At 72.9% G+C, this 55,680-nt stretch carries 51 protein-coding genes, 1 pseudogene and 1 riboswitch (1 of these 53 only partly in view); of the genes and pseudogenes, 20 read left to right on the top strand and 32 right to left on the bottom strand.

All coding sequences use genetic code 11. The annotated features are described in order from the left end of the window. Nucleotides 1–716 carry the 5' portion of a Gfo/Idh/MocA family protein gene (locus tag ACIQUQ_RS31280; RefSeq protein ID WP_403982688.1) on the bottom strand. It extends 190 nt beyond the left edge of the window, so 716 of the gene's 906 nt are visible here — the first part of the coding sequence; the start codon lies at nucleotides 714–716; its stop codon lies beyond the left edge, outside the window. A gap of 82 nt (nucleotides 717–798) precedes the next feature. On the opposite strand from ACIQUQ_RS31280, the gene ACIQUQ_RS31275 reads away from it, so the two are divergent. Together ACIQUQ_RS31275 and ACIQUQ_RS31270 are read left to right on the top strand one after the other, a co-directional pair. After that, nucleotides 799–1,314 (top strand): DinB family protein, encoded by a 516-nt coding sequence (locus ACIQUQ_RS31275; RefSeq protein WP_403982686.1) that lies wholly within the window; start codon nucleotides 799–801, stop codon nucleotides 1,312–1,314. Between the two features lie 99 nt (nucleotides 1,315–1,413). After that, complete coding sequence (locus ACIQUQ_RS31270; RefSeq protein WP_403982684.1) at nucleotides 1,414–1,986, top strand: hypothetical protein; 573 nt, start codon at nucleotides 1,414–1,416, stop codon at nucleotides 1,984–1,986. A 32-nt stretch (nucleotides 1,987–2,018) separates the two neighbouring features. On the opposite strand, the gene ACIQUQ_RS31265 is transcribed toward ACIQUQ_RS31270, so the two are convergent. From ACIQUQ_RS31265 to ACIQUQ_RS31235, 7 genes are all read right to left on the bottom strand, one after another. Next, on the bottom strand, nucleotides 2,019–2,522 hold the full coding sequence (locus ACIQUQ_RS31265) for a hypothetical protein (protein WP_403982682.1): 504 nt from the start codon (nucleotides 2,520–2,522) through the stop codon (nucleotides 2,019–2,021). Nucleotides 2,523–2,605: 83 nt separating this feature from the next. After that, nucleotides 2,606–3,274: a uracil-DNA glycosylase gene (locus tag ACIQUQ_RS31260; RefSeq protein WP_403982814.1), complete on the bottom strand. Its 669-nt coding sequence runs from the start codon at nucleotides 3,272–3,274 to the stop codon at nucleotides 2,606–2,608. Between the two features lie 97 nt (nucleotides 3,275–3,371). Beyond that, on the bottom strand, nucleotides 3,372–4,955 hold the full coding sequence (locus tag ACIQUQ_RS31255; RefSeq protein ID WP_403982679.1) for an ABC transporter substrate-binding protein: 1,584 nt from the start codon (nucleotides 4,953–4,955) through the stop codon (nucleotides 3,372–3,374). Nucleotides 4,956–5,107: 152 nt separating this feature from the next. Continuing rightward, nucleotides 5,108–5,872, bottom strand: coding sequence for an SDR family oxidoreductase (locus tag ACIQUQ_RS31250; protein WP_403982677.1), 765 nt, complete (start codon nucleotides 5,870–5,872; stop codon nucleotides 5,108–5,110). Between the two features lie 20 nt (nucleotides 5,873–5,892). Continuing rightward, on the bottom strand, nucleotides 5,893–6,654 hold the full coding sequence (gene fabG, locus ACIQUQ_RS31245) for a 3-oxoacyl-ACP reductase FabG (protein WP_403666386.1): 762 nt from the start codon (nucleotides 6,652–6,654) through the stop codon (nucleotides 5,893–5,895). Between the two features lie 158 nt (nucleotides 6,655–6,812). Next, nucleotides 6,813–7,196, bottom strand: coding sequence for a DUF3037 domain-containing protein (locus ACIQUQ_RS31240; RefSeq protein WP_403982675.1), 384 nt, complete (start codon nucleotides 7,194–7,196; stop codon nucleotides 6,813–6,815). Next, complete coding sequence (locus tag ACIQUQ_RS31235) at nucleotides 7,193–8,038, bottom strand: HipA family kinase (protein WP_403982673.1); 846 nt, start codon at nucleotides 8,036–8,038, stop codon at nucleotides 7,193–7,195. Before ACIQUQ_RS31235 ends, ACIQUQ_RS31240 begins: the two co-directional genes overlap by 4 nt. 191 nt (nucleotides 8,039–8,229) lie before the next feature. On the opposite strand from ACIQUQ_RS31235, the gene ACIQUQ_RS31230 reads away from it, so the two are divergent. Further along, complete coding sequence (locus ACIQUQ_RS31230; RefSeq protein WP_403982671.1) at nucleotides 8,230–10,035, top strand: serine/threonine-protein kinase; 1,806 nt, start codon at nucleotides 8,230–8,232, stop codon at nucleotides 10,033–10,035. 18 nt (nucleotides 10,036–10,053) lie between these two features. Here ACIQUQ_RS31230 and ACIQUQ_RS31225 read toward each other — a convergent pair whose 3' ends face one another. Both ACIQUQ_RS31225 and ACIQUQ_RS31220 read right to left on the bottom strand, forming a co-directional pair. Further along, entirely contained in the window at nucleotides 10,054–11,448 is a 1,395-nt protein-coding gene (locus ACIQUQ_RS31225) for an NAD(P)/FAD-dependent oxidoreductase (protein WP_403982668.1), read from the bottom strand. A 133-nt stretch (nucleotides 11,449–11,581) separates the two neighbouring features. Further along, nucleotides 11,582–12,313 (bottom strand): TetR/AcrR family transcriptional regulator, encoded by a 732-nt coding sequence (locus ACIQUQ_RS31220; protein WP_403982666.1) that lies wholly within the window; start codon nucleotides 12,311–12,313, stop codon nucleotides 11,582–11,584. Between the two features lie 94 nt (nucleotides 12,314–12,407). Here ACIQUQ_RS31220 and ACIQUQ_RS31215 point away from each other — a divergent pair, with 94 nt between their 5' ends. Further along, nucleotides 12,408–14,042: an amidohydrolase gene (locus ACIQUQ_RS31215; RefSeq protein ID WP_403982660.1), complete on the top strand. Its 1,635-nt coding sequence runs from the start codon at nucleotides 12,408–12,410 to the stop codon at nucleotides 14,040–14,042. Between the two features lie 30 nt (nucleotides 14,043–14,072). Here the strand turns inward: ACIQUQ_RS31215 and ACIQUQ_RS31210 are convergent, their stop codons facing one another. Then, on the bottom strand, nucleotides 14,073–15,194 hold the full coding sequence (locus tag ACIQUQ_RS31210; protein WP_403982657.1) for a LacI family DNA-binding transcriptional regulator: 1,122 nt from the start codon (nucleotides 15,192–15,194) through the stop codon (nucleotides 14,073–14,075). A gap of 131 nt (nucleotides 15,195–15,325) precedes the next feature. Here ACIQUQ_RS31210 and ACIQUQ_RS31205 point away from each other — a divergent pair, with 131 nt between their 5' ends. From ACIQUQ_RS31205 to ACIQUQ_RS31185, 5 genes are read left to right on the top strand one after another with little or no spacing between them, the layout of a single operon-like run. Beyond that, nucleotides 15,326–16,969 (top strand): ABC transporter substrate-binding protein, encoded by a 1,644-nt coding sequence (locus tag ACIQUQ_RS31205; RefSeq protein ID WP_403982655.1) that lies wholly within the window; start codon nucleotides 15,326–15,328, stop codon nucleotides 16,967–16,969. Next, on the top strand, nucleotides 16,966–17,919 hold the full coding sequence (locus ACIQUQ_RS31200) for an ABC transporter permease (RefSeq protein WP_403982652.1): 954 nt from the start codon (nucleotides 16,966–16,968) through the stop codon (nucleotides 17,917–17,919). The genes ACIQUQ_RS31205 and ACIQUQ_RS31200 overlap by 4 nt, the downstream gene beginning before the upstream one ends. Then, nucleotides 17,916–18,818: an ABC transporter permease gene (locus ACIQUQ_RS31195; protein WP_403982649.1), complete on the top strand. Its 903-nt coding sequence runs from the start codon at nucleotides 17,916–17,918 to the stop codon at nucleotides 18,816–18,818. Before ACIQUQ_RS31200 ends, ACIQUQ_RS31195 begins: the two co-directional genes overlap by 4 nt. A gap of 5 nt (nucleotides 18,819–18,823) precedes the next feature. Further along, nucleotides 18,824–19,807: an ABC transporter ATP-binding protein gene (locus tag ACIQUQ_RS31190; RefSeq protein WP_403982646.1), complete on the top strand. Its 984-nt coding sequence runs from the start codon at nucleotides 18,824–18,826 to the stop codon at nucleotides 19,805–19,807. Then, the gene (locus ACIQUQ_RS31185; protein ID WP_403982644.1) at nucleotides 19,804–20,634 is read left to right on the top strand and encodes an ABC transporter ATP-binding protein; all 831 of its coding nucleotides are present in this window, start codon (nucleotides 19,804–19,806) and stop codon (nucleotides 20,632–20,634) included. The genes ACIQUQ_RS31190 and ACIQUQ_RS31185 overlap by 4 nt, the downstream gene beginning before the upstream one ends. Nucleotides 20,635–20,673: 39 nt before the next feature. Here the strand turns inward: ACIQUQ_RS31185 and ACIQUQ_RS31180 are convergent, their stop codons facing one another. Continuing rightward, nucleotides 20,674–21,303, bottom strand: a complete 630-nt coding sequence (locus tag ACIQUQ_RS31180; protein WP_403982642.1) for a cysteine hydrolase — start codon at nucleotides 21,301–21,303, stop codon at nucleotides 20,674–20,676. A 90-nt stretch (nucleotides 21,304–21,393) separates the two neighbouring features. Between ACIQUQ_RS31180 and ACIQUQ_RS31175 the strand changes: the two genes are divergently transcribed. After that, entirely contained in the window at nucleotides 21,394–21,852 is a 459-nt protein-coding gene (locus ACIQUQ_RS31175) for a pyridoxamine 5'-phosphate oxidase family protein (RefSeq protein ID WP_403982639.1), read from the top strand. Between the two features lie 20 nt (nucleotides 21,853–21,872). Here ACIQUQ_RS31175 and ACIQUQ_RS31170 read toward each other — a convergent pair whose 3' ends face one another. Beyond that, nucleotides 21,873–22,781, bottom strand: coding sequence for a LysR family transcriptional regulator (locus tag ACIQUQ_RS31170; protein WP_403982637.1), 909 nt, complete (start codon nucleotides 22,779–22,781; stop codon nucleotides 21,873–21,875). Between the two features lie 74 nt (nucleotides 22,782–22,855). Here ACIQUQ_RS31170 and ACIQUQ_RS31165 point away from each other — a divergent pair, with 74 nt between their 5' ends. Further along, the gene (locus ACIQUQ_RS31165) at nucleotides 22,856–23,845 is read left to right on the top strand and encodes a DMT family transporter (protein WP_403982635.1); all 990 of its coding nucleotides are present in this window, start codon (nucleotides 22,856–22,858) and stop codon (nucleotides 23,843–23,845) included. 49 nt (nucleotides 23,846–23,894) lie between these two features. On the opposite strand, the gene ACIQUQ_RS31160 is transcribed toward ACIQUQ_RS31165, so the two are convergent. After that, on the bottom strand, nucleotides 23,895–24,458 hold the full coding sequence (locus ACIQUQ_RS31160) for a TetR family transcriptional regulator (RefSeq protein ID WP_403982633.1): 564 nt from the start codon (nucleotides 24,456–24,458) through the stop codon (nucleotides 23,895–23,897). Nucleotides 24,459–24,712: 254 nt separating this feature from the next. Here ACIQUQ_RS31160 and ACIQUQ_RS31155 point away from each other — a divergent pair, with 254 nt between their 5' ends. Next, nucleotides 24,713–26,896 carry an MMPL family transporter gene (locus ACIQUQ_RS31155; protein ID WP_403982631.1) on the top strand — a complete coding sequence of 728 codons (2,184 nt, stop codon included), beginning with the start codon at nucleotides 24,713–24,715 and terminating at the stop codon, nucleotides 26,894–26,896. Nucleotides 26,897–26,975: 79 nt separating this feature from the next. Here the strand turns inward: ACIQUQ_RS31155 and ACIQUQ_RS31150 are convergent, their stop codons facing one another. Further along, nucleotides 26,976–28,307: an aminotransferase class I/II-fold pyridoxal phosphate-dependent enzyme gene (locus ACIQUQ_RS31150; protein ID WP_403982629.1), complete on the bottom strand. Its 1,332-nt coding sequence runs from the start codon at nucleotides 28,305–28,307 to the stop codon at nucleotides 26,976–26,978. 36 nt (nucleotides 28,308–28,343) lie between these two features. Here ACIQUQ_RS31150 and ACIQUQ_RS31145 point away from each other — a divergent pair, with 36 nt between their 5' ends. Next, a complete protein-coding gene (locus tag ACIQUQ_RS31145; RefSeq protein ID WP_403982627.1) occupies nucleotides 28,344–29,003 on the top strand; it encodes a pyridoxamine 5'-phosphate oxidase family protein in 660 nt (219 codons plus the stop codon). Between the two features lie 171 nt (nucleotides 29,004–29,174). Here the strand turns inward: ACIQUQ_RS31145 and ACIQUQ_RS31140 are convergent, their stop codons facing one another. After that, a complete protein-coding gene (locus ACIQUQ_RS31140) occupies nucleotides 29,175–30,200 on the bottom strand; it encodes a DMT family transporter (protein WP_403982625.1) in 1,026 nt (341 codons plus the stop codon). A gap of 180 nt (nucleotides 30,201–30,380) precedes the next feature. Next, nucleotides 30,381–31,433, bottom strand: a complete 1,053-nt coding sequence (locus ACIQUQ_RS31135) for an EamA family transporter (RefSeq protein WP_403982623.1) — start codon at nucleotides 31,431–31,433, stop codon at nucleotides 30,381–30,383. Between the two features lie 181 nt (nucleotides 31,434–31,614). On the opposite strand from ACIQUQ_RS31135, the gene ACIQUQ_RS31130 reads away from it, so the two are divergent. Further along, nucleotides 31,615–32,043: an SRPBCC family protein gene (locus ACIQUQ_RS31130; protein ID WP_403982620.1), complete on the top strand. Its 429-nt coding sequence runs from the start codon at nucleotides 31,615–31,617 to the stop codon at nucleotides 32,041–32,043. An 87-nt stretch (nucleotides 32,044–32,130) separates the two neighbouring features. Here ACIQUQ_RS31130 and ACIQUQ_RS31125 read toward each other — a convergent pair whose 3' ends face one another. Together ACIQUQ_RS31125 and ACIQUQ_RS31120 are read right to left on the bottom strand one after the other, a co-directional pair. Beyond that, nucleotides 32,131–32,730 (bottom strand): PadR family transcriptional regulator, encoded by a 600-nt coding sequence (locus tag ACIQUQ_RS31125; RefSeq protein ID WP_403982618.1) that lies wholly within the window; start codon nucleotides 32,728–32,730, stop codon nucleotides 32,131–32,133. Nucleotides 32,731–32,815: 85 nt separating this feature from the next. Further along, a complete protein-coding gene (locus ACIQUQ_RS31120; protein WP_403982615.1) occupies nucleotides 32,816–33,022 on the bottom strand; it encodes a hypothetical protein in 207 nt (68 codons plus the stop codon). 153 nt (nucleotides 33,023–33,175) lie between these two features. On the opposite strand from ACIQUQ_RS31120, the gene ACIQUQ_RS31115 reads away from it, so the two are divergent. Then, nucleotides 33,176–34,810 (top strand): IclR family transcriptional regulator C-terminal domain-containing protein, encoded by a 1,635-nt coding sequence (locus ACIQUQ_RS31115; RefSeq protein WP_403982613.1) that lies wholly within the window; start codon nucleotides 33,176–33,178, stop codon nucleotides 34,808–34,810. Between the two features lie 114 nt (nucleotides 34,811–34,924). Next, nucleotides 34,925–35,761, top strand: a complete 837-nt coding sequence (locus ACIQUQ_RS31110) for a PhzF family phenazine biosynthesis protein (protein ID WP_403982610.1) — start codon at nucleotides 34,925–34,927, stop codon at nucleotides 35,759–35,761. Between the two features lie 24 nt (nucleotides 35,762–35,785). Here the strand turns inward: ACIQUQ_RS31110 and ACIQUQ_RS31105 are convergent, their stop codons facing one another. Next, nucleotides 35,786–36,610 (bottom strand): CPBP family intramembrane glutamic endopeptidase, encoded by an 825-nt coding sequence (locus tag ACIQUQ_RS31105; RefSeq protein ID WP_403982811.1) that lies wholly within the window; start codon nucleotides 36,608–36,610, stop codon nucleotides 35,786–35,788. Between the two features lie 135 nt (nucleotides 36,611–36,745). On the opposite strand from ACIQUQ_RS31105, the gene ACIQUQ_RS31100 reads away from it, so the two are divergent. Further along, entirely contained in the window at nucleotides 36,746–38,515 is a 1,770-nt protein-coding gene (locus ACIQUQ_RS31100) for a substrate-binding domain-containing protein (protein ID WP_403982608.1), read from the top strand. On the opposite strand, the gene ACIQUQ_RS31095 is transcribed toward ACIQUQ_RS31100, so the two are convergent. Next, nucleotides 38,493–40,040: a glutamate--cysteine ligase gene (locus ACIQUQ_RS31095; RefSeq protein ID WP_403982606.1), complete on the bottom strand. Its 1,548-nt coding sequence runs from the start codon at nucleotides 40,038–40,040 to the stop codon at nucleotides 38,493–38,495. The genes ACIQUQ_RS31100 and ACIQUQ_RS31095 overlap by 23 nt on opposite strands. A gap of 493 nt (nucleotides 40,041–40,533) precedes the next feature. On the opposite strand from ACIQUQ_RS31095, the gene ACIQUQ_RS31090 reads away from it, so the two are divergent. Together ACIQUQ_RS31090 and ACIQUQ_RS31085 are read left to right on the top strand one after the other, a co-directional pair. Beyond that, complete coding sequence (locus ACIQUQ_RS31090) at nucleotides 40,534–41,121, top strand: hypothetical protein (protein WP_403666315.1); 588 nt, start codon at nucleotides 40,534–40,536, stop codon at nucleotides 41,119–41,121. A 288-nt stretch (nucleotides 41,122–41,409) separates the two neighbouring features. Then, the gene (locus tag ACIQUQ_RS31085) at nucleotides 41,410–41,607 is read left to right on the top strand and encodes a DUF5999 family protein (protein WP_399958352.1); all 198 of its coding nucleotides are present in this window, start codon (nucleotides 41,410–41,412) and stop codon (nucleotides 41,605–41,607) included. A 164-nt stretch (nucleotides 41,608–41,771) separates the two neighbouring features. Here the strand turns inward: ACIQUQ_RS31085 and gcvP are convergent, their stop codons facing one another. Next, the gene (gene gcvP, locus ACIQUQ_RS31080) at nucleotides 41,772–44,657 is read right to left on the bottom strand and encodes an aminomethyl-transferring glycine dehydrogenase (protein ID WP_403982604.1); all 2,886 of its coding nucleotides are present in this window, start codon (nucleotides 44,655–44,657) and stop codon (nucleotides 41,772–41,774) included. 185 nt (nucleotides 44,658–44,842) lie between these two features. Then, nucleotides 44,843–44,952: riboswitch (glycine riboswitch) on the bottom strand. A 113-nt stretch (nucleotides 44,953–45,065) separates the two neighbouring features. Between gcvP and ACIQUQ_RS31075 the strand changes: the two genes are divergently transcribed. Next, nucleotides 45,066–45,452: a PRC-barrel domain-containing protein gene (locus ACIQUQ_RS31075; protein ID WP_403982602.1), complete on the top strand. Its 387-nt coding sequence runs from the start codon at nucleotides 45,066–45,068 to the stop codon at nucleotides 45,450–45,452. A 66-nt stretch (nucleotides 45,453–45,518) separates the two neighbouring features. Here the strand turns inward: ACIQUQ_RS31075 and ACIQUQ_RS31070 are convergent. The 10 genes and pseudogenes from ACIQUQ_RS31070 to ACIQUQ_RS31025 all read right to left on the bottom strand — a co-directional run. Continuing rightward, nucleotides 45,519–46,972 (bottom strand): annotated as a pseudogene (locus tag ACIQUQ_RS31070) (DNA polymerase IV); the annotation flags it as partial. A gap of 67 nt (nucleotides 46,973–47,039) precedes the next feature. Continuing rightward, nucleotides 47,040–47,675: a MerR family transcriptional regulator gene (locus ACIQUQ_RS31065; protein WP_403982600.1), complete on the bottom strand. Its 636-nt coding sequence runs from the start codon at nucleotides 47,673–47,675 to the stop codon at nucleotides 47,040–47,042. A gap of 168 nt (nucleotides 47,676–47,843) precedes the next feature. After that, nucleotides 47,844–48,317, bottom strand: coding sequence for a bifunctional nuclease family protein (locus ACIQUQ_RS31060; RefSeq protein WP_399958364.1), 474 nt, complete (start codon nucleotides 48,315–48,317; stop codon nucleotides 47,844–47,846). A gap of 53 nt (nucleotides 48,318–48,370) precedes the next feature. After that, complete coding sequence (locus ACIQUQ_RS31055) at nucleotides 48,371–49,114, bottom strand: MerR family transcriptional regulator (protein WP_403982598.1); 744 nt, start codon at nucleotides 49,112–49,114, stop codon at nucleotides 48,371–48,373. Nucleotides 49,115–49,157: 43 nt separating this feature from the next. After that, on the bottom strand, nucleotides 49,158–50,075 hold the full coding sequence (locus ACIQUQ_RS31050) for an FHA domain-containing protein (protein WP_403982808.1): 918 nt from the start codon (nucleotides 50,073–50,075) through the stop codon (nucleotides 49,158–49,160). A 94-nt stretch (nucleotides 50,076–50,169) separates the two neighbouring features. Continuing rightward, nucleotides 50,170–50,994, bottom strand: a complete 825-nt coding sequence (locus ACIQUQ_RS31045; RefSeq protein WP_403982595.1) for a DUF881 domain-containing protein — start codon at nucleotides 50,992–50,994, stop codon at nucleotides 50,170–50,172. 5 nt (nucleotides 50,995–50,999) lie between these two features. After that, nucleotides 51,000–51,332: a small basic family protein gene (locus ACIQUQ_RS31040; RefSeq protein WP_003970459.1), complete on the bottom strand. Its 333-nt coding sequence runs from the start codon at nucleotides 51,330–51,332 to the stop codon at nucleotides 51,000–51,002. After that, entirely contained in the window at nucleotides 51,329–52,222 is an 894-nt protein-coding gene (locus ACIQUQ_RS31035; protein ID WP_403982593.1) for a DUF881 domain-containing protein, read from the bottom strand. The genes ACIQUQ_RS31040 and ACIQUQ_RS31035 overlap by 4 nt, the downstream gene beginning before the upstream one ends. Nucleotides 52,223–52,303: 81 nt before the next feature. Then, the gene (locus tag ACIQUQ_RS31030) at nucleotides 52,304–54,808 is read right to left on the bottom strand and encodes a sugar phosphate nucleotidyltransferase (protein WP_403982591.1); all 2,505 of its coding nucleotides are present in this window, start codon (nucleotides 54,806–54,808) and stop codon (nucleotides 52,304–52,306) included. Between the two features lie 95 nt (nucleotides 54,809–54,903). Continuing rightward, nucleotides 54,904–55,494, bottom strand: a complete 591-nt coding sequence (locus ACIQUQ_RS31025) for a CDP-alcohol phosphatidyltransferase family protein (RefSeq protein WP_399958378.1) — start codon at nucleotides 55,492–55,494, stop codon at nucleotides 54,904–54,906. Between the last annotated feature and the right edge of the window lie 186 nt (nucleotides 55,495–55,680).

Raw genomic sequence — 55,680 nt, 5'->3', positions numbered from 1 at the left:
TGGTCGATCACCTCGGCCAGGTTCACGACCTGGCGCTTGGTGTCCTGCCCCGACACCTCCAGGACCTCCTCGGTGGAGCCGGAGAGCCGGTTCATGACGCCCAGCGCCGTGAAGCCGTCGCCGGAGAGCTGGAGCACGACGTGCTCCATGAGGCCGTCGCGGACCCGGGCGCGGACGCCGACGTGGTCGGCCTCGCCGGGCAGCAGGAAGCGCAGCGTGTCGACGACGTGGATGAAGTCGTCCAGCACCAGGCCCCGCGGCTCCTCGGGGAGCCCGACCCGGTTCTTCTGCATGATGATCAGTTCGCGGGGGTGCTCGGCGCACTGCGCGTAGCCGGGCGCGTAGCGGCGGTTGAAGCCCACCATGAGGGTCACACCGCGCTCCTCGGCCAGCTCCACGAGCCGGACCGAGTCCTCGTAGGCGTAGGCGAGCGGCTTGTCGACGTACGTCGGTACGCCGGCCTCCAGCAGCCGCGTGACGATCTCGGGGTGGACGGCGGTCGGGGCGTGCACGAACGCCGCGTCCAGGCCGCTCGCCAGCAGCGAGTCGAGGCCGGTGTGCCGGTGTGCGGCGGGGATCCTGAGCTGGTCGCCGACCCGGTCGAGGGTGGCGGGGGTCCGCGTCTGGAGGTGCAGGTCCAGTTCCGGGCGGGTACCGAGGACCGGCAGGTACGCCTTCTGCGCGATGTCGCCGAGTCCGATGACGCCGACCTTCACCTGGGGGCCTCCTGTGCACGTGGTGGGACGTGGGCAGCTTAATCCCTGGTGCGGTGCGGCACGTTGAACCAGGATGGCCGCCATGACGATCACCGAACGTGCCGAGCCCGCCACCACCGCCGACGAGCGCACCAGCCTGGAGGGCTGGCTGGAGTACCACCGGGCCACCCTCGCCCTGAAGTGCGAGGGCCTGACCGACGAGCAGCTGCGGGTGCGCGCCGTCCCTTCCTCCGAGCTGACGCTGCTCGGGCTGACCCGCCACATGGCCGAGGTGGAGCGCTTCTGGTTCCAGGAGATCACCCTCGGCCGGGAGGTGCCGGACCTCTTCTGTACGCGGGAGGACATGGACGGCGACTTCCACGTGACGGAGGCGGACGGGTACGCCGAGGCGGAGGCCGCCCGGCAGGAGGCCATGGCCCTGGCCCGGGAGATAGGCGCCGCGCGCCCGCTCGACTCGGTCTCCGAGGGCCGCCACCCGCGCTCGGGCGAGGGCTTCGACCTGCGCTGGGTGTACACCCACATGATCGAGGAGTACGCGCGCCACAACGGGCACGCGGACCTGCTGCGGGAGCTGATCGACGGCGTCACCGGGGAGTGACGGCGGGCGGCGTCACCCTGTGGTGACCGATCACCCGTGCGGGGTGTATTTCCGCTCCTGGTTTCCGTAACGGGGGCGGAGCACAGCAGAGTTGCGCGGGTGCACCCAACCCGAACGACGACAAGACTGCTGCTCGGAGTGGCCTGTGCGGTTTCGGCCGTCTCCGGCTGTGTGAACGTGAACCCCGTCGCCGTGCAGCCCGCGGCCACCGCCGGGCCTCCGGACGCCGATCCCCGGCATGCGCCGCGGGGCGGTGCCGGGGCGGCCCCGGTGGTGGTCCAGGCGCCCGCGCTGGAGGCGCTGGAGGCCGTACCGGCCGAGCGCCGCCGTGCGGACTCCGGGGACGGAGCCGCCGTACCGGACCGGGCGGAGCGGGCCGCCGGCGACCGGGCGGCCTCCGGGGCCGGGCAGGACGCCGCGGCGCCGGAGCCGGCGCCCGCGGCGGAGCCCGGGGCGGACGTGGAGCCGCCGCTGCCGCCCGCGGCGGAACCCCCCGGCCGGGAGCGCCCCGGCAACGGAGGCCCCCGCACGGGCGGCAAGGGGAAGCCGGACGCGCTGCCCGCGCAGGTGCCGGTCCGGCCGGCCGACGTGTGCGCGCTGGGGCGCAAGTACGGGCAGTGGAAGAAGGACAGCCCCGAGGGACGGATCTGCTCGGGGGTCTACGGGGAATAGCGCCTCCGGTCGCCGGGGGCGGCCGAGACGGGCTACCGCCCCTCGACGCCCCGCAGCCGGAGGTCGAGCCGCTCGATGGCGGCCCGGACCCCGTTGCCGTACCCGTCGTCGCCCAGCGAGCCGGCCGCGGCCCGTGCCCGGTCGAGGTGGACCCGGGCCGCGTCCGGTCGCTGGAGCTTGACGTAGTCGGCGGCGAGGTTGAGGTGGAGCGAGGGGTAGAGGGCGCGAACGGCCAGGGCCGGTTCACGGCCCGCGGGCCGCGCGTCGCCGCGGTCCGGCCCCACGTCGCCCAGGCCCTCCGCCGCGGTGAGGGCGCGGAGGTCCCAGGCGAGCTCGTCGGAGGGGTCGTCCTGCGCGTCGGCCATGTAGTGCGCCAGCGTGCACAGGTGGAGCGGGTCGCCCTCGGAGCCGATCTCCGTCCAGATCGCGGCCAGCCGCTCGCGCGCCTCGGCGCGGTCCCCGGCGTGCAGGAGCATGACCGCCTGGCCGATCCTGGTCGTGACCGCGTCCTCCGACCCCTGCTGCTGCTCCGTCACCGCGGCCTCCCGTGCGTACCACCCGTGTGATCACGCCGACGCTATCCGGCGCGGGCGGACTTGCCCCTCAGGCGCGGGCCGCGTCAGCCGAGGTTCGGGATCCGCCAGTCGATCGGCTCATGGCCCTGGGCGGCGACGGCCTCGTTGATCTGCGTGAAGGGCCGGGAGCCGAAGAACTTCTTCGCGGACAGCGGCGAGGGGTGGGCGCCCTTGACCACCACGTGGCGGGTCTCGTCGATGAGCGGGAGCTTCTTCTGGGCGTACGCGCCCCACAGGACGAAGACCGCCGGGTCGGGGCGGGAGGCCACCGCGCGGATCACCGCGTCGGTGAACTTCTCCCAGCCCCGGCCCTTGTGCGAGTTGGGCTCGGCCTCACGGACGGTGAGGACGGCGTTGAGCAGCAGGACGCCCTGCTCCGCCCACGGCATGAGGTAGCCGTTGTCCGGGACCGGCAGGTCCAGCTCCGCCTGCATCTCCTTGTAGATGTTGCGCAGCGACGGCGGGGTCTTGACGCCCGGCTGCACCGAGAAGCACAGGCCGTGGCCCTGGCCGGCGCCGTGGTAGGGGTCCTGGCCGAGGACGAGGACCTTGACCCGGTCGAAGGGCGTGGCCTCCAGGGCCGCGAAGACCTGCTCGCGCGGCGGGTAGACCGGCCCGTTGGCCCGCTCCTTCTCGACGAACTCGAGAAGCTCCGTGAAGTAGGGCTTCTCGAGTTCCTCGCCGAGGACGGGGAGCCAGGACTCGGGCAGCATGTCGGTCACGTCAACAACCTCCAGGACACGTTCAGTACGTACCCCAGAACCTACCGGCGAGCACTGACAACGCCGCCCGTGCCCCGGAATCCCTGCGTCACCAGCTCGTCTTGCGGTAAAGCTCCCACATCTGCATGACGGTCTGCGGGTCGAGGGCGCGCTCGCCGCCGCCGATGTCCTCGCCGGCCGCGACGTACAGCTTGCCCTGCCACAGGGGCAGCAGGCGGACGTCCTCGGCGAGGATCTCCTGGGCCCGCTCGAACTGCTTGCCGACCGCGCCGCGGTCGCCCTGACGGCGCGACTGGGGCAGCAGCTCGGTGGTGATCTCCTTGGCGTCGTACGGCGTACCGACGGCGTTCTCCTTGCCGACGAACGGCGCGATGAAGTTGTCGGGGTCCGGGAAGTCGGGGAACCAGCCTCGGCCGAAGACCGGGTACTCGCCGCTCTTGTAGCCCTCCTGGAAGACCTTCCAGGGCTTGCCCTCGATCGTGACCTCGAACAGCCCGCTGGCGTCGAGCTGCCGCTTGATCTCCTCGAACTCACCCGCGGTGGAGGAGCCGTAGCGGTCCGTGGTGTAGAAGAGGGTCAGCCGGACCGGGTCGGTGATCCCGGCCTCGCGCAGGATGGCCTTGGCCTTGGAGACGCTGGGCTGGCCGAAGCGGTCGTAGAAGGGCGTCTTGTGGCTGGCCACGCCCTTGGGGACCATCGAGTACAGCGGCTCGGCGGTGCCCCGGTAGATCTTGGCGACCAGCGCGCCGCGGTCGATGATCTGGGCGACGGCCTCGCGGACGGCGGGCTTGGCGACGGCCGGGTCCTTGGGGTTGAAGACCAGGTAGCGGATCTCCGCGCCGTAGCCCTCGACCACCTGGATGCCCTGCTTGCGGGCCTCCGCGCCCTGGAGGTCCTTGATCTCCTCGGCCGTGAGGCCTCGGTAGGTCGCGTCGATCTCCTTGGCCTTCAGCGCGGCGACCATCTTCGCGGAGTCGTCGAAGTAGGTGATCGTGACCGAGTCGTTGCGGCGGTTCGCGAAGCCCGTGTAGTCCGGGTTGCGCACCAGCTCGGCGCGCTTCTTGTCCTCGTAGGCCTGCAGCAGGTACGGGCCGGAGCCGGTGACCTTGCCGTCGGTGCGGAGCGCGTCGGCCGGGTACTCCTTGGGCGCGACGAGCGAGGCGGCCGGGGAGCCGAGCACGAAGGGGAACGTGGCGTCGGGGGTGCTCAGGTGGAAGACCACGGTCAGGTCGCCGCTGGTCTCGATGCGCTCCAGGGAACCGAAGAGGTCCTTGGGACCGACCTTGGAGTTGATCGTGCGGATGCGGTCGAAGGAGTGCTTGACGGCCTTCGCGTCGAGCGCCTCGCCGTTGGAGAACTTCAGGCCCTTGCGCAGGACGCAGCGGTAGGACTCGTTCGCGGAGTCGGTGAACTCGCAGCTCTGCGCGGCGTCGGGCTGGGGCTTGGTGGAACCCGTCGGGAAGGCGAGCAGGGTCTGGTAGACGTTCCGGTAGAGCTCCCAGGAACCGTCCCATGCGGCGGCGGGATCGAGGGTGCTGGGCGAGCTCGTCGTGCCTACGACGAGTTTCTGATTGCCCTTTTCGTCATCTTCCGAAAGCACGCCGCATCCGGCGAGCAGGGATATGGACGCAAGGGCCGCAGCAGTCTGCAGACATCTGGTCCGGTTGAACACGTGCACGCTCCTCGATCAACCACGGTTCGGCCGACCATACCGCAGTACCCCACCGTTCCAACCAGCAGGTTCGGTGGGGTACTTGATCATTTAGACGCCCTATTAGGGGTGCTTTTGCCACCCTTTAGCAAAGCAATCCGTCCGAATACCGGTCAGCCAACTCCGGCATTCAGAAAGATTCCCCCATCCACGACCAGCGTCTGTCCCGTGACCCATTCCGACTGGTCGGATGTGAGAAATGCGGCAGCTCCGCCGATGTCCGACGGAAGCCCCAGGCGGCCCAGCGGATAGGCCGCGGCGGCTTCCGCTTCGCGCCCCTCGTAGAGGGCCTGGGCGAACTTCGTCTTCACCACGGCGGGGGCGATCGCGTTCACCCGGACCCCCGGCGCCATCTCGTGCGCGAGCTGCAGGGTCAGGTTGACCATCGCCGCCTTGCTCATCCCGTACGCCCCGATGAACGGCGACGCGGAGACGCCCGCGATGGAGGCGATGTTCACGATCGCCCCGCCGTTGTCCTTCTGCCAGGCGTGCCAGGTGCGCTGGGCGAACCCCAGGGCGGAGATCACGTTGGTCTCGAAGACCTTCCGGGCCACCCCGAGGTCCAGGTCCGCCAGGGGACCGAAGACCGGGTTGGTGCCGGCGTTGTTCACCAGGAAGTCCACCCGGCCGAAGGCCTCCATCACCCGGTCGACCGCCACCCGCTGGTGCTCCTCGTCGTGGGCCTTGCCCGCGACGGCGATCACGCGGTCCGACCCGAGGCGCTCGACGGCCTCCTTCAGGGTGTCCTCGTTGCGCCCGGTGATGCAGACCCGGTCACCGCGGGCCACCAGGGCCTCCGCGATGCCGTAGCCGATGCCGCGGCTGGCGCCCGTGATGAGCGCGACCTTGCCGCTGTCCGTGCCGTCGTACGTCGTCATGCCGTACGCCCTCCCTTTCGTCAGTTGAGCGGGCCGCCGGCCACGTACAGGACCTGGCCGGACACAAAGCCCGCGTCGTCGCCGGTGAAGAAGGCGATGGCGTTGGCGATGTCGTCGGGGCGGCCGACGCGCTGGACCGGGATCTGGGTGGCGGCGGCGGCCTGGAAGTCCTCGAAGCCCATGCCGACGCGGGCGGCGGTCTGGGCGGTCATCTCGGTGACGATGAAGCCGGGGGCGACGGCGTTGGCGGTGACGCCGAACTTGCCGAGCTCGATGGCGAGGGTCTTGGTGAAGCCCTGGAGGCCGGCCTTGGCGGCGGAGTAGTTCACCTGGCCGCGGTTGCCGAGCGCGGAGCTGCTCGACAGGTTCACGATGCGGCCGAACTTGGCGTCGACCATGTGCTTCTGACAGGCCTTCGACATCAGGAACGCGCCGCGCAGGTGCACGTTCATCACCGTGTCCCAGTCGCTCTCGCTCATCTTGAAGAGGAGGTTGTCGCGCAGCACGCCGGCGTTGTTCACGAGGACCGTCGGGGCGCCGAGGGTGGCGGCGACGCGCTCGACGGCCGCCTCGACCTGGGCGGCGTCGGAGACGTCGCAGCCGACGGCGATGGCCTTGCCGCCCGCCGCGGTGATGGCCTCCACGGTGTCCTTGCAGGCGGCCTCGTCGAGGTCGAGTACGGCCACGGCGCGGCCCTCGGCGGCCAGGCGTACGGCGGTGGCGGCGCCGATGCCCCGGGCCGCCCCGGTCACGATGGCGACGCGCTGCTCGGTGGTGGACATGCTGGATCTCCTCGCCCTTGGGTGCGGCGCCCCGATGCCTGCGCGGTGCGGCGACATTCTCTGAGCAACCGCTTAGTAGCTTCAGCGTGGGAGACGCTAGAAGCCCTGGCACCCGGTGTCAACGGCACCGGGCGCCAGGGCTCCCGGACGGCGTCCGGTCAGCGCACCAGCAGGTCGAGCAGGCGTTCCACCTCGGCTTCCGGATCCGCCGTCAGGCCGGTGTGCACCGGACCCGGCTGTACGACGGTGCTGCGCGGCGCGATCAGCCAGCGGAACCGGCGCCCGGCGTCGTCGCCCGCGGCCTGCCCGGCCCGCTCGCCACCGGCGCACACCCCCTCGACGGCGTGCAGGGCGGCCCGTACGCCGACCACGTCGGCAGCCGGGTCCAGGGCCAGCAGCTTGGCCTCGTCCAGGTGGGTCCTGGCGGCCACGAAGGACTTGGCGCGGCAGTAGACCACCACGCCGGCGTTGAAGAGTTCACCGCGCTCCATGCGGGGAACCACCCGCACCAGCGCGTACTCGAAGACGTCCCGCTCGCTCACTTGCCTTCGCTCTTCTGCTTGATGGGGTGGGGCCACTCGGTCAGGTGGTCGGTCAGCCAGCCGGGCGGGCCCTGCGGGGCCTTGGCCGGCTTCTCCATGGAGATCCGCTCGTGGATGGTCGCGGCGCGCGGCAGCAGCGCGTCGACGTAGGCCCGGCGCACCTCGTCCGCGGTCGCGAAGCCGGGCTCGTCGGCCAGCCACTCGTCGGGCACGTCGGCGGCGACCTCATCCAGGAGTTCCCGGCTCACCTTGGGCGCCAGCTCGGCGGCCGCGGCCGCGATGTCGGGGCCCGCGGGGGCGAGCACGTGGTCGTGCGCGTTGTACGGCTTGGCCGAGGCGGCCTGCGCGGTGGGCCAGTTGTGGTGCCAGATCATCGTGGCGCCGTGGTCGATGAGCCACGGTTCCCCGTGCCAGACCAGCATGTTCGGGTTGCGCCAGGACCGGTCCACGTTGTTGATCAGCGCGTCGAACCAGACCACCCGGCCCGCCTCGACCGGGTCCACCTGGTACGCGAGGGGGTCGAACCCGATCGAGCCGGGGAGGTAGTCCATGCCGAGGTTCAGCCCGCCGCTCGCCTTGAGCAGCTCCTGCACCTCCTGGTCGGGCTCGCCGAGCCCGATGACCGGGTCGAGCTGGATCGTCACCAGCTCGGGCACCCGCAGCCCCAGCCGCTGCGCGAGCCGCCCGCAGACGACCTCGGCGACCAGGGTCTTGCGGCCCTGCCCGGCCCCCTTGAACTTCATGACGTACGTACCGAGGTCGTCGGCCTCGACGATCCCGGGGAGCGAGCCGCCCTCACGCAGGGGCGTGACGTAGCGGGTCGCGATCACTTCTGTGAGCATCCGCCCAGGCTAACCCTCCGGCCCGGCGTCGGGGCGCGGGCGGGGCACGCGGGGGCGCCCACGGCGGCGGGCCGGTGCGAACGCGACACCGGGCGGCCGGAATCGGCCGCGCGGACCGTCCCGGCACTGCCATGATGACGGCACTACGGCGGGCCGTGGCCGCTTCGCGGCCGGGCCCGGGAGGGGGCAGCGTGAGGCGCGAACCGGAGGCCCTGCGGGCCGGGGATCCCGTGCAGGTCGGCCCGTACCGGATCACCGGACGGCTGGGCGCCGGCGGGATGGGCTCGGTCTACCTCGGGCGGTCCCGGGGCGGCCGGGCCGTCGCGGTCAAGGTGGTGCGGCCGGAGCTGGCGGAGGACCCGGTCTTCCGGCGGCGGTTCGCCCGCGAGGTCAGTGCGGCGCGGCAGGTCAACGGGGTCTTCACGGCCGGGCTCGTCGACGCCGAACCAGACGGCGATCCGCCGTGGCTGGCCACGGCCTACGTGTCCGGACCGTCCCTGAACGACGCGGTGCGCGCACACGGCCCCTGGCCCGAGCAGTCGGTGCTGGCGCTGGCGGCCGGAGTGGCCGAGGCGCTGGAGGCCATCCACGCCCAGGACGTCGTCCACCGCGACCTGAAGCCGTCCAACGTGCTGCTCTCGCCGGACGGGCCGCGCGTGATCGACTTCGGCATCTCGGTGGTCGCCGACGGCGCGACGGACCTGACCAGGACCGGCTTCATGGTCGGCACCCCGGGCTTCATGTCCCCGGAGCAGCTCACCGGCGAGCCGGTCACCGCGGCCGCCGACGTGTTCGCGCTGGGCGCGCTCCTCACGTTCACCGCCACCGGTACGGGGCCCTTCGGCGCCGGTACGGTCTCGCAGCTGATGTACCGCGTCGTGCACCACGAGCCGGACCTCGGCGCGCTGCCGGCCCGGCTGCGGGACGTGGTCGGCAGGTGTCTGGCCAAGGACCCGGCGGCCCGTCCCACCGTGTCGGCGCTGCTGGAGGAACTGGCCGGCGACACCGAGGCCACCGCCGGAGACCGCTGGCTGCCCGCGGCGCTGGCGGCGCTGCTGTTCACCGGGCACACCGGGGGCGGGGCACCGGGCCCCGACGGGCCGCGGACGCCGACTGCGGTCGACCCGCGCACCCCCACGGGGGCCGACGCCGGTCCTTCCGCCGTCACCAGGACCACGCCGGCGGGGGTCCCGGGCCACGCCGGGCCCGCACCGGGTCCCCCGCAGCCCCCGGCCCCGCCGCGCGGCCCGGGCGGGTTCGGACCGGCCCCGGACGGGTTCGGGCCGCCGCCGGACGTACGGCCCCTGCCGCCCACCGTTCCGCAGGGACCGCTGCCCGGCCCGGCTCCGTACCCCCACCCGCACGGGCCGCGGCCCGCGTCGCGCGGCCGGGGCGCGGCCGCCGTCACCGCCGCCGCGGTCGCCGCGGTGGTGATCGGTCTGCTGGCCTGGCTCCTGCCGCGGGCCTGGGAGGACACGGGCTCGGGGAACGGGAACGGGAACGGACGCGACGACGCCAGGAACGGCAGCAGCCCGGCCCCGGAGACGTCGGCCTCGTGGTCGCGCGACGCCGCGCCCTCCGGCCCCGGGGCGTCGGCCTCCGGCCCCTCGGTGGCCCCGCAGACGGACCCCTCGCCCTCCGAGGAGGCCGGCCCCGGGGTGGTCGGAGCGTGGCGCGGCACCTACCGCTGCACCCAGGGCCTCACCCGTCTCGACCTGACCATCAGCAGGGCGGGCGGCAACGCCCTGCAGGCGGTCTTCGCGTTCTCGGCGCACCCCGACAACCCGACGGTGCCGACCGGCTCGTTCACCATGATCGGGTCGTACGAGGACGGGCGGATGGTGCTGCGCGGCGACCAGTGGATCGTCCGGCCGCCGGGCTACCTCACGGTCGACCTGGAGGCGGAGGTCACCGGCAGCAGTCCTTCCGTCATCAACGGCACGGTCTCCGCGGCCGGTTCCACCTGCACCACGTTCGCCGTGGAGCGGCAGAACTGACGCCCGAACCCGGGCGCCTCAGCTGTCGAAGCCGAGGCCGAAGCGGTCCAGGGTCCTGAGCCAGAGGTTGCGCCGGCCCTCGTTGCGGTCGGCGCGGGCCATGGACCACTTGGTGATGCCGATGCCCACGGCCCGTACCGGCTCGGGAGGGAAGGGGAGCGGCTTGCGGCGCACGAGGTCGAGTTCGGTGCGCTCGGTCCGCTGCCCGGCGAGCAGGTCCAGCATCACCTCGGCGCCGAAGCGGCTGGCGCCGACGCCGAGTCCGGTGTAGCCGGCGGCGTAGGCGACCCGCCCCTGGTGGCTGGTGTCGAAGAAGACGCAGAAGCGGGTGCTGGTGTCGATGGCGCCGCCCCAGGCGTGCGTGAAGCGGACGCCGGTCAACTGCGGGAAGGTGGTGTGGAAGTGCCGGGCCAGGGTCGCGAACGTCTCTGGGCGCTGGTCGTGTTCGGCGCGGACCCGGCCGCCGTAGCGGTACACGGCGTCGTAACCGCCCCACAGGATGCGGTTGTCGGCGGAGAGCCGCACGTAGTGGAACTGGTTGGTGCTGTCGGCGAAGCCCTGCCGGCCGCGCCAGCCGACGGACGCGAGCTGCCCGGCGGTGAGCGGCTCGGTCATCAGCGCGTAGTCGTAGACCGGGACGGTGTACGGGCGGTGGCGGCGCAGCAGGGACGGGTGGGCGTTGGTCGCCAGGGCCACGCGCCGGGCGGTGATCCGGCCGTAGGGCGTGCGCACCGCGATCGCGGCGCCCTGTTCGCGGAGCGAGAGCGCGGGGGTGTGCTCGTGGATGCGGACGCCGAGGGTGAGGCAGGCGCGCTTGAGTCCCCAGGCGAGCCGGGCGGGGTTGACCATGGCGACGCCCTCCTTGTCCCACAGTCCGCCGAGGAAGGTCGGCGAGTCGATCTCGGCGCGTACGGCGTCGCGGTCGAGCAGGACGGGCTTGCTGCCGTACCGGGCGGCGATCCCGGCCCCTTCGCGGAGGCCTTCGAGCTGGTAGGGCTCGGTGGCGACGACGATGGAACCGGTGCGCTCCCAGGCGCAGTCGATGCCGTGGCGGGCCACGGTGTCCTCGATGGCCTGGAGGTTCCTGTGGCCGAGCCGTTCGAGGCGGGCGATCTCCTCGGGCCAGCGCTGGAGGCCGTTGAACAGCCCGTGGGTCAGGCTCGCCTCGCAGAACCCGCCGTTGCGGCCGGAGGCGGCGCCGCCCGCCTCGCCGGCCTCGACGAGCACGACGTCGGCGGAGGGGTCGCGTTCCTTGGCGACGAGGGCGGTCCACAGCCCGGTGTAGCCGCCGCCGACCACCAGCAGGTCGCAGTCGGTGGCGCCGGTCAGGGCGGGGGCGGGCTCGGGCCGGTCGGGGTCGTCGAGCCAGAACGGGGTCGGTACGGCGTCCCGGAGCGAGGTGAGGTGGTCCATGGGGGCGGGCTCCTTCGGGTCGCGGAGGTACGGGCCTCCGGAGTGCCGCCATGAGATCTTTCCGAGCCGGATAAGGTCAATGGTGTTGTCATAAGGTGCGTACGACCACCTGCCGGCCTACCGTTTCCGCAGGTCAGCGTGGGTCTTGCCCCTCGTCCGAGACCGCCGTTTCCGGCAGCCGGGCCGCGGCTGCGTCCAGCAGCAGTTCCAGGGCGAACGGGTAGGCGCTGCCGCGCATGTCGGCGGCGAGCAGCGGGAAGGTGGCCGCGATGTTCGGGTGCGTGTCGGACGACAGCTTCCCGTACACGGCGTGCCAGACGTCCTCGTCGGCCTCCCGCGCCTGAGGGGGCAGCGCCAGGGCGGCGGCCTCCTGGGCGGCGAAGGCGAGGGCCTGGTCGACGAAGGCGTGGTAGAGCCGCACGGCCAGCGGGTCGGGGAACCCGGCCCGCCGCAGCACCCCGAGGATCGCCTCGACGGCCCGGGTCTCGTACGCGCGGCCGGTCGTGCGGTGTGCCGCGAGGGCCGCGGCGCGGGGGTTGGACTGGTACGAGGCGAGGATCCGCAGCCCGATCGAGCGGAGGTCGGCGCGCCAGTCGCCGGTGGGCCGCCAGCCGTCCTGGGCGCGCCCCACGAGTTCGTCGGCGATGGCCAGGAGCAGCGCGTCGGTGTTGCGGAAGTACCGGTAGATCGCGCTCGGGTCGGCGCCGAGCGCCGCGCCGAGCCGGCGTACGGACAGCGCGTCCGCGCCGTGCTGCGCGACCAGCCGCAGCGCCGTGTCGACGATCAGCTGGGCGGAGAGCAGGGCGCCCTGCTTGGTGGGCCTGCGGCGCCGCCGCTGTCCCTCGGGAACCACACGTTCGGCCATGGCCGGAACCTTATGACAACACCATTGACGTGTAAACGGCCGTCCCGCTTCCATGGCGTCCACCTCAACGACACCTCACGTTCTGGAGCAGCCCATGACCCAGGCCGATCTGGTCTTCACCGGCGGGCCCGTGTTCACCGCCGACCCGGCCCGCACCCGGGCGACCTCGCTCGCCGTCGTCGGCGACCGGATCGCCGCCGTCGGCCACGACGAGGTCCGCGAACTCGTCGGGCCGGGCACCGAGGTCGTCGACCTGCGGGGCAAGCTGCTGGTCCCGGGCTTCCAGGACGCCCACGTGCACGCCGTGTACGGCGGGTCCGAGCTGGCCGAGTGCGACCTCACCGGCACTGTGGGCGTCGCGGAGTACCTGGAGCGGATCCGGGAGTACGCCGACGCGCACCCGGACCGCGCCTGGATCACCGGCGGCGGCTGGTCGATGGAGAGCTTCGACGGCGGCCTGCCCACCCGGGCGCTGCTCGACTCCGTGGTGCCGGACCGCCCGGTGCTGCTGGTCAACCGCGACCACCACGGCGCATGGGCCAACACCCGCGCCCTGGAGCTGGCCGGCATCACCGCGGACACCCCCGACCCGGCCGACGGGCGCATCGAGCGCGAGCCGGACGGCGCTCCCAGCGGCATGCTCCAGGAGGGCGCGACCGCGCTGGTCTCCCGGCTGGCCCCGGCGAGTACGGCCGCCGACCGCCTCGCCGGGCTGCTCCGTGCGCAGGAGCTGCTCCACTCCCTGGGCATCACCGGCTGGCAGGACGCGCTGCTCGGCCCCTTCAACGGCAAGCCCGACCCGTCGGACGCCTACATGACGGCGGCCCGGGACGGTTCGCTGACCGCCCGGGTGACCGGCGCCCTGTGGTGGGACCGGGAGCGCGGCGGCGAGCAGGTCGGGGAACTGGTGGCGCTGCGCGAGAAGCTGAGCCACGGCAGGTTCCGCGCCGGCTCGGTGAAGATCATGCAGGACGGCATCGCCGAGAACTTCACCGCCGCCATGACCTCCCCCTACCTGGACGGCTGCGGCTGCGCCACCGGGAACAGCGGCCTCAGCTTCGTCGACCCCGACGCCCTGCGCGGGTACGTGACCGCCCTCGACGCCCTCGACTTCCAGGTCCACTTCCACGCCCTGGGCGACCGCGCGGTGCGCGAGGCGCTGGACGCGCTGGAGGCCGCGGTGGCCGCCAACGGGCACCGCGGCAACCGCCACCACCTCGCGCACCTCCAGGTCGTGCACCCGGACGACCTCCCCCGCTTCGCCCGGCTCGGCGCGATCGCCAACATCCAGCCGCTGTGGGCCGCCCACGAGCCGCAGATGGACGAGCTGACCATCCCCTTCCTCGGGCCCGAGCGCTCCGCCTGGCAGTACCCCTTCGCCTCCCTGGTCGCCGCCGGTGCCACCCTGGCCGCCGGCAGCGACTGGCCGGTGAGCAGCCCGGACCCCATCGAGGGCATCCACGTCGCCGTGAACCGGCGGAACCCGGACGCCACCGACGGCCGGGTGTTCCTGCCCGAGCAGCGCCTGGACCTGCCGACCGCGCTGGCCGCGTACACCGCCGGCACCGCGCACGTGAACGGGCTCGACGACACGGGCAGCCTGCGCGCCGGGCACCTCGCCGACCTGGTGGTCCTCGACCGCGACATCCTCACGGCACCGCCGGAGGAGATCGCCGAGGCCCGGGTGGAGCGGACGTACGTCGGCGGCGCCCTCGTCCACGGGAGCTGACCCGCCGTGTCCCGCCGACCGGTGGCCGGCTCACCCCCCGTCCGGGCGCAGCGAGGACGCCCGTACCTCCAGGGAGGTGGGCACCAGCACGCCCGACGGTTCCTCGCGGCCCTGCTCCAGCGCGGCCACCAGGAGTTCGATGCCGGCCTCGGCGATCTCGCGGGGGCGCAGGCTGAGCGTGGTCACCGGCGGAACGGTGTGTGCGGCGGTCTCGTCCTCGCTGACGCAGACCACCAGCAGGTCGCCCGGCACGTCGTAGCCGTGGCGGCGGGCCGCGTCCAGCACGAGGGGCGGGCTCGCCTCGGCGACGACGAGCAGCGCGTCGGGCCGCCCGGCGGCGGCACCGGGAGGAGGCGGGCCGCCGCCGGCCGGATCCGCGGCCCCGCCCGTACGGTCCCCTCCCCCGGTCAGGACCGCCTCGACGGCCCGGACCACCGGTCCGTTGCCGATCTCGCCGGCCAGTTCGGTCCGCTCGGGGGCGCCGTGCCGGGCGCACCAGTCGCGGTAGCCGGCCAGCGCCCCGGCGTGGAAGCCGGTGGTGCTGTCCGGCAGGATCAGCGCGGGCCGGCGGGCCCCCTGCGCCGCCAGGTGGTCGAGCACCTCCCGGACGGCCCGTGCCGCGTCGACGTCCACCCAGTGGGCACCGGGCCGCCCCTCCACGGAGCGGTCGCTGAACACCGGGATCCGGGCGGCGAGCAGGTCCTCGACGATCCGGTCGTCGGCCACCGGGTCGGCGACGATCACGGCGTCGAGTGGCAGGTCGGCCCACTCCTGCTGGAGCGAGCCCGAGGGCAGCAGCACCAGGGCGTAGCCCCGGCGGAGCGCCGCCGCGGCCGTCGCGCTGGTCAGCTGTGCGAAGTACGGCGACTCCAGGAAGGTCCAGGGGGCGCCGGCGAACTCCCCCACGACGTACCCGATCAGCCGGGCCCGTCCCGCGCGCAGCTGGCGCGCGGTGGCGTTGGGCCGGTAGCCCATCCTCCGCGCGGTCTCCCGCACCCTCTCCCGGACGGCCGGCGAGAGCCGCCCCGTGCCGTTGAGGGCCGCCGAGACGGTGGTCTTCGACAGGCCCGCCTCGCGGGCCACGTCGACGAGCCGGACGCGGGGCGGAATGGGCGGCGAGGTGTGCCCTCCGGGCCGTGCAGCATCGGTCATGACGTTGATGCTGCCACCCTCGCGACCTGCGCAAAACCGTTCCCGCAAAGCCTTGTGCGGGAACGTTCCCGCATCAATACTCGCTCCATCCCCCAGCGCCCGTCACTACACCCGTAAAGGGGTGGGTCCCCATGCGCATGCCCAGAGCCCTGACATCGCTCCTCTGTACCGCGGCCCTCGCGGCCACCGCCACCGCCTGCTCCGGCGCCAAGAACCCCAACGGAACCGGGACCGGCACCGGCCCCGCCTTCCAGGTCACCCCGACCTCCGCCCCTGCCAAGGGCCCGCTGGACTCCCTCACCTGGTCCCTGTACGCCGAGCCGTACACCCTCGACTACGCGCTCGCGTTCGACTACCCGCCGAACACCGTGCTCGCCAACGTCTGCGAGCAGCTCCTCCGGGTCACCCCCGAGGGCAGGATCGAACCGGGCCTGGCGACCGGCTTCCGGCAGACCGACCCGCGCACCGTGGTCTTCACCCTGCGCCCGGGCGTGAAGTTCCACGACGGCACCCCCATGACGGCCGACGACGTGGTGGCCTCCCTCAAGCGCCACATGGACCCCGCCACCGGCTCCCCCTGGTCCTCCTCCTTCAAGCGCGTCACCGGCATCGAGAAGACCGGCCCGCTGGAGGTGACCATCCGCCTCAACCGGACCGACGTGCTGCTGACCGAGCTGATGGCCGCCTCGCCGGGCACCGTCGAGAGCGCCGCCACCCTCGCGAAGTACGGCAAGGACTACGGGACCCCCAAGGGCTCGGTGAACTGCACCGGCCCGTACGCCCTCGACAAGTGGGCCCAGGGCGACAGCATCACCCTGAAGAAGAACCCGGCCTACTGGGACCGGAAGCTGACCCCGAAGACCGGCACGGTCCGCTTCACCTTCATCGAGGACTCCGCCGCCCGCACCAACGCCTTCCTCTCCGGCACCGCCGACGGCGGCTACCTCGTGCCCTCCACCTCGTACGGGCAGCTCAAGTCGAGCGGCAAGGGACAGCTCCTGTTCGGCCCCAACACCGCCGCCGCCGACCTCTCCGTCCTCAACTACGAGGGCACCCTCGGCGACCTCAAGGTGCGCCAGGCCCTCTCCCTGGCCCTCGACCGCAAGGGCATCATCAAGGCGGCCGCCGGCGGCGTCGGCGTCCCCGCCAAGGCGCCCGCGGCGCGCGGCGCCTGGTCGCTCGTACCGGAGAAGACGGCCGGCTACTTCGACGCCCTGCCGGAGCCCGAGTACGACGTCGAGAAGGCGAAGAAGCTGATCGCCGAGGCCGGCGCCAAGGGCAGGAAGGTCACCATGGTGACCAGCCCGCTGGCGGCCGAGATCAGCGTCGTCGCCAACGCCGTGCAGGCCGCCGGCCGGCAGATCGGCCTCGACGTCGAGCTGAAGACCGTCGCGCCCGACGCCTACAGCTCCCTCTTCGTCGACCCCAAGGCCCGCGCCGGCTACGACCTGCTGGTCACCAACGGCTACATCAACACGCCCGACCCGCTGGAGTTCTACCAGTACCTGCGCACCGGCGACTTCGGGAACTACGGCAACTGGTCCAACGACGAGTTCGACTACGTCTTCGACCGCGCCAACGCCGAGACCGACCCGGTCAAGCGCTCCGACCTCACCGCCCGGCTGCAGAAGATAGCCATGGCCGAGCTGCCGGTCATCCCGCTCTACGAGGCGCCGTACCCGGTCTTCCTCGGCAAGCGGATCACCGGCGCCCCCACCGGCATCCAGCAGCTGTACTACCCCTGGGCCGCGACGATCGGGGCAGCGCAGCCATGACCCGCTACCTCGTCGGACGGCTCCTCGGCCTGGTGACGGTGCTGTTCGTGACCTCGCTCCTGGTCTTCGGCGCCCTCCACCTCGCCCCCGGCGACCCGGTGTCCTTCCTGCTCCACGGCCGCCCCGCCACCCCGGAGACGGTGGCCGCGCTGCGCGACCAGTACCACCTGGACGACCCGCTGCCCGTGCAGTACGCGAAGTGGCTCGGAGGCGTCCTGCAGGGCGACTTCGGCCGCTCCGCGCAGTACCACCAGGACGTCGCCGACCTGCTGGGCTCCCGGCTCCCCGGCACGGCCCTGCTCGTCGGGTACGCCGCCCTGCTCGTCACGGTCCTCGGGGTGGGCGCCGGCCTCGTCGCCGCCCTCCGCCCCGGCGTCGCCGACCGGACCGTGCTGCTCGGCACGGGCGTGGCCACGGCCACCCCGTCGTTCGTCACGGCCATCGCGCTGGTCTCGCTGTTCTCCGTGCAGCTGGGCTGGTTCCCGGGTCCCGGCGGCACCCCGGAGGGGTTCGGCGACCGGCTGTACCACCTGACCCTGCCGGCCTTCGCCCTCGCGCTCACCTTCGCCGGCCTGCTGGCCCGGGTGACCCGCTCCGCGATGCTCGACGAGCTGGGCCGCGACCACGTCGAGGTGGCGCGCGCCCGCGGAGTCGCCTCCCGGGCCGTGGTCCGCCGGCACGTGCTGCGGAACGCGCTCGCCCCGGTGGTCACGGTCGGCGGCACGCTGCTCGCGTCGCTGCTGATCAGCACCTCGATCGTGGAGACCGCCTTCGACGTCCCCGGCATCGGCTCGCTGCTGGTGCAGTCGGTGACGGCCAAGGACTTCGCCGTCGTGCAGGCCGTCACCCTGCTCAGCGTCACGGCGTTCGTCCTCGTCAACCTCGTCGTGGACCTGGTCGCCCCGCTCATCGACCCCCGGCTGTCCCTCCACGGGGAAGGCACCTCATGACCCTCACCGCACCCCCGGCCTCCGGCGCCCCCGGCGACGCGCTGCGCCGCCGGCCCGGCCTGGGCGGGCTGCGCCGGCTGGCGGCCCTGGGCCAGGGCCCGCTGTTCGCGGCGGCCCTGACCGTACTGGCCCTGCTCGTCCTGGTCGCGCTCCTCGCGCCGGTGCTCGCCCCGTACGATCCCGAGGCCGTCGACCTGTCGGCCAGCCTCGCCGGCACCTCGGGCGACCACCTCCTCGGCACCGACCAGTCGGGCCGCGACATCCTGTCCCGGCTGCTCCACGGCGCCCGGACCGGCCTGCTCGGACCGCTGCTCGTGGTCGGCGTCTCCACCCTGCTGGGCACCCTGCTCGGCGTGGTCGCGGCCTGGCGCGGCGGCTGGACCGACACCCTGCTGTCCCGTTCGATGGACCTGGCCTTCGCGATACCCGGGCTGCTGCTGGCCATCCTGCTGGTCGCCGTCACCGGCCCCGGGATGACCGCGCCGGTGATCGCCATGGCCGTCGCGTACACCCCGTACGTGGGACGGCTGGTACGCGGCATCGCCCGCCAGGAGAAGGCCCGCCCGTACATCGAGTCGTACCGGGTGCAGGGCTGGTCGGGCTGGACGATCTGCCTGAGGCACCTGCTGCCCAACATCGCGCCCACCGTCTTCGCCCAGTCCGCGATGAACTTCGGGTACGCGCTGATGGACCTGGCCGCGCTGTCCTTCCTCGGCTTCGGTGTGCAGCCGCCCACCGCCGACTGGGGAGCCATGATCAACGAGGGGCAGGCCGCGATCCAGCAGGGCGCGATGCTGCCGGCCCTCGCACCGTCCGTGTGCATCGTCCTCGCCGTCGTGGCGTTCGGTGTCGTCGGCGAGGGACTCGCCGACCGGATCGCGAGGCGGGAGGAAAGGTGAGCACCATGAACGACGGGACGCCGGCACCGGTGCTGGAGATCGACGGGCTGGGCATCAGGCTGCCCGACGCAAGGGCGGCCCGCCCCATCCTGGACGGCGTCAGCCTGCACGTGCGCCCCGGGGAGACCGTGGGCCTGGTCGGCGAGTCCGGCTCCGGCAAGTCCGTGGCGTGCCGCAGCGTCCTCGGCCTGCTGCCCGCCGGCGCTACGGCGAGCGGCGAGGTCCGGGTCGGCGGCCGGGACGTCCTGACGATGAACCGCGCCGAACTGGCCGCCCTGCGCACCCGCCGGGTCTCCATGGTCTTCCAGGACCCGCGGGCCTGCGTCAACCCGCTGCGGCGGGTGGGCGACTTCCTCACCGAGGGCCTGCGCGCGGCCGGGGTGCCGGCCGCCCGCGCCACCGCCCGGGCCGAGGAACTCCTCGACGCGGTCGGCATCCGCGACCCGCGCGGGGCGCTGCGCCGCCACCCCCACCAGTTCTCCGGCGGCATGCTCCAGCGCGTGGTCATCGCCGCGGCCCTGGCGGGCGAGCCCGCCCTGATCGTCGCCGACGAGCCCACCACCGCCCTCGACGTCACCACGCAGGCGGAGATCATCTCGATCCTCACCCGGCTGCGGGCCGAGCGCGGCACCGGCCTGCTGTTCGTCACGCACGACCTGGAGCTGGCCTCGGCCATCTGCGACCGGGTGTACGTGATGTACGCGGGCCGGATCGTCGAGACCCGCGGCACGGACGAGCTGTTCGACCGGCCGCGCCACCCGTACACCGCCGGGCTGCTCGCCTGCACCCCGCGCATCGAGGCCGGCGCCACCGCCCCGAGGCCCATCCCGGGCCGCCCGGTCTCCCTGGCCGAGGCACCGCCCGGGTGCGCCTTCGCCGCGCGCTGCGCCCACGCGCTGCCGCGCTGCGCGGCGGAGGCGCCCGTACTCGCCCGGCACGGCGGCGGTCACGCCGCGTGCCACCGCGCCGACGAAGGGATCACGCTGTGACCACTCCACCGACGGCGACGGCGGCCCCGAGGGGGCTGGTGGTCGAGGGTCTGTGCAAGCGGTACGGGGACCACACCGCGGTGGACGACGTGTCGTTCACCCTTCCGCCCGGGGGCTCGCTGGCCCTGGTCGGCGAGTCCGGCAGCGGCAAGACCACGACGGTGCGGATGCTGGTCGGCCTCGAACACCCCGACGCGGGCGCGGTCTCGCTGGACGGCCGGGACCGCTCGGCCCGCCCGCGCGGCCGCGCGGGGCGGCTGGCCCGGGCCCGGGAGATCCAGATGGTCTTCCAGGACCCGTACCTGTCGCTGGACCCACGGGTGCCGGTGGCCGGCTGCGTCGACGAGGTGCTGCGCCTGCACACCACGCTCGACACCGCCGCCCGCCGGGCCCGGGTGAGGGAACTCCTGGGCCAGGTCGGCCTCGGCGAGCGGGAGGCCACGGCACTGCCGCGCCGGCTGTCGGGCGGACAGCGGCAGCGGGTGGCCATCGCCCGCGCCCTGGCGGTCGAGCCGCGGGTGCTGGTCCTCGACGAGGCGGTGGCGGCGCTGGACGTGTCCATCCAGGCGCAGATCCTCGACCTGCTGGCCACCATCCGCCGGGAGGCGGGGGTGGGCTACCTCTTCGTCACCCACGACCTCGCCGTGGTGCGGCACATCGCGGACGAGGTGCTGGTCCTGAAGTCGGGGCGGGTCGTGGAGTCCGGGCCGACGGGCCGGGTGCTGGACGCGCCGGAGCACCCGTACACCCGGCTGCTGCTCGACTCGGTGCCACGGCGCGGCTGGAACCCGGCCGCGGCGGCCCCGGTCAGACGGGCGCTGGGCTGACGGATGGCTGGCCGGACGGGTGGCTGGGCTGACGGGCCGCTACGCCTTCCAGCAGCCCAGAACCTCCTCGGTGGTCGCGACCGTCGCGACCAGGGCCAGCGAGTGGCGCAGCACCTGCGGGGTGTAGTCGGCCGGCACGCCCGCGATCGCGTCGGAGGGGACGACGACCGTGTAGCCGAGGTTCACCGCGTCGAACACGGTGTTGGGGATCGCCACGTTCGCGGAGACCCCGGTGACCACGAGGGTGCGGCAGCCCAGGTTGCGCAGGAGGGGGTCGAGGTCGGTGCCCGCCATGGGCGAGAGCCCGTGCAGCCGCCGGACCACCAGGTCCTCCGCGGCGACCGTGATCGGGCCGGCGACCTCGACGGCCCGGGTGCCCGTGAGCTGCTGGACGGGCAGCCGGCCGGCGGCCCGGAAGAGCCGGGCGTTGGTGTTGGCGCCCCGCCCGTCGGGGCGCCGCTCGGCCACGGCGTGCACCACCTGCACCCCGGCCGCGTGTGCGGCGTCGACGAGGGAGGCGACCCGGTCCAGGGCTCCGGAGGAGCGGGCCGCAGCGGCGAGTTCGGGCAGCGCGCTCTCCTCGCCCACCACGCCCCGCTGGCACTCCACGGTGAGCAGCACGGTGGTGGCGGGGTCGAGCCGGCCGGCGAGGCGGTCGTTCCCTGTCATGGGCACTCCCTGGGGTGCGTGCGTTGCGCGGCGCGGGAAGAGGCCCCATGCTTCCTGACACATAGTCAGATGTGAAGGGGTGGAGTGCAGATGGACGCCACACAGCGGCGCGGCCGCCGGATCATGATGACGGACGGGGAACTCGACGCGTTCCTGGCCGGGCAGCGCACGTGCCGGGTGGCGACGGTGTCGGCGGACGGCCGGCCGCACGTCGGCGCGCTCTGGTTCGCCTGGGACGGCACCGCGCTCTGGCTGTACTCGATCACGCGCAGCCGCCGCTGGTCCGACCTGCGCAAGGACCCGCGGGTGTCGGTGGTGGTCGACGCGGGCGAGGAGTACGGGGAGCTGCGCGGCGCGGAGCTGTCCGGCAGCGTGGAGTTCGTGGGCGAGGCGCCGCGCACGGGCGAGCCGAACCCGGAACTCGAGGCGCCCGAGCGGCTGTTCGCGGCGAAGAACTTCGGCCTGGAGTCGATGCCGCACGACGGCCGGCACGCCTGGCTGAAGCTCGTCCCCGAGTCCATCGTGACCTGGGACTTCAGCAAGATCTGACGGCCCGCCGCCGCCGGCGCTCAGGCGGTGGCGTGCCGCGCCCCGGAGGCGCGCAGCGCGTCCACCGCCGCCCGGATAGAGGGGCGCCGGTCGGCGTCCGCCCGCCACACCACGTAGATGTGCCGGCGTACGGCCTCCCGCACGGGCAGCAGCCGCACGCCGGCCGGGACCGGGCCGCGCCCGAGCCGGGGCGTCACACACACGCCGAGCCCGGCGGCCACGAAGGCCAGCTGCGTCTGGTGCTCCTCGGCGATGTGCCGGATCCGGGGCTCGATGCCCTCGCCGCGCAGGGTGAAGACCAGCCACTCGTAGCAGAACTGGCCCTCGTTCCAGGAGATCCAGTCGTCGTCCGCGAAGTCCGCGAGGTCGACCGCGGGGCGGTCCGCGAGCGGGTGGGTGGCGGGCACCGCCACGTCGGCCGCGTCGTCGAGCAGGTCCGCCCGCACCAGCTCGCCGGGCACCGGCATCCGCTTGTTGTACCAGTCGATCGCGACGGCGAGGTCCAGGTCGCCGCGGACCACCGCGGCCATGCTCTCCTCGGGCTCCAGCTCCCTCGTCAGCACCCGCAGTTCGGGGTGCTCGACCCGCAGCGCGCACAGCGCGTCGGGGAACAGCCCGCGCAGGGCGGTCGGGAAGGCGCCCACCCGCAGCTCGCCGACCGCGCAGCCGCGCTGCGCCTCGACGTCGGCCTGGGCCAGCTCGACCTGGGAGATGATGCGGGCCGCGTGGTCGGCGAGCAGCCGGCCGGCGTCCGTGAGCCGGACCCCGCGGCCGTTCTTGACCAGCAGCGGCTGGCCGACCTCGCGCTCCAGCTTGGCCATCTGCTGGGAGACCGCCGAGGTCGTGACGTGCAGACCGCCCGCCGCGCCGCTGACCGAGCCGTGACGGGCGAGGGCGTCGAGGGTACGCAGGCGCTCCAGGTTCAACATGTAAGCGATCCTACGCTTTCAGGTCCAAGAATTCTCGCTTGTCCTAAGAAGTTGAGCGGGCCAGGGTAGGGACCATGAGCGCACCCGCAGCCCCCCGCCCCCTCGCCTCACCCCCCACCGCCACCTCGCCGTCCACCTCCTCTCCCACGTCCGTCGCCACGCCCGCCGCCCCGCGCCGGCGGTGGCTGACGGACTGGCGCGTCCGCTTCGCCGTGCTCTCGGTCATCTGGGGCTTCAGCTTCCTGCTGATCAAGGTGGGCACGGAGGCGTACGCACCGCTCCAGGTGGCCTTCGGCCGGGTGCTCTTCGGTACGGCCGTGCTGGGCGCCGCGCTCGCGCTGCGCCGGGAGCGGCTGCCCCGCGGCCTGCGCACCTGGGGCCACCTGACGGTCGCGGCGCTGCTGCTCAACGCGCTGCCCTTCACGCTCTTCGCCTACGCCGAGCTGACCATCCCGTCCAGCCTGGCCGGCATCTGCAACGCCACCTCGCCGCTGTGGGGCATGGTCCTGTCGCTGGTCGCGCTCTCCGAGGACCGCCCGACCCGGCGCCGGTTCGCCGGTCTGGTCATCGGCTTCCTCGGCGTCCTGACGGTGCTCGGCGCGTGGCAGGGCTTCTCGGGGCTGGACGCGAAGGGCACCGCGATGGCGCTGCTGGCCAGCCTGAGCTATCCGGTGGGCTGGATCTACGTACGCCGCACCCTGGCCGGCCGCGAGGGCTCGCCGCTCGCGATGACCGGGGCGCAGCTGCTGCTGGCGACCGTGCAGCTCGGGGCGCTGCTGCCGTTCTTCACGTCGGCGCCGTCGGGGCTCCCGCTCTGGCCCACGCTGTCGGTGGTCGCACTCGGGGCGCTGGGCACCGGATTCGCCCTCCAGACGCAGTACGGCCTCGTGGCCGAGGTCGGCCCGACCACCGCGCAGATGGTCACGTACTTCATCCCGGTGATCGCCACCGCGGCGGGCGTCCTCGCCCTGGGCGAGCACCTCACCTGGAACACCCCGGTGGGCGCGGCAATCGTCCTGACCGGCGCGTTCCTCACCCAGAGCCGCCCCCGCCCGAGGCCTTGACGGCACCCACCGCCACCGCGCGCCGGGCCCCCGGCGCGGCCCGGCAGTGTCAGGCGATGGCGTCCGCCAGGTAGCCGTGCAGCGCCCGCTTCAGCTCGCGGACCATGGCCGCCCGCTCCTCGCCCTCGGCGGCGACCACCAGGGGCACCATCGCCTGGAAGATCTGGATCCCCACGAGCGCCGTGCGCGTGCGGTCCCCGGCGGGCAGCTCCGGCGCGCGGGCGGCGATCATCGCCTCGACCCGGGCCAGCAGGGCGGCCTGGACCGGCCGGGCGGCGTCCGCGAGTCCGGCGGGCATGTCCGTACGGGCGAAGAGCGCCTTGAAGCCGGGGTTGGCGATGTTGAAGGCGACGATCGGGTCCACCATCCGGTCCAGCAGCCCGTCCAGCGGCAGCGACGTGAAGCGGGCCTCGTCGAAGGCCTCCTGGTGCGCCAGGCGCAGCTGGGCGACGAAGCGGTCGGCGAGCGCCTGGGCGATGGCCTCCTTGTTGGCGAAGAACTGGTAGAGCGAGCCGGGCGAGATGCCCGCCTCGGCCGCGATGGCGATCGTCGTCGCCTTCTCGAAGCCCGAACGAGCGAACACCACCGCCGAGGCGTCCAGGATCTGCGCCATCCGCTGCTCCCCGCGGGCCTGCCGCCGCCGGACCGCCGGCCGCTCCCCCGGTCCGGCCGTTCCCGCCGCCGTTCCCACCGCCGTTCCCACCGCCGTTCCCACCGCTCCGAGTCCTGCGCGTCCTGCCACGTACTCCTCCGTCAGATCTCAGCCCGTGGGCACCGGTTGAAAACACGAATGATCATTCGTAATGTCACCGCCGACGCGACAGGACACGAATCATCATTCGCAAATTCTACCGGTAGGGGGAATCCGTGCTCGGCAGGTTCATCGCGGAGCGGGCGAGGTGGATCGTGGCGGCCGGCCTGGCCGTCGCGCTCCTGGCAGGCGCCATCGGCGCCGGGACGCTCGACGTACTTTCGCTCAACCGCTTCGAGGCCCCGGGCTCGGAGTCCATGCGCGTACGGGACGCACTCGCCCGGGAGCACCGGACCGGAAGTCCCAACGTGGCGCTGCTGGTGACGGCCCGGCAGGGCAGTGTGGACGGCGCCGCGGCCACCCGGGCCGGCCGGGAGCTCACCCACGAGCTGGCCACGCACCCCGGCGTCGGCCGCGCCTGGTCGTACTGGACGGACGGCGCCCGCGAGACCCTCCGCAGCCGTGACGGCCGCCAGGCCCTCGTACTCGCCTGGGTCCCCGGCGACGCCGACCGCGTACGGCGCGAGGTCCTGCCCCGGCTGGCACCGGAGTTCACCCGCACCACCGACACGCTCACGGTCGAGGTCGGCGGCGGCGACGAGGTCTTCCGGCAGACCATGCAGCAGGCCCGCCAGGACTTCCTGCGCGCCGAACTCGTCATCCTGCCCCTGGTGCTGCTCCTGCTGTGGTGGGTCTACCGGCGGATCTCGGCCGCGCTGCTCACCGTCGGCATCGGTCTCTTCGCCGTGCTCGGCTCGCTGGCGCTGCTGCGCGCCGTGGTCGCGTTCACCGACGTCTCCACCTTCGCCTCCAACATCGCCCTGGTGATGGGCATCGGACTCGGCGTCGACTACGGCCTGTTCGTCGTGTTCCGCTACCGCGAGGAACTGCGGGACGGCTCCGACGTGGCGCCGGCGGTGGCCCGGACGGTGCGGGGCGCGGGCCGGACCGTCCTCTTCAGCGGAGTGACGGTGGCCGCCTCGCTGTCCGCGCTCCTGGTCTTCCCCTTCCCCTTCCTGAGCTCCTTCGCCTACGCGGGGGTCGCCGTGGTCCTGGCCGCCGTGGCCGGCGCGACCGTCCTGCTGCCCGCGGCCCTCGCCCTCCTCGGACGCCGGGTGGAGCGCCGCGGCCCCGTCCGGGCCGAGACCCAGGGGTTCTGGTTCCGGACCGCCACCCGTGTGATGCGCCGCCCGCTCGCCTACGGCGGAGCCGCCCTCTCCGTCCTGGTGCTGCTCGGCACGCCCTTCCTCGGGGTGCGGTTCGGCCTGCCGGACGACCGCGTGCTGCCCGCCTCGGCGCCGGCGCGGCAGCTGTACGACCAGGTGCGGGCCGGCTTCACCGTCGAGGAGTCGGACGCCGTGCAGCTCATCGCGGCGGCATCGGACCCCGCGGCGGTGGCGGGGTACGCGCAGCGGCTCTCCCGCATCGAAGGGGTCGCGCGCGTCGACTCGTCCGCCGGTTCCTTCAGCGACGGGCAGCCCGTCGGCCCGCCGGCCAGGGGCTTCACCGCCTCGGACGGCGGCGAGCGGCTCGCCGTCGTGCCCACCTCCGCGCGCCTGGAGTCCGACGCGACGGGCCTGGTCCGTGAGATCCGGGCGCTGCCCGCCCCGTTCGCCGTGGAGGCCGGCGGCTATCCGGCCGAACTCACCGACTACCGCGACGGGGTGACGGACCGGCTCCCGCTGGTCGCTGCCCTGATCGTGGTGGTGACCTTCGTCCTGCTCTTCCTGATGACCGGGAGCGTGGTCGCCCCGCTGAAGGCGACGCTGCTCAACCTCCTCAGCCTGTCGGTGATGTTCGGGGTCCTGGTCGTGGTCTTCCAGGACGGCTTCCTCGCGGACGTGCTGGGCTTCACCCCCACCGGGGCGATCGAGCCCAGCGTCCCCATCCTGATGTTCTGCATCGCCTACGGGCTCTCCATGGACTACGAGGTCTTCCTCCTGGCCCGGATCAAGGAGGAGTACGAGCGCACCGGCGACGCCCGCGCCTCGGTGCCCCTGGGCATCGCCCGCAGCGCACCGCTGGTCACCGCCGCGGCCGGCGTCCTCGCCGTCTCCTTCGCCGCCTACGCGACCGGCGAGGTGGTCTTCCTCAAGCAGCTGGGCCTCGGCATGGCACTGGCCGTCCTGGTCGACGCGACCCTGATCAGGGGCGTGCTCGTCCCGGCCCTCATGCGCCTGGCCGGCCCCGCGAACTGGTGGGCCCCCGCGCCCCTGCGCCGGCTCCACGGACGCCTCGGCCTCGTCGGCCACGAGCGGACGCACCGGAGCGCGGCCGTCCCGCTCCCGCTCACCGACTGACGGCGACCGGGCACGACCGGGGGACGCGTCCCGCGGGCCAGGCCGGGCCACAGTCCTGCCCGACCCGCGGGACAACCCCTCAGTCGTACCGCACCCCCCGTGACGGGCGGACGGCTTCGGCCACCGCGTCCGCCAGCGGCTCGACGTCGTCCGGCGTGAGGGTGGAGACGGTGAGGCGTACGCCCGGGGGCGAGGCCAGCCGGAACCGCGCGCCCGGCGCGACCGCCCAGCCGGCCCCCAGCAGCCGGGCGACCGCGGCCGTCTCGTCGGGTACGGGGACCCACACGTTGAGCCCGCTGCGCCCGTGCGCCTTCACCCCGCGCCGCGCCAGCGCCACCACCAGCGCGTCCCGCCGCTCCGCGTACGACCGGGCCACGGCCACGGGATCCACCGCATCCCGCTGCCACAGGTCGACCACCGCGTACTGGAGCAGCCGGCTCACCCAGCCGGGTCCGAGCCGGTGGCGTCCGACCACCCGGTCCAGGGTCTGCGGGTCGCCCGTGAGCACCGCGAGCCGCAGGTCGGGCCCGTACGCCTTGGCGGTCGAGCGCACCATCGCCCAGGAGCGGGTGGCTCCGGCCAGCGGGTGCACCGGCTCGTCCACGATCGCCTGACCGTGGTCGTCGTCGATCACCAGCACGTGCGGGTGCCGGGACAGCAGCTCCCGCAGCTCGGCCGAACGCGCGGCACCGATGACGGCACCGGTGGGGTTCTGCGCCCGGTCCGTGACGATCAACGCCCGCGCCCCGCGCTCCAGCGCGGCGGCCACCCCGGCCGGCACGGGACCGTCGTCGTCCACCTGGACCGGCAGCACCCGCAGGCCCATCGCCGGCACCAGGTCCAGCAGGCTCCCCCAGCCCGGGTCCTCGATCGCGACCGCGTCACCCGGCTTCAGGTGGGCGGCCAGCACCCGCTCGATGGCGTCGAGCGAACCGGAGGTCACCGCCACCGGACCCGCGGGCACCCCGTCGTCCTCGAAGGCCGCCCGGGCCCGCTCCGCCAGCTCCGGCAGCACACCCTCCTCGCCGTAGAGACCGGGGCGTTCGTCGTTGCGCCGGGCGGCGGCCGCCAGCGCCTCCGCAAGCCGGGGCAGCAGGGCGGCGTCGGGGTTGCCGTTGCCGATGTCGCGCGAACCGGGCGGCGCCTCCACCCCCATCGACTCCCGCGGGGTGGTGGCGGGCCGGGCCCGCACCCGGCTGCCCCGGCGGCCGTCGGTCTCGATGACCCCGCGCTCGCGCAGCGTCCGGTAGGCGGCGGCCACCGTGTTGGGGTTCACGCCGAGCCGGGCCGCGAGTTCGCGCATGGGCGGCAGCAGTTCACCGGGCGCCAGCTCACCGGTGGAGACCCCGTGCTCGACGCTGGCGGCGATATCCGATGCGCCCCGACCTGTGATTGTGTACTCTCCTAGCACAAAGCAGAGTATGCACTAGTACAAAGGATCCCGCAAATGCGCAACGCCGCCTACGCCCCCACCGAGCGCACCGTTCCCACGCGTTCCGCGAAGCGCGCCGCGTACGACCACGAGACGGTGCACTCGATACTCGACCAGGCCTACGTGTGCCACCTCGGCTTCGTCCGCGACGGCGCGCCGGTCGTCCTCCCGACGCTCTACGCCCGGGTGGGCGAGACGCTCTACGTGCACGGCTCCACCGGCTCCCGCCCGGTGCGGATGGCCGGTGACACCGACCCCGGCCTGCCGGTCTGCCTGACCGTGACCCACGTCGACGGCCTGGTGCTGGCCCGCTCGGCCTTCCACCACTCCATCAACTACCGGTCGGTCGTGGTGCACGGCACCGCCCACCAGGTCACGGACGAGGCCGAGCGCCGGATGGCACTGGACGCGCTGGTCGACCACGTGGTGCCGGGCCGGTCGGCCGACTCCCGCCCGGCCAACGCCAGGGAGCTGGCGGCCACGGCGGTGCTGCGGCTGGAGCTGGGCGAGGTGTCGGCGAAGGTCCGTACCGGCGGCCCGAACGACGACGCCGAGGACGTGTCGCTCCCGTACTGGGCCGGCGTCGTCCCGGTCGCCCCCGCCTACGGCACCCCGGTCCCCTCGGACGACCTGGACCCGGCGGTCGCGCTGCCGCCGTACCTGGCCGGCGCCTGACGGCTCGCGGATCAGGTACGGGGAACCAGGCCCGGAAAGGTACGGCCGACGCGCCGCCGCACGGGGGTGGGCGGCGCGTCTCCGTCACAACCCGGGCCGACGGACGGACCGCGGCCGGACGGACCGCGGCCGGGCGGACCGCGGCCGGGCGGACCGACGGCCCGGACGGCGCTACGAGCGCACCGCGTCCGGCCCCGTGGCCGGCCCGGCCCCCGCCCCGGCGTCCTGCGCCGGCCGCCGGGCCTCGCTCGCGGTCAGCGCACCGACGGCGGCGAGCAGCAGCAGCGTCCCCGCCACCGTGGCACCGGTCAGCCGCTCCCCGAGCCCGAGCACCGCGATGGCGGCCGCGCTCACCGGCTCGATCAGCATGATCACGGACACGGTGGCCGCGGGCACCCGGGCCGCCCCGGTGAAGTAGAGCGCGTACGCCAGTGCGGTCGGCACGGCCGCCACGTACACGAGCAGCCACAGCACCCGGCCGGGCGCCTCGGTGTGCGGCAGCAGTCCCTCGGCGAGGGCGAGCGGCAGCAGTACGACGGTGCCGACGGCGAGCGACCAGGCGGTCGTGACCAACGGGTCGCCGGCCAGGCCCGAGCGGCCGAGCCTGCGGGTCTGCAGGGTCATCCCCGCGTACGCCGCCCCCGAGACCAGCGCCCAGGCCACCCCGGCCGGCCGCACCGTGCCGCCGCCGCTGCCCAGCACCAGCACGACCAGGCCGGCGAGCGCGCCGGCCACGGCGAGGGCACCGCCGAGGCCCAGCCGCTCACCCGTCCACCACCGCGCACCGAGCGCGATCAGCACCGGACCGGCGCCGAGGGTGACCACGGTGCCGACGGCCAGGCCGGTGCCCTGGACGGCGGCGAAGTAGGCGGCCTGGAAGAGGGTGAACAGCGCACCCGTGACGACCATCCGGCGCGCTCCGGGACCGGCCGCGGCCGACCGCCGGGGCCGTACGGCCAGCACCCCGAGCAGCAGCACCAGCCCGCCGGCGCAGCGCCAGAAGGTGAGGGCCAGCGGACCGAGGTCGCTGGCCAGGAAGAGCAGAGAGGCCGCCGCGCCGGCGGTGCCCCAGGCGGCACCCGCGACGACGAGGGCGAGCAGACTCCGCCCGGCCGGGACGGACCCGGAACCGGCCGGGGCGTCACCGAGGGACGCCGGGGATGTGGACAGGGCAGGGGAATCCTGCAGGTTCGACATGTGTGCTTCTCCGCTGAACGGCGGGACAGGGACGAGGAATGGCGTCGCGAGTCCGTCGCGCGGGCAGCGTCAACCGGCCCGGGGACGCCCCCGGGCGGAAAACCCGATCTCTCGGCCTGACCAGGCCGCCCGCGCTAGGCGGCCGGCGGAGAAAGCACGGTCGAATACATGGTCGCCACCCTAGGTGGCCTTCGCGCCCGGGTCCAGCACGCGTCCGTCCAGGTCACCGCCGTCCGGGCCGTCCCCGGCCGGCCCGGCGTCCGGGAACGGGCCCGGCTCCGACACCACGACCACCGGACCGCCCTGGGCCACCGGCTCCGCGGGCGCCCCGGCCGACCGCGCGGTCTGGGCGATGAAGGCACCGCACAGCACCAGCGCACCGCCGGCCACCTGCGGCGTGGACAGCTGCTCGCCCAGCAGGATCCAGGCGAACACCACGGCGGTGACCGCCTCCAGGAACGCCACCACACCGGCGACCTGGGGGGAGAGCCTGCGCACCGACACCACACCGGTGACGTACGCGAAGCAGGTGGCGACCAGCACCACCCAGGCCAGCAGCAGCCAGGCCGGGACGGCGGTGCCGTCCATCGACGCCTGGCCGCCCAGCACCTGCCAGTCGGTGTTCCAGGGCCGTGCGATGACCGTCAGCACCAGCGCGCCGACGATCATCCCGTACGCGATCACGCCGAGCGGGTCGGGCGCGTCATCGCCGGCGGAACCCTGGTCGGCCAGGATGAAGTAGCAGGCCTGGCAGCAGGCCGCGGCGAGGCCGAGCAGCACGCCGAGCGGGTCGAGGCTCAGGCCGGCCCAGATCTCGACCACGAAGGCCAGGCCCGCGACGGCGATGGCGGCACCGCCGGCGGCCGCGCGGCTCACCGGCTTGCGCTGCACGAAGCGGATGTAGCCGAGCAGCAGCGCCGGGCCGAGGTACTCCAGCAGCAGCGCCACGCCGACCGGGATCCGGGAGATGGAGGCGAAGTAGAAGGCCTGGACGCCCGCGACGGCGAGCAGCCCGAAGCCGGCCAGCAGCGCGGGTTTGCGCAGCACGAGGTCACGGTGGCGCCAGGCCAGCGGGGACAGCACCAGTGCCGCCCCTGCCACCCGGAGCCAGACCATGTGGAGCGGGTCCAGACCCGCCTCGATCAGCGGCTTCGCCGCCACACCGGAACCACCGAACGCGAGCGCCGAAACCAGGGCCAGGCCCAGTCCGGCGTTTCTTCCAGACGCTTGCATCCGGCCATCATGACAGCCTCCGTCAGGAGCGTCACCACCGTGACGCCTGTTGAGATGCCGTCGCGACCTCTCCGTGACGCGACTCGTCGCTCCCGCCATTTCTGACAGGTCGTCAGTATTGAATGTTCTGCCCGCCGGGGCTACCTTCCGCCGCACGAACCGACGACAAAGGGGTGGTCGCATGGCCGAAGTCACCGCGGAATCGCGCATCGAGGCGCCCGCCGCCAAGGTCTGGTCGCAGCTGCTCGACTGGGACGCGTACGGCCAGTGGAGCCAGACCCACACGAACTTCCCGAAGGGCGGCCCCGAGAACCTCGCGGTGGGGTCCACCTTCGAGGAGAACATGAAGATGATGGGCTTCCCGGCCGAGGTGCTCTGGACGGTCGAGGCCCTGGAGGACGGGCGCGTCCTCGCCATCAAGGGCAAGGGCCCGATGGGCGTGGTCGTCGGCACCCGCTACACCCTGATCCCGGACGGCGACGCGACCACCGTGCGGATCGACGGCGAGTTCACCGGCGCCGCGGTCTCGCTCATGGCGGGCAAGCTGAAGGACTCGGCGACGGCCGCGCTGACGGAGTCCCTGCGCAAACTGGGCACGCTGGTCGCCTGACGCCCACCCGCCTCGTACCCACCGCGCACGAGCGCCCCGCGGCTGCTGCCGCGGGGCGCTCGTGCGCGTGGGACTCCGGCCGGCGCATCAGTGCTCGTCGGCCAGGATCAGGTACATCTTCTTGCGGGCCTCGTTGACGACCGCGACGGCCTTCTCCCGCTGCTCGGGCGTGCCGGTCTTCCAGACCTGCCCGACCGCCTCCATCAGGCCGAAGCCGGCCTGCCGGATCTCGTTCATGGAGTCCCAGTCGACGCCGCGCCCGGCCTCTTCCCAGGGGGCGCCCGACCCGGCCTCGGCCTCGGCCCGGCCGGTCTCGGTGAGCGTGAACAGCTTCTTGCCGCCCTCGCTCGCGCTGGTGATCAGGCCCTCGTCCTCCAGCATCTGGAGGGTCGGGTACACCGAGCCGGGGCTGGGCTTCCAGGCCCCGCCGCTGCGCTCGCCGATCTCCTGGATCATCTCGTAGCCGTGCATCGGGCGGTCCGCCAGCAGGGCCAGGATCGAGGCCCGTACGTCGCCGCGCCGCGCCCTCCCCCGCATGCCGTGCCGGCCCCCGCGGCCACCGCCGAAGGGCCCGCCGAACGGCGGCCCGAACCCCCCGAACGCCGCCCGCGGCCCCGGCCCGCCACCGGGCCCCCGCCCGCGACCCCGCTCGAATCCGTGCTCGTGTCCATATCCGTGCGAACGCATGACGCGCTCCTTTCGCTTTCACTTCTCTGATCGGTTGCGATGCCTCAACGATATATCGGAACCGATCGCCCGACAACCTCCCAGCTCACCGGCCGGTTCCCACGACCAACGCGATCACGGCACAGCAGACCGTCAACGCGCCGCCGAAGGCCACACCTCCCCGGGTGAGCGCGGCGGGCAGCGTCCCGCCCTCCCACCGGACCAGCGCCATGGCCAGGGCGCCGACGAACAGGGACAGCAGCACCGCGAGGGAGAGGGCGAAGAACAGGAACGCGGCGGAGCCGGTGGGCATGGGTCATCTCCGGTGGGTCGACGTGGCGGGGTGGTCCGAACGGGCCGCGAGTCGACGATCCCCGAGCGGGCGGGGCACTTCAGCCGGTTAGATGTTTGTTCCGGGGACAACCCCGGTTGTCCGGTGCACAACTCGTCGGAAGGGTCGGCGGAATTGGGCGGGGAGAAGCGGCGCCCGGGGCGCCCGTGGGGGCCGCCACGCGGCCACTGCACGGAGGTCGACGAGATCGTGGGCCTGGTCCGGTCCTGGCTCGACCGGGCCGCGATGTCCGTCAGACAGCTCCATCGGGGCCTGACGACCGAACACTTCAGCGACGAGACCGTGCCGGACCTGCGCCGGTTGCGCGAACGCCTGGCCGGCGAGGGCCTTCAATGGGACCTGGTCGAGGCGGTGGCGGACCTCTGCTTTCCCGAGGGCCCGGACCGCGCCGCGGCCGCGGAACTCGCCCGGGCGAAGGACCTGTGGTCCCGCGCCCGGCACCTCGGCCCGCCAGCCCCCGTTCCGGAGTCCGCCGAGGCCGCCTTGCTCGCGGCCCATGAACGGACGATCAGGCTGTACGAGGAGCTCGAGCAGGCCCGTCTCGCGCAGCACGAGGCCGAACGGGTGCGTGGGACCGCGTCGCTGCTCCTCCATGCGCTCGGGACGGCCAGGGCCGATGCAGCCGACCTGCGCCTGCGGCTCGACCGCGCGGAGGCGGAGCGGGACGCCGCCCGACAAGCTGCCGAGCAGGCCGAACGACGAGCCGGCGAGTTCGAGCGCCTGCTCCTCGGGCTACGGCGGCGCGTCCCGCGCCTACTGCCCCCTCCGGTCTGGATGCTGCCGGCCTCCCCGGACAAGTGCCGGACGGTTCGCCCCGTCGCGGTCCGCGACGGCCGGCGCTCCGTCCACTGGTCGCCGTACGTTCTGCGGCCCGCCCGGCTGGCCGAGCCGGCCCGCAGGGCCGTCGAGTTCCGTCCAGCGCAGGCCGCGGTCACGACCGTGCACCTGGCCCTCCGGGTTCTCGATGCCGTCGCCCGGCACCGCGGCGGTATCGGCACCGCCCAGCTCGCCCGCAGCTCCGGGCTCCGCGGACACGCCTTGGAGGAGCTCCTGCGGCTCCTCGTCGCCGAGGGCCTCCTCGTGCGCGCCGGGACTGACGCGTTCACGCTCTGGCCCGGGGCCGGCGACGCCTCCGCCGATGCCGCCGAGGCCCGCCTCCAGCGGAGCCTCGCCCTCACCCGCGACACCGCCTCGGCCGCCGCCTACTTCGCCCGCTACGACGAGGGGGAGGTCACCGTCGTGGCCGCGGCCTGGAGCCCGCAGGCCCCGCTAGTCGAGGAATGGGTGGACTTCCGCACCGCGGCACACGCCACCGCGATCGGGAAGAGCCTGCTGGCCCAGCTCGGGCCCGAGCAGCGGATGGATCACCTGGCGCGCCACCCCGTGCATCGCCTCACCCCCCGGACCATCACCTCCCCGCAGGTGCTGTTGAGCAACCTCGACGACCTCTCCCCCAGGCGCCCCGCGCTCTCGCTCGAGGAGTACGCCGTGGGGACCGTCTGCGCGGCGATCCCCACGACCGTCCACGCCGAAGCCGAGTGCCTGGCCGTTTCACTCCCCGTCCACCGGGCGCACCGTCTGCCCGCAGCCGTCCACGTCCTGCAGAGGCAGGCCGTCACGGTGATGCTCGGGCGGGCGATGGGCGAGGGCCCGGCCGTCGGCGGGGACCCGTCCGTGGATGAGGCCCCGATGTCCACCAGAACACACGACCGGCGGGAGGCGATGGCCGGCCGAGTCCTGCAGGACTGAGCGGACACGAACGCCGAACCCGGCCGCGCGTACGGTCCACCGCGTCCCGGGCCTGCATCGACGGCCGGAAGTTCACCTTGGCCGGAAAGCGGCCTCCCGCGTAGGTTTCACGGCATGCGCATCCGTACCGTCAACGCCTTCACCGACCGGCCCTTCTCCGGGAATCCCGCCGGGGTCGTGGTGCTGGACGGTCCCGGGTTTCCGGCCGACGAGTGGCTGCAGCGGGTCGCGGCGGAGGTCAACCTGCCCGAGACCGCGTTCGTCCACGGCCTGCCGCCCGGCGGCACGGCCGACTGGGCGCTGCGCTGGTTCACGCCGCTGACCGAGGTCGACATGTGCGGGCACGCCACCCTCGCCGCCGCCCACGTCCTGACCACCACCACCGCCGCCACAAACACCGGCACCGGCACGCTCCGCTTCTCCGCCCGCTGCGGACCGCTCACCGCCCGGGCCGCCGGCGACGGCACGTACACGCTCGACTTCCCCGCCTCCCCCCTCACCCCGGTCCCGGCTCCGCCCGAAGTGGTGGCCGCCCTCGGCACCGAGGTGCTGTCCGTCCACGACACCGCCGCCCACATCGGCGACCTGGTCGTGGAGGTGGCGGACGAGCGGACCGTACGCGCGCTCGCCCCCGGCCTCGCCGCCCTCCGCGCCTACGGCAGGCACGGGGTGATCGTGACGGCCCCCGCCGAGGACCCGTCCCGCGGGTACGACTTCGCCTCGCGCTGCTTCTTCCCCGCCCTCGGCATCGACGAGGACCCGGTGACCGGCAGCGCCCACACCGCCCTCGCCCCCTTCTGGGCCGCCCGCCTCGGCCGCGACACCCTCACCGGACTCCAGGGCGGCACCCGCCAGGGCACCGTCCGCGTCCGGCTCGACGGAGACCGCGTCCTCCTCACGGGCGCCGCGGTCACCGTCCTGGACGGCGAACTCCTGCCCGCCCCCTGGTGAGCCGGCGCCCCCGCCGCCTCCGGGTCAGCGGGTCGGCAGCCAGTCCACCCGCCCCGCCAGCACCGCGTACCCGACGAACGCCACGACGTCGAGCAGCGCGTGCGCGGCCACCAGCGGACCCACCCGCCCCCACCTGCGGTACAGCAGGACGAAGACGACGCCCATCACCGCGTTGCCGATGAACCCCCCGATGCCCTGGTACAGGTGGTACGACCCGCGCAGCAGCGAGGAGGCGAGCAGCGCACCCATCGGGGTCCAGCCGAGCTGCCCGAGCCTGCGCAGCAGGTACCCGAGCACGATGACCTCCTCCACCACGGCGTTCTGCACCGCGGAGAGGATCAGTACGGGGAACTTCCACCACACGTCGGGCAGCGCCTCCGGCACCACCGTCAGGTTGGCCCCGGACGCCCGCGCCACCAGGTAGAACGCCAGCCCCGCACTGCCGATCCCGGCCGCCACCAGCGTCCCGCGCCCCAGGTCCCACCAGGGCCGCGACCGGTCGAAGCCCAGCACCCGCAGCCCCGGGGCACCCTCGCGGGTCAGCAGGTGGGCGACGAGCAGGACCGGGACGAGCGCAGAGGCGATGCCGAACAGCTGCCAGGCGAGGTCCAGCCACGGACGGCCGGGCGCGTGCGAGGCGTTGAGGGTGGCGGCCTGGTCCTTCAGGCCCCCCGGCCTGGTCACCGAACCGATGAAGCTGATCAGCGCGGACAGCGCGCTCGCACCCAGCGACAGCGCCAGGACCAGCAGCGTCTCCGTCCTCAGGACCCCCTTTTCCTGCTCCACCGCCCGCAATGCCCCGACCTCTGTTCCCTGCTGCGCCCGCACGACTGACTCCGATTCAGCAATCCCGTTCCATCCGCACCGCCGCCCCGCTAGGGTCTCGCCAGCGCGCACGAAGATCGCGTGCGTCGGCGGGGAGCGCTGCCTTCCCATACTGCCTGCCCGGCTTCGCCTCGGGGTTCATGGAAGGGCACGACCAGCATGGGACGTCACAGCCTGCCCGACTCGCGCGGCACCGCGGAAGAGCGGCCCCCGCGCCGGGCCGGCCGCCGTTCCGTGGTGATCGGCACCGCCCTCGCGCTGGCCGCCGGCACCTGCGCCGTCGCCGCCGCGCAGGGCCTGCTGCCGTCCTTCGGCGACTCCTGCGCCGACCGGTCCGTGAGGCTGCGCATCGTCGCCAGCCCGGACATCGCCCCCGCGGTACGGGAGACCGCCGAGCGCGCCCGCAGGCAGCGCATCACCTCCGACGGTCAGTGCCTGGCGCTGGCCGTCACCGCCCGCGAGTCCCGCGAGGTCTCGCTCGAACTGGGCACCGGCCGCCGGGACCCCGCCTTCGACGTCTGGATCCCCGACTCCGAGGCCTGGGTCGAACGCACCCGCCTCCAGCCCGAGTCCCTGCCGGTGGCCGGCCTCGGCGAGGTGGCCTCCTCGCCGGTGGTGCTCGCCGCGGCCCCGTCCGCCGCCGGGATCATGGGCTGGCCCAAGACCACGTACACCTGGGCCGGCCTGGCCGCGGCCGGCCTCCGTTCCGACCAGCTGCGGATGGGCGCCGCCGACCCGGCGAACAGCGCCACCGCCCTGCTGGCCCTCGGCCGGATCGCCGCCTCCGCCCGCGCCATGGGCCCGGACGGCGACGTGGTCGCGGCGGGCGCGGCCAAGGTCCTCTCCCAGCGGGTGGCCGAGACCGACGCGCTCGTACCGGGGACCCTGCCGCGCGACGAGACGGACGCCGAGCGCACCAACCCCCGGCGCAGCCAGGCGGTGATCCTCTCGGAGCAGGCCGCGCACGCGCACAACGCCCGGGACGAGGGCGTGCCCCTCGCGCTCTTCTACCCGACGGACGGGGCGCCGCTGCTCGACTACCCGTACACGCTGGTCGACGAGCGGCGGCTGGACCTGGACGAGAACCGGGCCGCCATGCGCTTCCTGCGGCTCCTCGGCGACACGGAGGGCCGCGCCACCCTCGCCCGGCACGGCTTCCGCGACCGCCGGGCCACCCCGGCGCCCGCCGTGGTCCGGCGGGCGGGCGGGGACGCGGCGCAGCCCGCCTCGGCCACGCTCACCCAGCCGCCCACCGCCAAGGAGGTGCAGGAGGCCCTGGCGATGTGGACGATCACGGTGCAGGCCGCCCGGCTGACCACGGTGGTCGACGCCTCCGGCTCGATGGCGGCGCCGGTGCCCGGGCACGGCGACAGCTCCCGCATGGAGGTCACCCGCGCCTCGCTCCTGCAGGGCCTCGCCACCTTCACCCCCGAGGACGAGGTGGGACTGTGGGAGTTCGCCACCCGCCTCGACGGCGAACGCGACTACCGCGAGCTGGTGCCGACCGCCCGCCTCGGCGAGCGCGCCGCCGACGGGTCCACCCAGCAGCAGCGGCTGGTGGCCGCCTTCAACGGCCTCAGCCCCGAACCGGACGGCGCCACCGGCCTGTACGACACCACGCTCGCCGCGTACCGGGCGGCGCGGGACTCGTACGCCCGCGGCAAGTTCAACGCGCTGGTCATCCTCACCGACGGCGTGAACGAGGACCCGGGCTCCGTCTCCCGCGAAGCGCTGGTGGCGCAGCTGAAGGCGCTGGCGGATCCCGAGCGCCCCGTGCCGCTGATCGCCCTCGCGATCGGCCCGGACGCGGACGTGCGGGAACTCGGGCCGATCGCCGCCGCCACGGGCGGGGCCGCCTACCGCGTCAGCGACCCCACCCAGATCCACACGGTGATCCTGAAGGCGATCACGGCCGTCGGGCGCGGCTGACCGCCGCCGCTGCGGCCGGCTCCTCGTCGGGCAGGCCGACCGGCCAGGTGTGCACCGGGTCCCCGCGGTGGCTGAGTTCGGCGTAGCGGCGGGTCAGCGCGGCGAGCGCCTGGTCCCGGCGCATGCCGGCGGAGCGGGCCCGGTGGTACGTCTCGACCTGCCAGGTGGCTCCGTTGGCCCGGCGGCGGCACCGCTCCTCGATGATGCCGAGGTAACGGTCCCGGTCGGCCGGCTCAATCCCCCAGGCGTCCAGGCCCGCCGCGGCCATCGGCAGCAGTTCGTCGAGGACCAGGGTGGCGGCCGGCACACTGGCGAGGCCCCCGCCACGGCCCTTGCGGGGCCAGCGCAACCGTGCGTCGATGCCGTAGCGGCAGGCGGCGTCGAAGTTGGCCTCCGCCTCGGCGAACGGCATCCGGGTCCACACCGGGCGCGGCTCCTCGGCCAGGGTGCGCACCAGCCCGTAGTAGAAGGCGGCGTTGGCGACCACGTCGACCACCGTCGGGCCGGCCGGCAGCACCCGGTTCTCCACCCGCAGGTGCGGCTTGCCGTCGGCGACCCCGTACACCGGCCGGTTCCAGCGGTAGACCGTGCCGTTGTGCAGCACCATCTCCTGGAGCCGGGGCACCCCGCCCTCGGCGAGGACGCGCAGCGGTTCCTCCTCGTCGCAGATGGGCAGCAGCGCCGGGAAGAAGCGCACGTTCTCCTCGAAGAGCTCGTACGCGGACTCCACCCACCGCTCGCCGAACCAGGTGCGCGGCCGCACGCCCTGGGCCTGGAGCTCCGGCGGCCTGGTGTCGGTGGCCTGCGTGAACAGCGGGGGCCGGGACTCGCGCCACAGCTCGCGGCCGAAGAGGAAGGGGGAGTTGGCGCCGACGGCGATCTGGGCCGCGGTGACGCACTGCGCCGCGTTCCACACCGCGGCGAAGCGCGCCGGGGTGACCTGGAGGTGCAACTGCACCGAGGTGCAGGCCGCTTCGGGGACGATCGAGGTCGAGGTGCAGCTCAGCCGCTCGACCCCCTCGATGTCGAGGGTGAAGTCCTCGCCCCGGGCCGTGACGATCTGCTCGTTGAGCAGCGAGTAGCGGTCCACGTCCGACAGGTTGGCCGTGACGACGTCGGCGTGCGCGATGGTCGGCAGGATTCCGATCATCACCACGCCCGCGTCGATCTCGGCGGCCATCCGGTGGGCATATCCGAGCCCGGTGCTCAGTTCTTCGACGAGCCGGTCGAATACCCGGCCGTCCAGGCGGTGCGGGACGATGTTCACTTCCAGGTTGAACATGCCGAGTTCCGTCTGGAAATCCGGACTCGCTATTCGGTCCAGCACCTGCGCATTCATCATTCGCGGCAGCCCGTCGGGACCCGCGAGATTCAGCTCGATCTCCAGCCCCATCAGATTCTTGGGACGATCGAACCTCTTCTCCGCCAGAAGTCGCCCCAGTCCCTCTAGGCACTCGTGGAGCTTCCTCCGGTACCGTTGCCGATCGGACAGGTCGAATCCGCCTGCCACGACCTTCTCCCCCATCGAAGCGTCCCTCCTCGAATGGCGGGCCCGGGGCCCGCGTCACGGTCGATGATGCCCCGGGGCGGTGATCGATAACGCCGCGCGGGCGCTTGTGGCGGGGAGCGTGCGCCGGTTTGGCCGAAGCGGCGCTTCGGCACCTCCCTCCGGCATGTGACAGAGAAATACGGCAACCCGCAATTACCTTGTGCCCGTGCCGCTTTATACGACCACCGCTTTTCAGCCGAGCCCCCTTCCGGTAATCTCCGAGGTCAACGAGCGAATCGCGCGAGCACGCGGCATCAAATCCACGACAGCGGGACCGGTAAGCGCCTTGCCCGCAATGGGCGGGACAGCTAGCCGAAACACTGTGTGAACACATGTCGTATAAACTCCGCAAACGAGGCAGAGAGTTGGCGCCCGGCCATTGCCCCACAGCCCCCCTCTGGCCCCAGAATGCGACAGCGCCGTCCGCACCTGCCCCGTTCCACACCTCCCATGTGAGAGGCGACCCACTATGCCGCTGCATGTCCCCCCGGCCCCCGCGCCCGCCCTGCGCAGCGTCCTCGCGGCACTCCGGTCCCCCGCGGCCGTCCACGAGGCGCACACCCCGGCCCTGCGCGCGCTCCGGGGCGGCCAGGTCACCGCCGAGCTGCCGCTGCCGGTGCACGTCCTGGACCGCGTCACCGCCGGGGGCCGCCCGCCCCGCACCCGGCTCACCGGCTGGCGCTTCCTGATCCGCGGCGGCGACCGGTTCGTGGCAGCGGCGGACACCATGCTCACGCCCGACGGGTGGGCCTTCTCCCACTTCTTCGAGGGCCCCTACGTCGCCGCGACCGAACGCGCCCTGCGCCAGGCCGAGTCGGTGGCCGGCCACTACCAGGCGCGCCTGCTGTCCGTACCGGAGCTGTACATGCTCACCCTGTGGCTGCACGGCTCGGCCGGTGCGGACGCGGCCTCGGGCCTGCCCGCCGCGGCGGACCTGCTGGTGCCGCTGGCCCCGGCCCCGCCGGGGATCGCCGCGTACCGCCCGCACCCGGTGTCCGAACTGCTGCCCGTACTGACCCACCGGCTGGCACCGCCCGCCCTGGCCACACCTGCCTGACCCGGTTGCGCCATTCGGGCTAGTCCGCCCGGACCATCCGTGAACCATCCGAAGAGACAGGGTAGTTGGGCTGAACCGCCCGCAAGGGTGATGCGTCATCAATCAGTGAGGACAGCTGCCAGGAAATCCCTGCGGACCGACCTCCGTAGGGCAACACTGGGGTCCTGCTCCCGCTCCGGCGGGAAGACCCCACTGGGGAACTGACCGACCGATTGACGGGGGGCGGCCATGAACACCGATTCGAGCCGCAGGACGACACTCACCACACCGCAGCGAAAGAACGCATCCATGTGCCAGCACCAGCCTGCCTGCCCTTCAGCCGACTCAGCCGACCGGGAGGCCGCCCAGCTCGTGGCGCACCACCCGGAGCAGGGCTGGAGCCTGCTGTGCAACGGCGTCGTCGTCTTCGAGGACACCGGTGAGCTGCTGCCGGACGGCCAGATCATCGCGCCGCACCGCCCGCTCGCGGTGGCCAAGGCGGCCTGAGCACGGGGCCAAGGCGGCCTGAGCACGGGCCGCGGCGGCCGAGTACGGGGCCGGGGCGACCCGGCACGGGGCCACGACGAAGGGGCCGGCCCGGAGGTTCTCCCTCCGGGCCGGCCCCTTCGTCGTCAGCCGAGGTGCGGCGGCCTACGGACGCCGCTCACCGGTCAGTTGTCGTACTCGTCCAGCGGCGGGCAGGAGCAGACCAGGTTCCGGTCGCCGAAGGCACCGTCGATGCGGCGCACCGGCGGCCAGTACTTCTCTGCGGCGTTGACACCGGCCGGGAAGACCGCCTCGTCACGGGTGTACGGGTGGTTCCACTCGCCGCCCAGCGCCGCCGCGGTGTGCGGGGCGTTGTGCAGCGGGTTGTCGTCCGCCGGCCACTCGCCGGAGGCGACCCGCTCGATCTCGGCGCGAATGGCGATCATCGCGTCGCAGAAGCGGTCGAGCTCGATCAGGTCCTCGGACTCGGTCGGCTCGATCATGAGCGTGCCGGCCACCGGGAAGGACATGGTCGGCGCGTGGAAGCCGTAGTCGATGAGGCGCTTGGCGATGTCGTCCACCGAGACGCCGGTCGACTTCGACAGCGGGCGCAGGTCGATGATGCACTCGTGCGCGACCAGGTTGGCCGGGCCGGTGTACAGCACCGGGAAGTGCGGCTCCAGGCGCTTGGCGATGTAGTTGGCGCCGAGCACGGCCACCTGGGTGGCGCGCTTGAGGCCCTCGCCGCCCATCAGGCGCACGTACGACCAGGAGATCGGCAGGATGCCGGCCGAGCCCCACGGGGCGGCCGAGATCGGGCCGACACCGGTCTCCGGGCCCGCGGTGGGCTGGAGCGGGTGGTTCGGCAGGTACGGGGCCAGGTGGGACCGGACCGCGACCGGGCCGACGCCCGGGCCGCCGCCGCCGTGCGGGATGCAGAAGGTCTTGTGCAGGTTCAGGTGCGAGACGTCGCCGCCGAAGTGACCCGGCTTGGCGAGGCCGACCAGGGCGTTCAGGTTGGCGCCGTCGACGTACACCTGGCCGCCGGCGTCGTGCACCTGGGCGCAGATGTCGGCGACGTGCTCCTCGAACACACCGTGCGTGGACGGGTAGGTGATCATCAGCACGGCGAGCTCGTCGCGGTACTGCTCGATCTTGGCGCGCAGGTCCTCGGCGTCGACCTCGCCGTCGTCGGCGGTCTTGACCACGACGACCTTCATGCCGGCCATGACCGCGCTGGCGGCGTTGGTGCCGTGCGCGGAGGACGGGATGAGGCAGATGGTGCGCTGCTCGTCGCCGTTCGCACGGTGGTAGGCGCGGACGGCGAGCAGACCGGCCAGCTCACCCTGTGAACCCGCGTTCGGCTGGATGGAGACCTTGTCGTAGCCGGTGACCTCGCAGAGACGTTCCTCCAGCTCGTTGATGAGCGTGGCGTAGCCCTGGGCCTGGTCGATCGGCGCGAAGGGGTGCAGCTGGCCGAACTCGGGCCAGGTCACCGCCTCCATCTCGGTGGTCGCGTTGAGCTTCATGGTGCAGGAGCCCAGCGGGATCATGCCGCGGTCCAGCGCGTAGTCCTTGTCCGAGAGCTTGCGCAGGTAGCGCAGCATCGCGGTCTCGGAGCGGTGCTGGTGGAAGACCGGGTGGGTCAGGTACTCGTCGGTGCGCAGCAGCGCCTCCGGCAGGGCGTCCGCGGTGGCGGCGTCCAGCGCCTCGACGTCGCCCTCGGCACCGAAGGCGGACCACACGGCGGCGAGTTGCTCGCGGCCGGTGGTCTCGTCACAGGAGATCGACACGTGGTCGGCGTCGGCCAGGTGCAGGTTGACCCCGCCCTGGCGGGCGGCGGCGACGACCTCGGCGGCGCGGCCGGGGACGCGCGCGGTGAGGGTGTCGAAGAACGCGCCCTGGACCAGCTCCACACCGGCGGCGGTGAGGCCCGCGGCCAGGATGGCGGCATAGCGGTGGGTGCGCTGGGCGATCTGCTTCAGGCCGTCCGGGCCGTGGTAGACCGCGTACATGCCGGCCATGACGGCGAGGAGCACCTGCGCGGTGCAGATGTTGCTGGTGGCCTTCTCGCGGCGGATGTGCTGCTCGCGGGTCTGGAGCGCCAGGCGGTACGCCTTGTTGCCGTCCGCGTCGACGGAGACGCCGACCAGGCGGCCGGGCAGGGAGCGGGCGTGCTTCTCCTGGACGGCCATGTAGCCGGCGTGCGGGCCGCCGAAGCCCATCGGGACGCCGAAGCGCTGGGTGGTGCCGACGGCGATGTCCGCGCCGAGGGAGCCCGGGGAGGCGAGCAGGGTGAGGGCGAGCAGGTCGGCGGCGACGGTGACGATCGCGCCGAGCTCGTGGGCCTGGTCGATCAGCGGCTTGATGTCGCGGACCGCGCCGGAGGCGCCCGGGTACTGGATGAGCACGCCGTAGACGCCGCGCTCGACGGCCTCGGCCGGGATGCCCTCGGAGAGGTCGGCGACGAGGACCTCGATGCCGGTGGGCTCGGCGCGGGTCTCGATGACGGCGATGGTCTGCGGCAGCGCGTCGGCGTCGACGAGGAAGACCCCGCCCTTGACCTTGCCGACACGGCGGGCCAGCGTCATGGCCTCGGCGGCCGCGGTGCCCTCGTCGAGCAGCGAGGCGCCCGAGGTGGGCAGGCCGGTGAGGTCGGCGACCACGGTCTGGAAGTTGATCAGGGCCTCGAGGCGGCCCTGCGAGATCTCGGGCTGGTACGGCGTGTACGCGGTGTACCAGGCCGGGTTCTCCATGACGTTGCGCAGGATCACCGGCGGCGTGAAGGTGCCGTAGTAGCCCAGACCGATCATCGGGGCCAGCACCTCGTTGCGGGAGGCGAGGTCGCGCAGCTCGGCCAGCACCTCGGCCTCGGTGCGGGCGCCGGGGAGGTTCAGGGCCTCGGCGCTCTTGATCACGTCAGGCACAGCGGCCGCCGTGAGCTCGTCGAGCGAGCCGTAGCCGACCTGGGCGAGCATCTTGGCCTGGGCCTCGGTGTCGGGGCCGATGTGGCGCTGCTCGAAGGGAATACCGCGCTCCAGGTGGGAGAGCGGAGTACGACTGGCGGTCATGGGCGGAGGCCTCCTGGTCTGACGACCTGCGAGGGGTGCCACGGCGCGGGCACCCGGACGGCCTCCCCCTCTGTCATCTCAACCTGAGAGCTTCACCGGCGCTCCACGAGGGGTCGCCGGCTTTCACCGTCGGTGAGGAGGGGTTCCGGAGCACGTCCGACGCCCGCCCTGCTTTCCAGAGTGGCCTCGTCCGAGCGGTACGTCTGCCTGAGAGATTCCGGGGAGGATTTGCTCCTTCGGCGCCACCGGGTGAGCCTTTCGCGACTCGATCGGAGGACTCTCCCGCACGGGGTCAGCAGCCGGAAACCAGACTACCAGCGAGGTCTCCGGGGCTCCCTCGAGTGGCCCCCTCTTCGAATATGCACTTTTGTAGTCGTAACGGAGGAGTTGCGACCAAATGGAGGGACCGTGCAGACCGACATCGATCCGCGCAGCCTGATCGGCCGCAAGGCGTTCGACCGCAACGGCACCAAGATCGGCACCATCGACGAGGTCTACCTCGACGACGCCACCGGTGAGCCGGAGTGGGCCGCCGTCCGTACCGGACTCTTCAGCCGGGACGCCTTCGTCCCCCTGGAGCCCAGCGAGGTGGTCTCCGGCACCCTGCACGTGCCCTTCGACCGCGCCCTGATCAAGGACGCCCCTGACTTCGGCGTGGGCCGCCACCTCTCCCCGGAACAGGAACTCCAGCTCTACCACCACTACGGGCTGGACGTCTCGCTCCCCGGAGAACTCGCCTCCCCACCGCCCCCCGACCGCGATTTCGGCCGCCTGGCGGGCTCCGAGGAGGCCTGACCGGCACCCGCCCCCGCCCCCTCCCGGGACGCCCCGCCGGCGGCACGGCCCGCCCCCGCGGTCGTACGCCCCGCCGCCTCCGCGGTACGCCCGTCCCGCCCCGGAACCCCGGCCGCCGCGGCCTCCCGCCGCGCGGCCCGGGCTCCGGCGCGCTCGGGGTCGACCAGCGGCAGCGGCTCGGCCGGCGCCAGCTCCGGATCGTCGACCAGGAACGTACGGACCCTCCCCGGCCGCTCCGAACCGGGCTCCTCGAACCGCACCGTGACCCTCCCCACCCCGCTGCCCTGCACCCATCCCGCCCCGTACTCGATGTGCCGGACGTCACTCCCGGCCGGCCAGCGCCGCTCCGCCGGCACCCCGGACTGGTGTGCCGGGGTGTCCCCCTCGGCGCCTCCCAGGGCCTCCGGCGCCCCTTCCCGGGGCTCTTCCGCGGCATCCCGCCCCTCCTCGGCGGCCTGCGCGAAGAGGTCCTCCTGCGTGTAGTCCGCGAGGCCCGAGACCCCGACCCCCAGCAGCCGCACCCCGCCCGTGGTGTCCACGGCGTCGAGCAGCCGCAGCGCGGCCTCCCTGACCACCGCCGGGTCGTCCGTGGGCCCCCGCAGGGTCTCCGAGCGGGTCAGCGTCGAGAAGTCGTACCGGCGCACCTTGAGCACGATGGTCCGCCCGGAGTGCCCCGAGCCCCGCAGCCGCTCCACGCACCGGTCGGCCAGCCGCTGGACCTCGAACCTGATCCGCATCCGGTCGTGCAAGTCCACGTCGAACGTGTCCTCGACGGACACGGACTTCGCGTCCCGCTCCGCCACCACCGCCCGGTCGTCCAGACCCAGCGCCATGCGGTACAGCGCCACCCCGTGCGCCCGCCCCAGCAGCCGCACCAGCTCGTCCTCACCCGCGCCGGCCAGCTCCCCCACCGTGGTCATCCCGGCCCGCCTCAGGTGCTCCCCGGTCGCCGGGCCCACCCCGGGCAGCGTCCGCACCGGCATCGGCGCCAGCAGCTCCCGCTCCGTCCCGGGCCGGATCAGCACCATCCCGTCCGGCTTGGCCTGCTCCGAAGCGATCTTGGCCAGCATCTTGGAGCCGGCCAGCCCCACGGACCCGCTGAGGCCGGTCACCTCCCTGATGTCGGCCCGCAGCCGCTCACCCACCGCCCTGGCCGACGGCTCGTCGAAGGCGACCCCGCCCGCCTCCAGGTCCACGAACGCCTCGTCCAGGCTCAGCGGCTCCACGAGCGGGGACAGCTCCCGCAGCAGTGCCATGACCTGCTCGCTCACCGAGCGGTAGAGGGAGAAGCGCGGCACCAGGTACGCGCCGTTGGGGCAGAGCCGGCGGGCCTGGGCCATCGGCATCGCCGAGTGGACGCCGAACCGCCGCGCCTCGTAGGACGCGGTGGACACCACTCCGCGCGGCCCGAGGCCGCCCACGATCACGGGCTTCCCGCGCAGGCTCGGCTTCGCCGCCTGCTCGGCGGCGGCGAAGAACGCATCCATGTCCAGATGCAGGATGGTGGGCGCGGCTCTCACGGCCCCGATGCTGCCCTACGCCACTGACAACGGCCCGGAACGCTCGTACCCGTGTCCGGGCCGTTCGCTACCCGGCCCTGTTCCGCCGCCTGGCGAGCTCGTCGGCCGGGTTGTGGCCGATCAGCGTCTCGCCCGTGTCGACGCGCTCGCCGTGCAGCTGGGACAGCGCGTGCTCCACGTCGCGCCAGACCACGCCCACGGCGATACCGAAGATGCCCTGCCCGCCCTGGAGCAGGTCCACGACCTCGTCCGGCGAGGTGCACTCGTAGACCGTGGCACCGTCGCTCATGAGCGTCATGCGCTCCAGATCGGCGAAGCCCCGGTTCCGCAGGTGCTGGACGGCGGTGCGGATGTTCTGCAGCGCGACCCCGGTGTCGAGGAAGCGCTTGACGATCTTGAGGACGACGACGTCGCGGAAGCTGTACAGCCGCTGCGTGCCGGATCCGTACGCGGGGCGCACGCTGGGCTCGACCAGCCCGGTGCGCGCCCAGTAGTCGAGCTGCCGGTACGTGATGCCCGCTGCGGCACAGGCGGTCGGCCCCCGGTAGCCGATCTCCTCGGATGCCGGGTCCTCGTTGACCACCGTGGGTTCCGGAAGACGGCGCGCGGAGCCCACCGCACCGCCGTACAGCGGGTACGCCCCGCCCTCCCCCGGACCGCGCGCGGGGATGCCCCCGGTCGTACCGTCGCCGCTGATTCTCACGCCGACCCTCCGTCCTTGACCTGCCATCTCGACGGTAGGCAGTCACCAGGGGTGCGTCAACGATCGCCACACTCGGCACGCCGAGTGATAATCACCCTGAGAGTGGTTTCCCGTACCCCTCCGCGGGGAAAGGCTACTCGAATGACTTGAGGTTCCCTTGAGGTCGGGTCACTGCGTGCCGGTGCCGAAGTCCTCGGGCGAGATCTGGTCCAGGAACTCCCGGAACTTCTCGACCTCGTCCTCCTGCTCGTCCGGAATCGCGATCGCGGCGTCGTCCAGCACGCGGTCACTGCCGTAGATCGGCGATCCGGTGCGCAGGGCCAGCGCTATGGCGTCGGAGGGGCGTGCGCTCACCTCCACCCCGCTGGCGAAGACCAGCTCGGCGTAGAAGACGCCTTCCCGCAGGTCCGTGATGCGGACCTCGCTGATCTCCTCGCCCAGCGCTTCCAGCACGTCCTTGAAGAGGTCGTGGGTCAGCGGCCTGGCAGGGGCCATCCCCTGCTGGGCCAAGGCGATGGAGGTCGCCTCCCCTGGACCGATCCAAATGGGGAGGTAACGGTCGCCTCCCACTTCGCGCAGGAGCACGATCGGCTGGTTGGAGGGCATTTCCACCCGGACACCCACGACGTCGAGCTCGTTCACACAGCAACCCTAGGACCTGCCGCGTGGGTTTGGGTAGTCGGGACCGCCCAAGATCAGTGCAGACGTACCCCGAGAGCGGTCCGGACCAGCGCCTCGTGCAGGCGTACGGACAGTCCCGCCAGCTCCCGCACGGTGGCCTCGGCATGCGCCCTGGTCTGCGGGTTCCGGTGCCGCCGCAGGGGTGCCACCACCTGTTCGACCAAGCCGGCCTCCCGGTCGGCGGCGGCCTTCATGGCGCGCAGGTGACGCGGCTCGAGACCGTACCGGCCGAGATCGGCCACCAGCCTGGCGACGGTGACGGCCTCGGCGTCGAAGCCGCCGCCCGGGGTCTCGGCGATCAGCCCGTACGACTCCCACTCGGCCAGCTGGGCCTCGTCCACCTCGGCGGCGGCGAGGAGCTCGGCGCGGCCGACCCGGGCCACCGTGGCCCGCACGGCGCCGGCCTCGGCGGCGGACACCACCGGGTCGCCCTGCGGGGAAGGCGCGGGGATGCGCACCTGCTCGCCCCGGTCGATCGCGTCCAGCTGCTCGCGGATCACCTTCAGGGGCAGGTAGTGGTCGCGCTGGAGGCGCAGGATCCGGGCCAGCCGCTCGACGTCGTCGGGGCTGAACTTGCGGTAGCCCGAGGGTGTGCGCCGGGGCTCGACGAGCCCCTCGGCCTCCAGGAAACGGATCTTGGAAATGGTGACTTCGGGGAACTCGTCACGCAGCAGGTTGAGCACCGTCCCGATGCTCACCAGCCGCCCGACCGAGCCGGCGGTGCCGTTTCCGGCACCGCCCGTCGGTGTACGCAGCATGGACCTTCCCTGGTGGGGATTCCCCCGATGTCGTCCGGGGGAGTCAGATGCCTCGCTGGCTCGCGTAGAAGACCAGTCGGTACTTGCCGATCTGCACCTCGTCGCCGTTGTTGAGCGCGACCGAGTCGATCGGCTCACGGTTGACGTACGTGCCGTTCAGGCTGCCGACGTCGGCCACGGTGAAGCGTCCGTCCTGGCCCCTGCGGAACTCGACGTGCCGCCGGGAGACGGTGACGTCGTCCAGGAAGATGTCGCTCTGCGGGTGCCGGCCCGCCGTGGTCAGCTCGCCGTCCAGCAGGAAGCGGCTGCCCGAGTTGGGGCCGCGCCGGACGATCAGCAGCGCCGAGCCCGGGGGCAGGGCGTCCACCGCGGCCTGGGCCTCCGGCGAGAGGGAGGGCGCGAGCGTCTGCCCGGTCGCCTCCGCCTCGTAGGCCTCGAGACCGGAGATCGAGATGGTCGACGTGGTCTCCGAGGCACGCTCCGGCGTCAGACCCGGCCGCAGCGGTGCGCCGCAGTTCGAGCAGAAACGGCTGTCCTCGCCATTGCGGTGCCCGCACCTGCCGCACACCAACATGGACGGCTCCTCGCGCCGCGGCTGACCCGCGGAGGCATGGGTTGCGTACGGATCGGGGGCGAACCCTCCACCCGTACTAGAGGTTGATGGTTCACCGAAACCTATGCGCCCGGACCCGGCCGGGTCAACGGACGACGCGCCCGAATTGTCGCCCGATCCGGCGACCTCGTCGCGGAACAGCGGGCGGTCGCCCTGCTCCTGCAGCTCATCGGCGCGGGCGGCGCGGTGCTTGCCGCTGTCCTCACGCGCCTTCTTGCCGAACAACTTCTCAAACAACTTCACGGGCGATTCCCCTTGACTGAAACAGACCCGCCCGTGGGGCAGGGATCCTGAATGCACACACCTGCCGACCCGGACATTCTCACAACGTCCGTAACCACCAGACAGTTTCCACCACGCACCGCCCTATCGGTGCGCCGACCCCCCGCAAGCACCCGCCCGCGTGGGGAGCACCACAGCCCGCCGCGTCCCCTGGCGTTCCTCATGACGATGACGACCGAGCGTAGTCAGGCTGCTTCGCCGCCCGCAAGGCATCTACGACGATCTTGGCCGATCGGGTCACCATGGCGGTGGCCTGCTCCTTCTCGAGCGTCTGGATGACCCCGCCGGGGATGTTGAGGGCGGGTTCGAGGTCCTGCGGCTTGCCGATGACCTTGAACTCGTACGGCGGTGTGATCTTCCGACCGTCCACGGCGACCCCGCCGCCGTCCGCGTCGGAGAAGTACGTGTCGGCGACCACCCGGACGCCGTTGACCTGGATCGCCTCCGCACCCGCGGCGCGCAGCTCCTGGATCGCGTCCAGCAGCATGTCCGACTCGATCAGGTTCTTCGGGTCGATCACCCGCAGCGTGATGCCCGGCCCCTCGGCCGCCACCGTGCCCGCCAGGATGCCGAGTTGGCGCTCCTTCTCGATGGTCTGCTTACGGGCCTCCTCGGCCTGGTCGGAGGAGTTCTCCAGCTCCCTGCGCTGGTCCTCCAGCCGCTGCTTCTCGTCCTCCAGGCGCTTGGTACGCCCGTCCAGCTCGTCCAGGATGCGGACCAGGTCCTCCTGGCGGGCACCGCGCAGCGCGCTCGAATCGCTGTTGGACCGCACCTGGATCGCGAGCCCCAGACCCAGCACGAACAGCAGCAGCGCGACGACCAGTTGGGCGCGCGTCACCCGCGGCGGCCACAGCCCCGCGGCCAGCCGCTGGCGGCCGGTCTCCTCGGGGGCCGGGCGCTCCTCGCCGGGGCCGGCCGGGACGCCGTTCTCCGCAGGCTCCGGGCTCTCCGGATCCTGGGGGTTCTGGGGGTTCTCCGTACTCATCGGCCTCACGCCCGGAACACGTGCCGGCGGATGGCGGCCGCGTTGGAGAAGATGCGGATGCCGAGGACGACGACCACGCCCGTCGACAGCTGGGCGCCGACGCCCAGCTTGTCGCCGAGGAACACGATCAGCGCGGCGACGACCACGTTGGACAGGAACGACACGACGAAGACCTTGTCGACGAAGATCCCGTCCAGCATCGCCCGCAGGCCGCCGAACACGGCGTCGAGCGCCGCCACGACGGCGATCGGCAGGTAGGGCTCGACGACGGCCGGCACCTCGGGCCGGACGAGAAGTCCGACCACCACTCCCACCACGAGGCCCAGTACGGCGATCACGATGCACCCTTCTTCGGTTCTGCTGTGCGTACGGTCAGGCTGGACGCCGCCGGAAGCCGTACGTCGTCTTCAGTGGAGACGGTGTAACGGATGCCGTAGTTCTCCTGGAGCACGTGCAGATACTGACCGTCGACGCTGTCCTGGAAGTCCGTGCGGAGCCGGTTCTTCTCCCCCACCGCCAGCACCTCGTACGGCGGTACCAGCGGCTTGTTGTCGACCAGTATCGCGTCACCCGCTGCCCGGATGGCCGACAGGGAGGTCAGCCGCTGCCCGTTGATGGACACGGCCTCCGCCCCCGCCTGCCACAGTCCGTTGACGATCCGCTGCATGTCGCGGTCACGCACCCGCCCGGTGTCGGAGAACCCGGCGCTCTCGCGCGGTCCCCCGCCGCCCTGCTCGGCGTCCTTGGCGTCGTCCACGACCAGCTTCAGGCCGGGGCCCCGCACCTCGGTGGCCCCGGACAGGAGGGCGACCAGTTCGCCCTGGTCCCCGCCGTGCTGCTTGAGCGCCGCCCGCTGACGTCCCGAGACGTCGGTGCGCAGCGACTCGATCTCCTTCTCCAGGCCGTCGGCGTCGGCGTTCGCCCGCTCGACCCGGTCGATCAGCTCCTCGCGCTCCTTGGCGAGCACCGGAGCCTCTATCCGCGCCTGCGCCGCGCCGAGCGTGACGACCATCGCCGCCAGCACGAGACCGGCCGCGAGCGCGAGTTTCGCCTTGAGGGTGCGCGGCAGCCCCGCGGTCCCCTCGGCCGCCCGGCGGGCGGAAGCCTCGGCATAGCCCTCGTCGAGGCTGTGGTCCATCACGTGCGTCAGCAGCGACATGGAGGCGTCCGGGCGCGACGGCCCCGGGGCCGAGCTCCTGTTGTTGGGCGGCTGCGACATGCGGCACATCGTCGCACGTCGCAGGGCCCGGCACCGAATGCGCCCCCGGTACGGGCCGGGGCGGCCGCGTCGGCCGCCCCGGCCCCGGGGTCAGCCGCCCTGGTGACCGGCGCCCTCCACCACGGACGACCACTCGTCGAGCAGGGCCTGCGCGGAGGCGTCGTCGGGACCCTCCGCCCACAGGTGCGTCACGGCCTCCGCCGGGTCGGGCAGAACCAGCGCCCACCGCCCGTCGGCCTCGACGACCCGTACGCCGTCCGTCGTGTCCACGGCACGGTCGCCGGCGGCCTCGACCACCCGGCGCATGACCAGCCCCTTGACGGCCCAGGGCGTGGCCAGGTCCCGCTTGAGGACGTGGGCTCGCGGTATCCGGGCGTCGATCTGGCTCAGCGTGAGCTGCGTCCGCGCGACCAGGCCGATCAGCCGGACGAACGCCGCGGCACCGTCGAAGACGCTGCTGAACTCGGGGACGATCAGACCGCCCTTGCCGTCACCGCCGAAGATCGTCGTCTCGGCCCGCCCGACCCGCGTCAGGTCGTCGGGCGAGGTCGTCGTCCACTCGACCTGCGTCCCGTGGTACGCCGCCACCTGCTCGGCGATGCGGGTCGTGGTGACCGGCAGCGCCACCTTGCCGCTGCGCCGCTCCGCCGCGACCAGGTCGAGCAGGACCAGCAGGGCCCGGTCGTCCTCGATGATCCGCCCCCGCTCGTCGACCAGCGAGATCCGCTCGCCGACCGGGTCGAAGCGGACGCCGAACGCCGCACGCGCGGAGGCCACGATCTCGCCGAGCCTGACCAGGCCGGAGCGCCTGGACTCGGCGGTCTCGGTGGGCCGCGACTCGTCGAGGCCCGGGTTGATGGTCAGGGCGTCGACGCCGAGCCGGCCGAGGAGGCTGGGCAGGACGAGGCCGGCGCTGCCGTTGGAGGCGTCGACGACGACCTTGAGCCCCGAGTCCGCGATGCCGGTGGTGTCCACCCGCCGCAGCAGCGACCCGGTGTACGAGTCGAAGACGCTGGACGGGAACTGCAGGTCGCCGATCTCGCCCGGGAAGGCACGCCGGTACTCCTGGCGCGCGTACACCCGGTCCAGCTTCCGCTGCCCCGCCTGGGAGAGGTCCGCACCGCGTTCGTCGAAGAACATGATGTCGACCGAGTCCGGCACACCCGGAGTGGTCCGCAGCATGATCCCGCCGGCACTGCCGCGGGCGGTCTGCTGGCGGGCCACCGGCAGCGGCACGTTCTCCAGGTCGCGTACGTCGATCGCGCTGGCCTGGAGCGCCGAGATCACGGCCCGCTTGAGCGCGCGGGCGCCCCGGGAGTGGTCGCGGGCCGTGGTGACGGTCGCGCCCTTCTTGAGCGTGGTGGCGTAGGCGCCTGCCAGCCGCACGGCGAGCTCGGGGGTGATCTCGACGTTGAGGATGCCGGAGACGCCCCGGGCTCCGAAGAGGTGGGCGGTGCCGCGGGACTCCCAGATGACCGAGGTGTTGACGAAGGCGCCGGCCTCGACGGTCTTGAAGGGGTAGACGCGGACGTTGCCCTGGACGATCGACTCCTCGCCGACCAGGCACTCGTCGCCGATGACCGCGCCGTCCTCGATCCGCGCGGCGCGCATGATGTCGGTGTTCTTGCCGATCACGCAGCCGCGGAGGTTGCTGTGCGGCCCGATGTACACGTTGTCGTGGACGACGGCCCTGTGCAGGAAGGCGCCGCTCTTCACGACCACGTTCGAGCCGACGACGGTGTGCTCGCGGATCTCGGCGCCGGCCTCGACCTTGGCGTAGTCGCCGATGTAGAGGGGGCCGCGGAGCACCGCGTCCGGGTGGACCTCGGCACCTTCCGCGATCCAGACCCCGGGAGAGATCTCGAAGCCGTCCGTGTCGACCTCGACGCGGCCCTCGAGCACGTCGGCCTGTGCCTTGACGTAGCTCTCGTGGGTGCCGACGTCCTCCCAGTAGCCCTCGGCGATGTAGCCGTAGATGGGCCGGCCTTCCTTCATGAGCTGCGGGAAGACGTCACCGGACCAGTCGACGGAAACGTCGGGGTCCACGTAGTCGAAGACCTCGGGCTCCATGACGTAGATGCCGGTGTTCACGGTGTCCGAGAACACCTGTCCCCACGTCGGCTTCTCCAGGAACCGCTCGACCTTGCCCGCCTCGTCGACGATGGTGATGCCGAATTCCAGCGGATTGGGCACCCGGGTCAGACAGACCGTGACCAGCGCGCCCTTTTCCTTGTGGAACCGGATCAGGTCGGTGAGGTCGAAGTCGGTGAGCGCATCGCCGGAGATCACCAGGAAAGCGTCGTCCTTGAGAGCGTCCTCGGCGTTCTTCACGCTTCCGGCGGTGCCGAGTGGCTTCTCCTCGTGGGCATAGGTGAGCTCCATGCCGAGTTCCTCGCCGTCGCCGAAGTAGTTCTTGACGAGGGAGGCGAGGAACTGAACGGTGACCACGGTCTCACTCAGCCCGTGCCGCTTCAGGAGCCTGAGGACGTGCTCCATGATCGGCCGGTTGGCAACCGGCAGGAGCGGCTTGGGCATGCTCGAGGTCATGGGGCGCAGGCGCGTGCCTTCGCCACCGGCCATCACGACGGCCTTCATGTCGGAAGAATCCTCCTTGAAGAGACGACGGTCCAGCCGACCGCACCCACGAGGACTCAACAGCCCCGCGAGTCTTCACTGACTTCGCGGCGGGCTCAGTCGGCCGCGGCGTCCGCCTTCACCAGGCGGCGGACCTGAACCACGTAAAGGATCCCTGCCCACCAATAGAGGGTTGTACCCCATCCGGCGAACGCCCATCCGAAAACGGACGCCAACCACGCGAGTGCACCAGTGCCGTCACTCAGGAGAAGCAACGGGAAGGCGTACATGAGGTTGAACGTGGCCGCCTTGCCGAGGAAGTTCACCTGCGGGGGCGGATAGCCGTGCCGGCGGAGGATGAGCACCATGACGGCGAGCATCAGCTCGCGTGCGAAGAGTGCGAGGGTGAGCCACAGCGGGAGGATCTCGCGCCAGGTGAGGCCGATCAGCGTGGAGACGATGTACAGCCGGTCGGCGGCGGGATCGAGCAGCCGGCCGAGGTTGCTGATCTGGTTCCAGCGCCGGGCGAGCTTTCCGTCGAGGTAGTCGCTCACGCCGCTGAGCATGAGTACGAAGAGCGCCCAGCCGTCCTGCTCGGTGAGGATGAGCCAGAGGAACAGGGGCACGCCGACGAGGCGAGCCATGCTCAGGATGTTCGGGATGGTGAAAATTCGGTCCGTCTGGACTCGAGTCTCCTGGACCTCCACCCGGGGGCCTCCACTGGGAAACGTTTGAACGATGCCCCCTGACCCTACAGGAGAACATCCGTGCCCAGAACGCAGAAAAGCCCCGCACCAGAAGGTGCGGGGCTTTCCCACAATGATTGTTCGGCGGCGTCCTACTCTCCCACAGGGTCCCCCCTGCAGTACCATCGGCGCTGAAAGGCTTAGCTT

Origin of the sequence: Streptomyces sp. NPDC101118, from assembly GCF_044759445.1 — a bacterium.
GTDB lineage: Bacteria > Actinomycetota > Actinomycetes > Streptomycetales > Streptomycetaceae > Streptomyces.
Note: the sequence above shows the minus strand (reverse complement) of the source record. Positions and strands in the feature narration are given on the sequence as shown.

Bases quoted from the DNA above. Each gene is read 5' to 3' on its own strand.
- ACIQUQ_RS31275 (WP_403982686.1), top strand. From the start codon at position 799: ATGACGATCACCGAACGTGCCGAGCCCGCCACCACCGCCGACGAGCGC.
- ACIQUQ_RS31260 (WP_403982814.1), bottom strand. From the start codon at position 3,274: ATGCTGCCCGAGTCCTGGCTCCCCGTCCTCGGCGAGGAACTCGAGAAG.
- ACIQUQ_RS31250 (WP_403982677.1), bottom strand. From the start codon at position 5,872: ATGACGACGTACGACGGCACGGACAGCGGCAAGGTCGCGCTCATCACG.
- fabG (WP_403666386.1), bottom strand. From the start codon at position 6,654: ATGTCCACCACCGAGCAGCGCGTCGCCATCGTGACCGGGGCGGCCCGG.
- ACIQUQ_RS31235 (WP_403982673.1), bottom strand. From the start codon at position 8,038: ATGCTCACAGAAGTGATCGCGACCCGCTACGTCACGCCCCTGCGTGAG.
- ACIQUQ_RS31225 (WP_403982668.1), bottom strand. From the start codon at position 11,448: ATGGACCACCTCACCTCGCTCCGGGACGCCGTACCGACCCCGTTCTGG.
- ACIQUQ_RS31220 (WP_403982666.1), bottom strand. From the start codon at position 12,313: ATGGCCGAACGTGTGGTTCCCGAGGGACAGCGGCGGCGCCGCAGGCCC.
- ACIQUQ_RS31215 (WP_403982660.1), top strand. From the start codon at position 12,408: ATGACCCAGGCCGATCTGGTCTTCACCGGCGGGCCCGTGTTCACCGCC.
- ACIQUQ_RS31210 (WP_403982657.1), bottom strand. From the start codon at position 15,194: ATGACCGATGCTGCACGGCCCGGAGGGCACACCTCGCCGCCCATTCCG.
- ACIQUQ_RS31205 (WP_403982655.1), top strand. From the start codon at position 15,326: ATGCGCATGCCCAGAGCCCTGACATCGCTCCTCTGTACCGCGGCCCTC.
- ACIQUQ_RS31200 (WP_403982652.1), top strand. From the start codon at position 16,966: ATGACCCGCTACCTCGTCGGACGGCTCCTCGGCCTGGTGACGGTGCTG.
- ACIQUQ_RS31195 (WP_403982649.1), top strand. From the start codon at position 17,916: ATGACCCTCACCGCACCCCCGGCCTCCGGCGCCCCCGGCGACGCGCTG.
- ACIQUQ_RS31190 (WP_403982646.1), top strand. From the start codon at position 18,824: ATGAACGACGGGACGCCGGCACCGGTGCTGGAGATCGACGGGCTGGGC.
- ACIQUQ_RS31180 (WP_403982642.1), bottom strand. From the start codon at position 21,303: ATGACAGGGAACGACCGCCTCGCCGGCCGGCTCGACCCCGCCACCACC.
- ACIQUQ_RS31175 (WP_403982639.1), top strand. From the start codon at position 21,394: ATGGACGCCACACAGCGGCGCGGCCGCCGGATCATGATGACGGACGGG.
- ACIQUQ_RS31170 (WP_403982637.1), bottom strand. From the start codon at position 22,781: ATGTTGAACCTGGAGCGCCTGCGTACCCTCGACGCCCTCGCCCGTCAC.
- ACIQUQ_RS31165 (WP_403982635.1), top strand. From the start codon at position 22,856: ATGAGCGCACCCGCAGCCCCCCGCCCCCTCGCCTCACCCCCCACCGCC.
- ACIQUQ_RS31160 (WP_403982633.1), bottom strand. From the start codon at position 24,458: ATGGCGCAGATCCTGGACGCCTCGGCGGTGGTGTTCGCTCGTTCGGGC.
- ACIQUQ_RS31145 (WP_403982627.1), top strand. From the start codon at position 28,344: ATGCGCAACGCCGCCTACGCCCCCACCGAGCGCACCGTTCCCACGCGT.
- ACIQUQ_RS31140 (WP_403982625.1), bottom strand. From the start codon at position 30,200: ATGTCGAACCTGCAGGATTCCCCTGCCCTGTCCACATCCCCGGCGTCC.
- ACIQUQ_RS31135 (WP_403982623.1), bottom strand. From the start codon at position 31,433: ATGCAAGCGTCTGGAAGAAACGCCGGACTGGGCCTGGCCCTGGTTTCG.
- ACIQUQ_RS31130 (WP_403982620.1), top strand. From the start codon at position 31,615: ATGGCCGAAGTCACCGCGGAATCGCGCATCGAGGCGCCCGCCGCCAAG.
- ACIQUQ_RS31125 (WP_403982618.1), bottom strand. From the start codon at position 32,730: ATGCGTTCGCACGGATATGGACACGAGCACGGATTCGAGCGGGGTCGC.
- ACIQUQ_RS31120 (WP_403982615.1), bottom strand. From the start codon at position 33,022: ATGCCCACCGGCTCCGCCGCGTTCCTGTTCTTCGCCCTCTCCCTCGCG.
- ACIQUQ_RS31110 (WP_403982610.1), top strand. From the start codon at position 34,925: ATGCGCATCCGTACCGTCAACGCCTTCACCGACCGGCCCTTCTCCGGG.
- ACIQUQ_RS31100 (WP_403982608.1), top strand. From the start codon at position 36,746: ATGGGACGTCACAGCCTGCCCGACTCGCGCGGCACCGCGGAAGAGCGG.
- ACIQUQ_RS31095 (WP_403982606.1), bottom strand. From the start codon at position 40,040: ATGGGGGAGAAGGTCGTGGCAGGCGGATTCGACCTGTCCGATCGGCAA.
- ACIQUQ_RS31090 (WP_403666315.1), top strand. From the start codon at position 40,534: ATGCCGCTGCATGTCCCCCCGGCCCCCGCGCCCGCCCTGCGCAGCGTC.
- ACIQUQ_RS31085 (WP_399958352.1), top strand. From the start codon at position 41,410: ATGTGCCAGCACCAGCCTGCCTGCCCTTCAGCCGACTCAGCCGACCGG.
- gcvP (WP_403982604.1), bottom strand. From the start codon at position 44,657: ATGACCGCCAGTCGTACTCCGCTCTCCCACCTGGAGCGCGGTATTCCC.
- ACIQUQ_RS31055 (WP_403982598.1), bottom strand. From the start codon at position 49,114: ATGCTGCGTACACCGACGGGCGGTGCCGGAAACGGCACCGCCGGCTCG.
- ACIQUQ_RS31045 (WP_403982595.1), bottom strand. From the start codon at position 50,994: ATGAGTACGGAGAACCCCCAGAACCCCCAGGATCCGGAGAGCCCGGAG.
- ACIQUQ_RS31035 (WP_403982593.1), bottom strand. From the start codon at position 52,222: ATGTGCCGCATGTCGCAGCCGCCCAACAACAGGAGCTCGGCCCCGGGG.
- ACIQUQ_RS31030 (WP_403982591.1), bottom strand. From the start codon at position 54,808: ATGAAGGCCGTCGTGATGGCCGGTGGCGAAGGCACGCGCCTGCGCCCC.